Source organism: Bacillus rhizoplanae (assembly GCF_917563915.1).
In the GTDB taxonomy this organism is placed as follows: Bacteria; Bacillota; Bacilli; order Bacillales; family Bacillaceae_G; genus Bacillus_A; species Bacillus_A rhizoplanae.
Window position 1 is genome coordinate 115,343 of record NZ_CAKJTI010000007.1, and the last position, 57,671, is coordinate 173,013.

Annotated in this window: 53 protein-coding genes, 1 tRNA gene, 3 pseudogenes and 2 riboswitches (2 of these 59 running past the window's edge); of the genes and pseudogenes, 43 read left to right on the forward strand and 14 right to left on the reverse strand. The window is 36.5% G+C overall.

What is annotated here, in order from left to right; all coding sequences use genetic code 11:
• From LRP84_RS09605 to LRP84_RS09635, 7 genes and pseudogenes are all read left to right on the forward strand, one after another.
• A protein-coding gene (locus tag LRP84_RS09605; RefSeq protein WP_230574875.1) for a pyruvate, water dikinase regulatory protein crosses the window boundary here: on the forward strand, window positions 1–462 show its 3' portion. 351 nt of this gene lie to the left of the window's left edge; 462 of the gene's 813 nt are visible here — the last part of the coding sequence; its start codon lies beyond the left edge, outside the window; its stop codon occupies window positions 460–462.
• A gap of 255 nt (window positions 463–717) precedes the next feature.
• Window positions 718–1,093, forward strand: a pseudogene (locus tag LRP84_RS09610) (YaiI/YqxD family protein).
• A 92-nt stretch (window positions 1,094–1,185) separates the two neighbouring features.
• On the forward strand, window positions 1,186–2,982 hold the full coding sequence (dnaG, locus tag LRP84_RS09615) for a DNA primase (RefSeq protein ID WP_230574876.1): 1,797 nt from the start codon (window positions 1,186–1,188) through the stop codon (window positions 2,980–2,982).
• Between the two features lie 59 nt (window positions 2,983–3,041).
• Complete coding sequence (gene rpoD / locus LRP84_RS09620; protein WP_230574877.1) at window positions 3,042–4,163, forward strand: RNA polymerase sigma factor RpoD; 1,122 nt, start codon at window positions 3,042–3,044, stop codon at window positions 4,161–4,163.
• 385 nt (window positions 4,164–4,548) lie between these two features.
• Complete coding sequence (cccA, locus tag LRP84_RS09625; protein WP_230574878.1) at window positions 4,549–4,908, forward strand: cytochrome c550; 360 nt, start codon at window positions 4,549–4,551, stop codon at window positions 4,906–4,908.
• Between the two features lie 424 nt (window positions 4,909–5,332).
• A complete protein-coding gene (locus LRP84_RS09630) occupies window positions 5,333–6,040 on the forward strand; it encodes a tRNA (adenine(22)-N(1))-methyltransferase (protein WP_230574879.1) in 708 nt (235 codons plus the stop codon).
• Complete coding sequence (locus LRP84_RS09635; protein ID WP_230574880.1) at window positions 6,037–7,158, forward strand: Nif3-like dinuclear metal center hexameric protein; 1,122 nt, start codon at window positions 6,037–6,039, stop codon at window positions 7,156–7,158. The genes LRP84_RS09630 and LRP84_RS09635 overlap by 4 nt, the downstream gene beginning before the upstream one ends.
• Before the next feature lie 144 nt (window positions 7,159–7,302).
• On the opposite strand, the gene LRP84_RS09640 is transcribed toward LRP84_RS09635, so the two are convergent.
• Together LRP84_RS09640 and LRP84_RS09645 are read right to left on the reverse strand one after the other, a co-directional pair.
• Window positions 7,303–8,244, reverse strand: a complete 942-nt coding sequence (locus tag LRP84_RS09640; RefSeq protein WP_230574881.1) for a 4-hydroxy-3-methylbut-2-enyl diphosphate reductase — start codon at window positions 8,242–8,244, stop codon at window positions 7,303–7,305.
• Between the two features lie 90 nt (window positions 8,245–8,334).
• Window positions 8,335–9,006, reverse strand: a complete 672-nt coding sequence (locus LRP84_RS09645; protein WP_230574930.1) for a VrrA/YqfQ family protein — start codon at window positions 9,004–9,006, stop codon at window positions 8,335–8,337.
• A gap of 208 nt (window positions 9,007–9,214) precedes the next feature.
• On the opposite strand from LRP84_RS09645, the gene LRP84_RS09650 reads away from it, so the two are divergent.
• Together LRP84_RS09650 and LRP84_RS09655 are read left to right on the forward strand one after the other, a co-directional pair.
• Complete coding sequence (locus tag LRP84_RS09650; protein WP_230574882.1) at window positions 9,215–10,525, forward strand: DEAD/DEAH box helicase; 1,311 nt, start codon at window positions 9,215–9,217, stop codon at window positions 10,523–10,525.
• A gap of 96 nt (window positions 10,526–10,621) precedes the next feature.
• Window positions 10,622–11,518 (forward strand): deoxyribonuclease IV, encoded by an 897-nt coding sequence (locus tag LRP84_RS09655; protein WP_230574883.1) that lies wholly within the window; start codon window positions 10,622–10,624, stop codon window positions 11,516–11,518.
• Between the two features lie 20 nt (window positions 11,519–11,538).
• On the opposite strand, the gene LRP84_RS09660 is transcribed toward LRP84_RS09655, so the two are convergent.
• Window positions 11,539–11,793, reverse strand: a complete 255-nt coding sequence (locus tag LRP84_RS09660) for a DUF2624 domain-containing protein (RefSeq protein WP_230574884.1) — start codon at window positions 11,791–11,793, stop codon at window positions 11,539–11,541.
• Window positions 11,794–11,942: 149 nt separating this feature from the next.
• Between LRP84_RS09660 and LRP84_RS09665 the strand changes: the two genes are divergently transcribed.
• The 4 genes from LRP84_RS09665 to LRP84_RS09680 all read left to right on the forward strand — a co-directional run bounded on the left by LRP84_RS09665 (window position 11,943) and on the right by LRP84_RS09680 (window position 15,010).
• Window positions 11,943–12,821 (forward strand): YitT family protein, encoded by an 879-nt coding sequence (locus tag LRP84_RS09665; RefSeq protein WP_230574885.1) that lies wholly within the window; start codon window positions 11,943–11,945, stop codon window positions 12,819–12,821.
• 158 nt (window positions 12,822–12,979) lie between these two features.
• On the forward strand, window positions 12,980–13,753 hold the full coding sequence (locus LRP84_RS09670; RefSeq protein ID WP_230574886.1) for a metal ABC transporter ATP-binding protein: 774 nt from the start codon (window positions 12,980–12,982) through the stop codon (window positions 13,751–13,753).
• Complete coding sequence (locus tag LRP84_RS09675; protein WP_098307796.1) at window positions 13,750–14,583, forward strand: metal ABC transporter permease; 834 nt, start codon at window positions 13,750–13,752, stop codon at window positions 14,581–14,583. Before LRP84_RS09670 ends, LRP84_RS09675 begins: the two co-directional genes overlap by 4 nt.
• A gap of 13 nt (window positions 14,584–14,596) precedes the next feature.
• Entirely contained in the window at window positions 14,597–15,010 is a 414-nt protein-coding gene (locus LRP84_RS09680) for a Fur family transcriptional regulator (protein WP_098308046.1), read from the forward strand.
• A 52-nt stretch (window positions 15,011–15,062) separates the two neighbouring features.
• Here the strand turns inward: LRP84_RS09680 and ispG are convergent, their stop codons facing one another.
• From ispG to LRP84_RS09695, 3 genes are all read right to left on the reverse strand, one after another.
• A complete protein-coding gene (ispG, locus tag LRP84_RS09685) occupies window positions 15,063–16,154 on the reverse strand; it encodes a flavodoxin-dependent (E)-4-hydroxy-3-methylbut-2-enyl-diphosphate synthase (protein ID WP_413789174.1) in 1,092 nt (363 codons plus the stop codon).
• Between the two features lie 155 nt (window positions 16,155–16,309).
• Entirely contained in the window at window positions 16,310–16,651 is a 342-nt protein-coding gene (gene yqfZ, locus LRP84_RS09690) for a protein YqfZ (protein ID WP_098307792.1), read from the reverse strand.
• 65 nt (window positions 16,652–16,716) lie between these two features.
• Entirely contained in the window at window positions 16,717–17,484 is a 768-nt protein-coding gene (locus LRP84_RS09695) for a DUF1189 domain-containing protein (RefSeq protein WP_230574887.1), read from the reverse strand.
• 222 nt (window positions 17,485–17,706) lie between these two features.
• Here LRP84_RS09695 and LRP84_RS09700 point away from each other — a divergent pair.
• From LRP84_RS09700 to LRP84_RS09770, 15 genes are all read left to right on the forward strand, one after another.
• A tRNA-Ile gene (locus LRP84_RS09700) sits at window positions 17,707–17,780 on the forward strand.
• Between the two features lie 224 nt (window positions 17,781–18,004).
• Window positions 18,005–18,616 (forward strand): superoxide dismutase, encoded by a 612-nt coding sequence (gene sodA, locus LRP84_RS09705; protein WP_230574888.1) that lies wholly within the window; start codon window positions 18,005–18,007, stop codon window positions 18,614–18,616.
• 310 nt (window positions 18,617–18,926) lie between these two features.
• Window positions 18,927–20,204, forward strand: a complete 1,278-nt coding sequence (locus LRP84_RS09710; RefSeq protein WP_230574889.1) for an MFS transporter — start codon at window positions 18,927–18,929, stop codon at window positions 20,202–20,204.
• A gap of 108 nt (window positions 20,205–20,312) precedes the next feature.
• Window positions 20,313–22,430, forward strand: coding sequence for a peptidoglycan D,D-transpeptidase FtsI family protein (locus LRP84_RS09715; protein ID WP_230574890.1), 2,118 nt, complete (start codon window positions 20,313–20,315; stop codon window positions 22,428–22,430).
• A 518-nt stretch (window positions 22,431–22,948) separates the two neighbouring features.
• Complete coding sequence (locus tag LRP84_RS09720) at window positions 22,949–23,857, forward strand: PstS family phosphate ABC transporter substrate-binding protein (RefSeq protein ID WP_437438773.1); 909 nt, start codon at window positions 22,949–22,951, stop codon at window positions 23,855–23,857.
• A 33-nt stretch (window positions 23,858–23,890) separates the two neighbouring features.
• Window positions 23,891–24,841, forward strand: coding sequence for a phosphate ABC transporter permease subunit PstC (pstC, locus tag LRP84_RS09725; RefSeq protein ID WP_230574891.1), 951 nt, complete (start codon window positions 23,891–23,893; stop codon window positions 24,839–24,841).
• 1 nt (window position 24,842) lies between these two features.
• Window positions 24,843–25,709: a phosphate ABC transporter permease PstA gene (pstA, locus tag LRP84_RS09730; RefSeq protein WP_230574892.1), complete on the forward strand. Its 867-nt coding sequence runs from the start codon at window positions 24,843–24,845 to the stop codon at window positions 25,707–25,709.
• Window positions 25,710–25,739: 30 nt separating this feature from the next.
• Window positions 25,740–26,555 (forward strand): phosphate ABC transporter ATP-binding protein, encoded by an 816-nt coding sequence (pstB, locus tag LRP84_RS09735; protein WP_154710883.1) that lies wholly within the window; start codon window positions 25,740–25,742, stop codon window positions 26,553–26,555.
• Between the two features lie 104 nt (window positions 26,556–26,659).
• Window positions 26,660–27,316: a phosphate signaling complex protein PhoU gene (gene phoU, locus LRP84_RS09740; RefSeq protein ID WP_098307776.1), complete on the forward strand. Its 657-nt coding sequence runs from the start codon at window positions 26,660–26,662 to the stop codon at window positions 27,314–27,316.
• 309 nt (window positions 27,317–27,625) lie between these two features.
• Window positions 27,626–28,816 carry a glycosyltransferase family 4 protein gene (locus LRP84_RS09745; protein ID WP_230574893.1) on the forward strand — a complete coding sequence of 397 codons (1,191 nt, stop codon included), beginning with the start codon at window positions 27,626–27,628 and terminating at the stop codon, window positions 28,814–28,816.
• Between the two features lie 6 nt (window positions 28,817–28,822).
• The gene (locus tag LRP84_RS09750; RefSeq protein WP_230574894.1) at window positions 28,823–31,180 is read left to right on the forward strand and encodes a sugar phosphate nucleotidyltransferase; all 2,358 of its coding nucleotides are present in this window, start codon (window positions 28,823–28,825) and stop codon (window positions 31,178–31,180) included.
• A gap of 70 nt (window positions 31,181–31,250) precedes the next feature.
• Window positions 31,251–31,400 carry a 50S ribosomal protein L33 gene (gene rpmG, locus LRP84_RS09755; protein ID WP_012095458.1) on the forward strand — a complete coding sequence of 50 codons (150 nt, stop codon included), beginning with the start codon at window positions 31,251–31,253 and terminating at the stop codon, window positions 31,398–31,400.
• A gap of 51 nt (window positions 31,401–31,451) precedes the next feature.
• The gene (locus LRP84_RS09760; RefSeq protein ID WP_230574895.1) at window positions 31,452–32,030 is read left to right on the forward strand and encodes a 5-formyltetrahydrofolate cyclo-ligase; all 579 of its coding nucleotides are present in this window, start codon (window positions 31,452–31,454) and stop codon (window positions 32,028–32,030) included.
• A 102-nt stretch (window positions 32,031–32,132) separates the two neighbouring features.
• Window positions 32,133–32,327: a YqgQ family protein gene (locus LRP84_RS09765; RefSeq protein ID WP_230574896.1), complete on the forward strand. Its 195-nt coding sequence runs from the start codon at window positions 32,133–32,135 to the stop codon at window positions 32,325–32,327.
• A 163-nt stretch (window positions 32,328–32,490) separates the two neighbouring features.
• Window positions 32,491–33,468: an ROK family glucokinase gene (locus tag LRP84_RS09770; RefSeq protein WP_230574897.1), complete on the forward strand. Its 978-nt coding sequence runs from the start codon at window positions 32,491–32,493 to the stop codon at window positions 33,466–33,468.
• Window positions 33,469–33,615: 147 nt separating this feature from the next.
• Here LRP84_RS09770 and LRP84_RS09775 read toward each other — a convergent pair whose 3' ends face one another.
• On the reverse strand, window positions 33,616–33,789 hold the full coding sequence (locus LRP84_RS09775; RefSeq protein WP_230574898.1) for a DUF2759 domain-containing protein: 174 nt from the start codon (window positions 33,787–33,789) through the stop codon (window positions 33,616–33,618).
• Between the two features lie 162 nt (window positions 33,790–33,951).
• Between LRP84_RS09775 and LRP84_RS09780 the strand changes: the two genes are divergently transcribed.
• Complete coding sequence (locus LRP84_RS09780) at window positions 33,952–34,581, forward strand: MBL fold metallo-hydrolase (protein WP_230574899.1); 630 nt, start codon at window positions 33,952–33,954, stop codon at window positions 34,579–34,581.
• Window positions 34,582–34,592: 11 nt separating this feature from the next.
• Window positions 34,593–35,708 (forward strand): class I SAM-dependent methyltransferase, encoded by a 1,116-nt coding sequence (locus tag LRP84_RS09785; RefSeq protein WP_230574900.1) that lies wholly within the window; start codon window positions 34,593–34,595, stop codon window positions 35,706–35,708.
• A gap of 158 nt (window positions 35,709–35,866) precedes the next feature.
• Here the strand turns inward: LRP84_RS09785 and LRP84_RS09790 are convergent, their stop codons facing one another.
• Window positions 35,867–36,157: an ArsR/SmtB family transcription factor gene (locus LRP84_RS09790; RefSeq protein WP_000894376.1), complete on the reverse strand. Its 291-nt coding sequence runs from the start codon at window positions 36,155–36,157 to the stop codon at window positions 35,867–35,869.
• A gap of 354 nt (window positions 36,158–36,511) precedes the next feature.
• Here LRP84_RS09790 and LRP84_RS09795 point away from each other — a divergent pair, with 354 nt between their 5' ends.
• Together LRP84_RS09795 and LRP84_RS09800 are read left to right on the forward strand one after the other, a co-directional pair.
• On the forward strand, window positions 36,512–37,357 hold the full coding sequence (locus LRP84_RS09795) for an MBL fold metallo-hydrolase (protein WP_230574901.1): 846 nt from the start codon (window positions 36,512–36,514) through the stop codon (window positions 37,355–37,357).
• Between the two features lie 55 nt (window positions 37,358–37,412).
• Entirely contained in the window at window positions 37,413–37,835 is a 423-nt protein-coding gene (locus LRP84_RS09800; RefSeq protein ID WP_230574902.1) for a GNAT family N-acetyltransferase, read from the forward strand.
• 241 nt (window positions 37,836–38,076) lie between these two features.
• Here LRP84_RS09800 and metC read toward each other — a convergent pair whose 3' ends face one another.
• Both metC and LRP84_RS09810 read right to left on the reverse strand, forming a co-directional pair.
• Window positions 38,077–39,240: a cystathionine beta-lyase gene (metC, locus tag LRP84_RS09805; RefSeq protein WP_230574903.1), complete on the reverse strand. Its 1,164-nt coding sequence runs from the start codon at window positions 39,238–39,240 to the stop codon at window positions 38,077–38,079.
• On the reverse strand, window positions 39,237–40,349 hold the full coding sequence (locus tag LRP84_RS09810) for a methionine biosynthesis PLP-dependent protein (RefSeq protein WP_230574904.1): 1,113 nt from the start codon (window positions 40,347–40,349) through the stop codon (window positions 39,237–39,239). The genes metC and LRP84_RS09810 overlap by 4 nt, the downstream gene beginning before the upstream one ends.
• Window positions 40,350–40,422: 73 nt before the next feature.
• Window positions 40,423–40,541: riboswitch (SAM riboswitch) on the reverse strand.
• A 201-nt stretch (window positions 40,542–40,742) separates the two neighbouring features.
• Window positions 40,743–40,853, forward strand: a riboswitch (SAM riboswitch).
• A 72-nt stretch (window positions 40,854–40,925) separates the two neighbouring features.
• On the opposite strand from LRP84_RS09810, the gene LRP84_RS09815 reads away from it, so the two are divergent.
• From LRP84_RS09815 to LRP84_RS09845, 7 genes and pseudogenes are all read left to right on the forward strand, one after another.
• A complete protein-coding gene (locus LRP84_RS09815; RefSeq protein ID WP_230574905.1) occupies window positions 40,926–42,761 on the forward strand; it encodes a bifunctional homocysteine S-methyltransferase/methylenetetrahydrofolate reductase in 1,836 nt (611 codons plus the stop codon).
• The gene (gene metH / locus LRP84_RS09820; RefSeq protein WP_230574906.1) at window positions 42,758–46,159 is read left to right on the forward strand and encodes a methionine synthase; all 3,402 of its coding nucleotides are present in this window, start codon (window positions 42,758–42,760) and stop codon (window positions 46,157–46,159) included. Before LRP84_RS09815 ends, metH begins: the two co-directional genes overlap by 4 nt.
• 34 nt (window positions 46,160–46,193) lie before the next feature.
• A complete protein-coding gene (gene murG, locus LRP84_RS09825) occupies window positions 46,194–47,252 on the forward strand; it encodes an undecaprenyldiphospho-muramoylpentapeptide beta-N-acetylglucosaminyltransferase (RefSeq protein WP_230574907.1) in 1,059 nt (352 codons plus the stop codon).
• 85 nt (window positions 47,253–47,337) lie between these two features.
• A pseudogene (locus LRP84_RS09830) lies at window positions 47,338–47,560 on the forward strand (DUF3966 domain-containing protein).
• Between the two features lie 74 nt (window positions 47,561–47,634).
• Window positions 47,635–48,012, forward strand: a complete 378-nt coding sequence (locus tag LRP84_RS09835; RefSeq protein ID WP_230574909.1) for a nucleoside 2-deoxyribosyltransferase — start codon at window positions 47,635–47,637, stop codon at window positions 48,010–48,012.
• Window positions 48,012–48,989 (forward strand): HD domain-containing protein, encoded by a 978-nt coding sequence (locus LRP84_RS09840; RefSeq protein ID WP_230574933.1) that lies wholly within the window; start codon window positions 48,012–48,014, stop codon window positions 48,987–48,989. Before LRP84_RS09835 ends, LRP84_RS09840 begins: the two co-directional genes overlap by 1 nt.
• 14 nt (window positions 48,990–49,003) lie before the next feature.
• Entirely contained in the window at window positions 49,004–49,495 is a 492-nt protein-coding gene (locus LRP84_RS09845; protein WP_230574910.1) for a hypothetical protein, read from the forward strand.
• Between the two features lie 175 nt (window positions 49,496–49,670).
• Here the strand turns inward: LRP84_RS09845 and LRP84_RS09850 are convergent, their stop codons facing one another.
• A complete protein-coding gene (locus tag LRP84_RS09850) occupies window positions 49,671–49,982 on the reverse strand; it encodes a hypothetical protein (RefSeq protein WP_230574911.1) in 312 nt (103 codons plus the stop codon).
• Window positions 49,983–50,482: 500 nt separating this feature from the next.
• Here LRP84_RS09850 and LRP84_RS09855 point away from each other — a divergent pair, with 500 nt between their 5' ends.
• A complete protein-coding gene (locus LRP84_RS09855; protein ID WP_230574934.1) occupies window positions 50,483–50,698 on the forward strand; it encodes a DUF3912 family protein in 216 nt (71 codons plus the stop codon).
• Window positions 50,699–50,749: 51 nt separating this feature from the next.
• On the opposite strand, the gene LRP84_RS09860 is transcribed toward LRP84_RS09855, so the two are convergent.
• The 3 genes from LRP84_RS09860 to LRP84_RS09870 form a co-directional block, all read right to left on the reverse strand.
• Complete coding sequence (locus LRP84_RS09860; RefSeq protein ID WP_230574912.1) at window positions 50,750–52,144, reverse strand: L-cystine transporter; 1,395 nt, start codon at window positions 52,142–52,144, stop codon at window positions 50,750–50,752.
• Between the two features lie 107 nt (window positions 52,145–52,251).
• Window positions 52,252–52,494: a DUF2626 domain-containing protein gene (locus LRP84_RS09865; protein ID WP_230574913.1), complete on the reverse strand. Its 243-nt coding sequence runs from the start codon at window positions 52,492–52,494 to the stop codon at window positions 52,252–52,254.
• A 113-nt stretch (window positions 52,495–52,607) separates the two neighbouring features.
• Entirely contained in the window at window positions 52,608–53,306 is a 699-nt protein-coding gene (locus LRP84_RS09870) for a helix-turn-helix transcriptional regulator (protein ID WP_230574914.1), read from the reverse strand.
• Window positions 53,307–53,529: 223 nt separating this feature from the next.
• Here LRP84_RS09870 and LRP84_RS09875 point away from each other — a divergent pair.
• From LRP84_RS09875 to LRP84_RS09885, 3 genes and pseudogenes are all read left to right on the forward strand, one after another.
• Window positions 53,530–53,967, forward strand: a pseudogene (locus tag LRP84_RS09875) (ATPase, T2SS/T4P/T4SS family); the annotation flags it as partial.
• A 52-nt stretch (window positions 53,968–54,019) separates the two neighbouring features.
• Window positions 54,020–55,492 carry a recombinase family protein gene (locus LRP84_RS09880; protein WP_230574915.1) on the forward strand — a complete coding sequence of 491 codons (1,473 nt, stop codon included), beginning with the start codon at window positions 54,020–54,022 and terminating at the stop codon, window positions 55,490–55,492.
• 937 nt (window positions 55,493–56,429) lie between these two features.
• Window positions 56,430–57,671: the 5' portion of a site-specific DNA-methyltransferase gene (locus LRP84_RS09885; protein WP_230574916.1), read on the forward strand. It continues 1,068 nt past the right edge of the window; the window shows 1,242 of its 2,310 coding nt (coding positions 1–1,242); its start codon is at window positions 56,430–56,432; the stop codon falls past the right edge of the window.

The window sequence follows — 57,671 nt, forward strand, 5'->3', positions numbered from 1 at the left end:
TTCAAAAAGATTGAAGCGATTGAATTTGCTGTGAAATATGACGATGGTAGAGATGCGCGTGGTCTTTTAAAAGCTGATATCGTATTAATTGGAGTGTCTCGTACATCAAAAACACCACTTTCTCAATATCTTGCACATAACAAGCGATTAAAAGTTGCCAATGTTCCTCTCGTACCCGAAGTGGATCCGCCGGAAGAATTATATCGCGTGCCGAAAGAAAAATGCTTTGGTTTAAAAATAACGCCCGATAAATTAAATCATATTCGCAAGGAACGTTTAAAATCTCTTGGATTAAGTGATGGAGCAAGTTACGCCAACATTAATCGTATTAAAGAAGAGATTGAACACTTTGAACGTGTAGTGAATAAAATCGGTTGTCCTGTTATTGATGTATCGAATAAAGCGATTGAAGAAACAGCAAATATTATTGTGAATGCAGTGCAAAACCGACAGAAGTTTTAGCACATTTACCAAAGGTGAATGTGCTTTTTTCACTCAATTATGAAAAATTAATTGACATGTAGCTAAGTTTAGAAAAATATATTATAATAAAAAATTGTGATAAAAACATTCATTTTACGTTTAGACTTTAATTTTTCAGAATAAACTAGGGATAGGATTTGTGAAGGGAATACTTTTACGTAAAATCGACAAAAATCTGAACAAGAAAACACACATTATGGAAGGATTCACAGAAGGGATGTAGAATAGAGAAATATGCAAAACATCACTAAAATTTTTGTTGATGCAGATGCATGTCCAGTGAAGGAAGAAATTTGGTTTATCTATCGCATCCTACGCCCATTAGTCAAGAAGCCAAGAAGGAAATTGGGTATATGTAGATTCTGCACAAGACGAGGTGGATTTTTACATCTATCAAGGTGCAAAAGCAGGAAATCTCGTTATCACACAAGATATGGGACTTGCTGGTCTTCTCGTCAAAAAAGGAGTATACGTATTATCTCCGCGCGGCACAATTGTGACCGATGAGCATATGGATACAATTTTATATAATCGATATGTATCTGCGAAGTTACGTAGACAAGGAACCTTTACAAAAGGGCCAAAATCATTTTCTAAGTGTGATCGATAATGTTTTTTGTCTAGTTTAGAAAAAATATTGTCGAATTATAAAGGAATTCTTTAGTTTGTATCGAATACAAAATACGACACGGAGATGGAGTTATGGGGAACAGAATTCCCGAGGAAGTTGTAGAACAAATTCGTACATCGTCTGATATTGTTGAAGTGATTGGGGAATATGTGCAGCTTAAAAAACAAGGTCGAAATTATTTTGGGCTTTGTCCTTTTCATGGCGAGAACTCACCGTCGTTTTCTGTTTCTGCTGATAAGCAAATTTTTCATTGCTTCGGATGCGGAGAAGGGGGAAATGTTTTTTCCTTTTTAATGAAAATAGACGGACTGTCTTTTGTGGAAGCTGTACAAAAATTAGGTGAGCGAAATGGAATTCCTGTTGCTAACTTTACATCAGACTTAGAGCAAAAACAAAACATATCTGATGATAGTATGATTATGTTGGAAGCTCATGAGCTTTTGAAAAAGTATTACCATCATCTTTTAGTAAATACAGAAGATGGGAAACAATCGCTTTCGTATTTGCTAGAGCGAGGTATTACGAAAGAAATGATTGCAAAATTTGAAATTGGGTATGCCACTCCTGCTTGGGATGCAGCGGCGAAAATCTTGCAAAAGCGAGGATTCTCACCAGCTGTTATGGAACAAGCTGGTTTACTTGTTCGCAGTGAGAAGGATGGCAGTTATCATGATCGTTTTCGTGGACGAGTTATGTTTCCAATTCATACACTGCAAGGAAAAGTAGCTGCTTTTAGTGGACGGGCATTAGGAGATGATACTCCTAAGTATTTGAATAGCCCAGAAACGCCTATTTTTCATAAAAGCAAGCTACTATATAATTTTCATCAAGCAAGGCCATTTATTCGAAAACGAGGGCAAGTTCTTCTCTTTGAAGGATATGCGGATGTTTTAGCAGCTGTGAAAAGTGGAATTGAAGAATCTGTTGCAACAATGGGCACTGCTTTAACTGAGGAACAGGCGAAGCTTCTGCGGCGTAATGTTGAAACTGTTGTTCTTTGCTATGATGGTGATAAAGCAGGACAAGAAGCAACAATGAAAGCAGGACAATTGTTATTGCAAACCGGTTGTGAAGTGAAAGTTGTCTCTATGCCAGATAAATTAGACCCTGACGAATATGTACAGCGATACGGGACAACACAGTTTCAGAAACTTGTACATGCAAGTATAAGTTTTGTTGGATTTAAAATAAATTATCTTCGTTTAGGGAAAAATTTGCAAGATGAATCTGGAAAAGAAGCTTATGTGAAAAGTGTTTTAAAAGAGTTAGCGTCATTGCAAGATGCAATGCAGGCAGAATCGTATTTGAAGGCATTGTCACAGGAATTTGCTTACTCAATGGAAACACTACTTGGGCAATTGCACCAATATCGCAAAGAACAAAAGGTACAGCAAAAACAGACAAAGCCAATTTCGCAGCCTTCTCAAATTGTTCATGCGAAGCCGAAATTTTCTGGTTTTGAAAGAGCTGAAAGAGAGCTTATTTATCATATGTTGCAAAGTGTAGATATCGCTTTTCGTATCGAGCCTCATATAGAAGATTTTCATACGGAAGAACATAAAGGGATTTTATATGAGCTATACGCATATTATGAAAAGGGAAATGAACCGTCAGTCGGAAACTTTTTAAGTTGGCTTTCTGATGAAAAGTTAAAAAATATTGTAACCAATATTTCAACAGATGAAATGATTAATCCCGAATACTCAGAAGAATTGCTTCAAGGTAACGTAGATGCTTTACGTCGGCATAAGCAAAAAATAAAGAAAATGGAAAATATTTTTACGCTCAAGCAAATGGAAAAAGAAGACCATTTGGCAGCAGCGCGTTTTTTCCAAGAGTATTTACAAAAGCGAAAAGCAAGAAAATAGCTTTTTGTATAAAAACTTATTATAATCATTGTTTGTATCTCGCGTAAGGAGGGGAACAAATGGCTGATAAACCAGCTCGTTCTAAACAAATTGAAACTGATATAACACTTGAGCAAGTGAAAGAGCAACTCACAGAGCTCGGAAAAAAACGTGGCGTTCTTACATATGAAGAGATCGCAGAACGCATGAGCGGATTTGATATTGAATCCGAACAAATGGATGAATATTATGAATATTTAGGTGAACAAGGAATTGATTTAGTTGGCGACAGCGATGAAGATCCAAACACGCATCAATTAGCCAAAACAGAAGAAGAGTTTGACTTAAATGATTTAAGTGTACCGCCAGGTGTAAAAATTAATGACCCTGTGCGCATGTACTTAAAAGAAATTGGTCGTGTTGACTTACTATCTGCTGAAGAAGAAATTGCCCTTGCAAAACGTATTGAAGAAGGCGATGAAGAAGCGAAGCGTCGCCTTGCAGAAGCAAACTTACGTCTTGTTGTAAGTATTGCAAAACGTTATGTTGGCCGCGGTATGCTTTTCTTAGACTTAATTCAAGAAGGGAATATGGGTCTAATTAAAGCAGTTGAAAAATTTGATTACCGCAAAGGGTATAAATTTAGTACGTATGCAACATGGTGGATTCGCCAAGCGATTACACGTGCAATTGCGGACCAAGCAAGAACAATTCGTATACCAGTTCATATGGTTGAAACAATCAATAAATTAATTCGTGTTCAACGTCAGTTATTACAAGATTTAGGTCGTGAGCCGTCTCCTGAAGAAATCGGTGAAGAGATGGATCTGGCTCCTGAAAAAGTACGCGAAATCTTAAAAATTGCACAAGAGCCAGTATCTCTTGAAACGCCAATTGGTGAAGAGGACGACTCTCATTTAGGTGACTTTATTGAAGACCAAGAAGCAACATCTCCTGCAGATCATGCAGCATATGAGTTATTAAAAGAGCAATTAGAAGATGTATTAGATACATTAACAGATCGTGAAGAAAATGTTCTTCGTCTTCGTTTCGGCTTAGACGATGGACGAACTCGTACGCTTGAAGAAGTTGGAAAAGTATTCGGCGTTACGAGAGAGCGTATTCGTCAAATTGAAGCAAAAGCGCTTCGTAAATTAAGACACCCAAGCCGTAGCAAACGTTTGAAAGATTTCTTAGAATAGAGATTTGTTTAAAGTTTACTTCATTAATATGGAGTAAACTTTTTTCTTTTGTTAATTTTTGTTAAAATTTAGCTATCGAAAGCAATTACAATTCTTGTAATTTATTTTACAGAATTGTCTTTTGATTTGCAAATGGTCATTTTTCGATTTTTCGATTAATTTCGTGTATTCCTAGCAAAAATGTGTGGAAAATATAACTGTTTATGATGAGAAAAGTGGATATTTATCAAAAATTTACGTGATTTTGTAGCAGAATAATTGATAGAATATATGGAATATTTTTAACTTATTATAGTTTGGTCTTTTCTGGTAGAGCGTTTTCAAGTACAATAGAAATGACTGAATCATCAAATTATTAGGGGATATAGAGGGGGAAAAAGAAAAAATGAAGCGTAATCCGTTAATTCCATTTGCTCTTATTGCTGTATTGGGAATTGTTATTATGTTTGTATTTTCATTTCAAGGCATGCATAAATCAAAGGAACTAGCTGAAGCGAAGAAACACGGGGGAAAAACGACACAAACAGCAGCAAAGCCTGAAGAGATTGTAAAACAAAGTTGTACAAGCTGTCATGGTGATCAGTTGCAAGGGGCAGTTGGTCCTAATTTACAAAAAGTTGGCGGCAAGCTTTCAAAAGATCAAATCCAAGAAGTTATTTTAAAAGGAAGAGGAAATATGCCAGCAGGTATTATTCCGGCGGATCAAGCATCAAAAGTTGCGGATTGGTTATCGAAGAAAAAATAATATTTTATTACATAGATAACTCTTTGCGCCTAAGCGAAGGGTCTTTTTTTGTTCCGTTATTCGTGGGTAGTAAGTTCTCACCTCGAGATTATCCCGCATTAACGGGCAGTAAGACCCCACCTCAAGAGGCAGAGAGAACTAAGAAGATAGGTGGGGATAAAAAAATCCCCACTGATGGAAGTTTCACTTTATTATGTTTGCTTTCTGTTTGCCTTCTTTTTAAAATAGGATAAAGATAATCGTAACAAAGCAATGTGAGGACTACATGAAACAATTATTTTTTGATATATGGATAAATTGGGAGAAAGGCTTTCGAAAAATAAATGCTTTGTAAGGGAAGAGAAATGATTTATTCCCTTGCAACAACGACTATAAATTCTTTATCATGGAGACAGACTGAAAAGAGAAGGAGTAATTGAAACAAATGAATGAAGTAAAGCTTTCAAAACGATTAGAAGAAGTGGTGCTTGAAATTCCAACAGGTTCCACTGTTGCAGATATTGGTTCGGATCATGCTTATTTACCTTGCTATACGATTTTACATAATATTGCCACACAAGCGGTAGCGGGAGAGGTTGTAGAAGGTCCGTTCCGTTCTGCTCAAGCTACAGTAGCAGAGTGCGGATTGCAAGATAAAGTGAACGTACGTAAAGGGAATGGCTTAGAAGTAATCGCGCCAGGTGAAGTAGATGTAATTACAATTGCAGGTATGGGTGGTGCGTTAATTCGTGATATTTTAGAGAATGGAAAAGAGAAGCTTATTGGTGTAACTCGTTTAATTCTACAACCTAATATTGCTGCGCATCATATTCGTGAATGGTTTATTGAAAATGGCTGGGAATTAATAAAAGAAAAAATTGTAAAAGAAGACGGGAAGATTTACGAAATTTTAGTAGGGGAACAGGGCAATACCCTTGCACCGTACAATGAGAAAAAAGAAGAAGCTTTATTAATGGGACCATTTTTAATGAAAGAGAAAAATGAAGCGTTTGTAGAAAAATGGGAGAGCGAGCGAAAAAACTTTAAAAATATTTTCAAGCAATTAGAACTTGCGACAGAGACAGAAGATACAAAAGCAAAGCGTGCAGAAGTGTTAGAGAAGATACGTATGATTGAGGAGGTTTTATCGTGAGTAAAACGCCGAATGGATATGAAATCATTTCTTTATTTGAAAGTATGTACCCAAAACATTTAGCAGTCGAAGGTGATAAGGTTGGATTGCAAATTGGGGCATTAAATAAATCGGTAGAGAATGTTTTAATCGCTCTTGATGTAACGGAAGGCGTTGTACAAGAAGCGATAGAAAAAGGGGCGAATTTAATTATTGCTCATCACCCGCTGATTTTTAATCCATTAAAAGTAATTCATACAGAGCAAGCATACGGACGTATTATTGAAATGTGTATAAAACATGATATTGCGGTTTATGCTGCTCACACAAATGTGGATATCGCAAAAGGTGGTGTGAATGATTTACTTGCAGATGCTTTAGGGCTGCAGGAAACGGAAGTGCTTGTTCCTACTTATGCAGAAGAAATGAAAAAGCTAGTTGTATTTGTTCCTTCTTCGCATGCAGAAACAGTACGTCAAGCGATTGGTGACGCAGGAGCAGGTCATATCGGCAATTATAGCCACTGTACGTTTAATAGTGGGGGGACTGGTACGTTTCTGCCGCAAGAAGGAACGAATCCGTATATCGGAGAGACAGGGCGTTTAGAACAGGTGGAAGAAGTTCGTATTGAAACAATTATCCCGGCTTCCTTGCAGCGTAAAATCATGAAAGCAATGCTAGGGGCACATCCGTATGAAGAAGTTGCATACGATATTTATCCGCTAGAGAACAAAGGTGAAACATTAGGGCTTGGGAAAATTGGATATTTACCACAAGAAATGACATTACAACAGTTTGCAGCGCATGTGAAGGAATCCCTTGAAGTGAAGGGAGCTCGCGTTGTTGGGAACTTACATGATACTGTGAAGAAAGTAGCGGTACTTGGCGGGGATGGAAATAAATATATAAAGCAAGCGAAGTTTAAAGGAGCAGACGTATATGTAACAGGAGATATGTATTATCATGTTGCGCATGATGCGATGATGTTAGGGTTAAATATTGTAGACCCAGGGCATAACGTGGAGAAAGTGATGAAAAAAGGCGTGCAAAAACAATTACAAGCAAAAGTAGATGAGAGAAAGTTTACTGCGCGTATTCATGCTTCAGAATTACATACCGATCCATTTACATTTGTATAAAATGCAAAGTAAAATCCGTTATCTCATAAGATAACGGATTTATTTGTATTATCTCGCTATTTGTGGGAGGATTACTGCCCGTAAAAGCCTGATTGGTGAGATCTTTCCATCAGTGAGGGGAACCTCACTGATGGAAGTTTCACTTTATTTTGCCTTTACTTTTGGTAAGATTTTTTGTAATGGTACGTTTCGCTTACGCTCCCACGTTGCAGGATTTGTTGGATCGTACTGTTCAAAAAATGCGATTACTTCTTTTGTAATAGGTGTTGGTGTAGAAGCGCCTGCAGTAATAGCGACTGTTTCTACGCCTTGTAGCCATTCTAATTGAATTTCACTTACATCGGCAACGCGGTATGCTTTTGTGCTGGCAATTTCTTCAGACACTTGTGCAAGACGGTTAGAGTTATTACTTTTTGGATCGCCAACAACAATTGTTAAATCAGCAGCAGTTGCTTGTTTTGCGACAGCCTCTTGACGCACTTGCGTAGCAAGGCAAATCTCTTTATGAAATTCTGCTGTTGGAAACTTTTCTTGGATTTTCTCCATAATATGTTGAACATCCCATTGACTCATCGTCGTTTGATTTGTGACCAAAATTTTATCAGTTGGAATGGTAAGTGTTTCAAGATCTGCTGCTTTCTCAATGAGATGGACAATATCTGGAGCAATCCCAACTGCACCTTCAGGCTCAGGATGTCCTTTTTTACCGATATAAATAATATGGTAGCCTTCTTCTTTTTTTGCCTCAATTAAGTCGTGTGTTTTTGTTACGTCAGGACATGTCGCATCAATTGTTGTTAGTCCTTTTTCTTTTGCGCGTTGCTTTACTTCAGGAGATACACCGTGAGCTGTAAAAATAACAGTTCCAGTCTCAATTTTCTCTAAAATATCTAAGCGGCTTGGGCCATCAAGCGTAATAATGCCATCTTCTTCAAACGCGTCTGTTACGTGTTTGTTATGGACAATCATCCCTAAAATATAAATTGGTCTTGGTAAAGTTTTATCAAGCGCTGCATTGCGCGCGATGACCATCGCGTCTACAACACCGTAGCAATAGCCGCGAGGGGAAATTTTAACAATTTTCATGTAATTAATCCGCTCCTTTAAAAAAGGATTTGTTTTATAAAGTCAATCCTTTTTATTATAAAGGAGAAGGAGGCGGATGACAAAGAAATGTTACACATATAATTTTGGTTTAGGAGTAGTAGGTTGTAAGGTTTCTACGTTTGCATCATCTCCAAGTGTGATTTGAGAAGTAAGTGGCTTGCTTGTAATAGGTATTTGTTTAGGTGGAGTGGGAGGTATTATTTCGACTTCTTCTGTTTGTTTTTCCTCAGTACTTTTTCCAGATGTAAGTATTTTCATTATGTTAGGAATACTACGGACGATCGGACCATATTGTTGCACGACAGGTCCAACAGATTGGGCCATTTGGACAACTTTTTCAACGTTGTTTAGCATTCCAGTGGGGTTTGAAATGAAGTTAGTGAAAAAACTGCCAATTCCACTAGGTGCACTTCCTGCAGCTCCTCGTATTTCGTTTGCTATCCCTCGTGTTTCATTTGGTGCTATCATTTGAGGTTGCATCATTCTTTGCTGTGGCTGCTGCTGCTGCATATATGGATTGTTTTGCTGGTATGGTATATTTGAGTACGTTTCCGTTTGTCTATAAGGGGGCATCATATGCATATAATCTGCAGCTGGTTTCTGTTTTTGAAACAATTTTGCAAGAAATCCTTTCTTTTTAGGCATCATCGGTTGCATACCCGGTGACGGTTGCATACCCGGTGACGGCTGCATACCTGGTGACGGATACATCGTATAAGGATAGGGAGGCTGACCGTACATTTGTTGATATGGAGGAGATTTCATACGCATTAGGAAATCCTCCTTTCTTCAATTTGGTAATATACACCACAATATGCAATTGACAGTAAGAAGGTTAGTTTTTCCTCTGAAAAGCTAAACTAAAGATAGATTTTACTGGTAGATTTCGATATAATGTTAACTTGACTGATTAATGAACGCAGTAGAAATAAGGAAGAAGGTGGAATGTATGACAGTGCAAACATTTACACAGTATAATTTTCAACCATTTTTAATAGATGCAATTCGTGAATTACGTTTTTCAGAACCGACAGAAATTCAACAGAAGATTTTCCCGGTCGTGAAAAAGGGCATTAGCATTATCGGGCAATCACAAACAGGATCTGGAAAAACACACGCGTATTTACTTCCAACGTTAAATCGTATTGATGCAAGCCGAGAGGAAGTACAGCTCGTAATTACAGCTCCAACTCGTGAATTAGCACAGCAAATTTATGAAGAAATTGTAAAGATAACAAAGTTTTGTGAAGAAGACAAAATGATTACAGCACGTTGTTTTATCGGTGGGACAGATAAACAGCGTTCAATTGAAAAGTTGAAGAAACAACCGCATGTTGTTGTCGGAACACCTGGCCGTATTAAAGATTTAGTGGAAGAGCAAGCGCTATTTGTACATACGGCTTCTGTTATTATTGTCGATGAAGCAGATTTAATGCTTGATATGGGCTTTATTCACGATGTGGATAAAATTGCAGTGCGTATGCCGAAAAATTTACAAATGCTTGTTTTCTCAGCGACAATTCCGCAAAAGTTAAAACCATTTATGAAGAAATATATGGAGAATCCAGAGCATATTCATATTAATCCGAAGCAAGTAGCGGCAGTTAATCTTGAACATCATCTTATTCCATCAAGACATCGCAATAAAGTTGAACTTGTGAAAAATATGTTACTGCAATATCAGCCGTATTTAGCGATTGTGTTTACAAATACAAAGAAAATGGCTGATCAAGTAGCTGATGGCTTAGCAGAGCGCGGTTTAAAAGTTGGTCGTATTCACGGTGATTTATCCCCTCGTGACCGTAAGAAAATGATGAAACAAGTTCGTGATTTAGAATTCCAATACATTGTAGCCACAGATTTAGCAGCACGTGGTATTGATATCGAGGGAATTAGTCATGTTATTAACTATGAAATTCCGTCCGATTTAGATTTCTTTATTCACCGTGTTGGTCGAACTGCACGTGCTGGGTACTCTGGTATTGCAGCAACAATTTACGATCCGGCTGATGAAGAAGCATTAGATACTTTAGAGAAGCAACGTCATATTGAATTCCAACATGTTGATTTGCGTGCAGGCGAGTGGATTGAATTAGGACCTCGTCGTCGTCGTCAAAGTCGTAAGAAACCGAATGATAAATTAGATGCTATGGCGCAAAAAGTTGTGAAGAAACCGAAAAAAGTAAAACCGAACTACAAGAAAAAACTTGAATGGGAACGCGAAAAAATTAAGAAAAAATATAGCAAAAAGAAAAGATAAGGGATTCCTTATCTTTTTTTGTGGAGAAGTTAGCAGTGTCAGGTTTCTACAAATTATGCTATCATTATAGCTATTGTATTTATAAGAGGTGATTACATGTTGAAAATTGGATCTCACGTTTCGATGAGTGGAAAGAAAATGCTATTAGCGGCAAGTGAGGAAGCTGTATCCTATGGTGCAACAACGTTTATGGTTTATACAGGGGCACCGCAAAACACGAGAAGGAAACCGATTGAAGATTTAAATATAGAAGCTGGACGTAAACATATGGAACTTCATGGGATTGAAGAAATCGTTGTTCATGCACCTTATATTATTAATATTGGTAACACAACGAAGCCTGAAACATTCCAACTAGGTGTGGATTTTCTTCGTATGGAAATTGAAAGAACATCAGCATTAGGTGCTGCAAAACAAATTGTGCTTCATCCAGGAGCGCATGTTGGAGCAGGTGCGGATGCAGGAATTCAAAAAATTATTGAAGGATTAAATGAAGTGTTAACAACTGATCAAACGGTGAACATTGCGCTAGAAACAATGGCTGGAAAAGGAACAGAGTGCGGGCGCAGCTTTGAAGAGCTTGCTAGAATCATTGATGGTGTAACACATAATGAGAAATTATCTGTCTGCTTTGATACTTGTCATACACATGACGCTGGTTATGATATTGTTAATGATTTTGACGGTGTTTTAAACGAGTTTGATAAAATTATAGGTATTGATCGTTTGCAAGTATTGCACATTAATGATAGTAAAAATGAGCGCGGTGCTAGCAAAGACCGTCATGAGAATATCGGCTTCGGTCATATTGGTTATAAAACATTGCATCACATTGTGCATCATCCACAATTACAGCATGTACCGAAAATTCTTGAAACACCATATGTAGGTGAGGATAAACAAGATAAAAAGCCACCGTATAAATTTGAAATTGAGATGCTGAAAAACGGTATGTTTGATGAAGAGATTCTTCAGAAAATTAAAGGTCAATAAAAAAGGGGAGAACCCCTTTTTTATTTTGTTAATTTTTGGAATATAATATTGATTTGCTGTGCAGTAGCAGGAGAGGTAACCTTTGCAATTTGTTTTAAAAGTTGCAATCTTTCTTGATTATCATAAATATTAATATGTTTTCCTTGAATTAATGTAACGATTTTGTCTGCTTGTTCGCTTGTAATAGATACTCCATATTCTGTACTATATTTTAATAATTCTTTAGAAGTCATGGTGTTTAATTTTTTGTTTACAAACTGTTGAATGAGGTTCATGGTGCTGCCTCCTTTGTTTTGTCCTCATATCCGAATATATGTAGAATATGCTTGTATATATTCCAAAGCAGGCTGTTTTCTCATCAGAAAAAGAAGAGTATGCTATAATAAAAGAATAAGACTATATAAAAATCATTTAAGGAGGTAACATGGAAAAAAAACAGCATAGAAAAGAAAGTATAATTCATCTTTTGTATCGTCTTGTTATGATTGTAATAGGTGCTGGCTGTGCAGCAGTTGCACTCGAACTATTTTTAATTCCAAACAAAATTATTGATGGTGGTATTATTGGTGTTTCCCTCATATTAGATTACCTTACACCAAATATTTGGTGGCTAAGCTTTTCCACTTTAGTTGTAATCCTCAATTTACCATTTATGTACTCAGGTTATAAGCAAATCGGAAAAACATTTATGTTATCTTCAGTTTTTGCCGTTGTATGTTTAGCTTTCATTGAGTCAACATTACATTCTATTCAGCCCTTTACGACAGAGCCGATTTTAGCTACTGTCTTTGGCGGATTAATTTTAGGTGTTGGTGTTGGACTTGTAATTAGGCATGGCGGTTCATTAGATGGAGCGGAAATTCTAGGTATTTTACTAACAAAGAAATTACCGTTTTCTGTTGGTGAATTTGTGATGTTTATGAATATTTTCGTCTTTTCTTGGGCGGCATTTGTGTTTGGAGTAGAACAAGCAATGTATTCTGTTATGACATACTATATTGCCTTTAAAACAATTGATACAGTAATTCAAGGTTTAGATGAAACAAAAGCAGTTATTATTGTATCAGACTATTATGAAGAGGTATCAAATGCAATTTTACATCGGCTTGGTCGCGGAACAACGAAGTTGGTTGGGAAAGGTGGCTATACGGATAAAGAAAAAGAAGTCATCTATGCAGTTATTACTCGTTTAGAGGTAACGAAGCTCAAATCGATTGTTCATGAAGTAGATGAAAAGGCTTTTATTACCATTATGAATACGCAAGAAACAAAAGGTGCAAAATTTAAATCAGCAATTCACTAAAAGCAGAGTGATTTTCTCTGCTTTTTGCTATAATAGTAGGGTTGTCTAAAATGAGAGGGATATTTTAGGACAGATTGGTTTACAAGTCCTAATGAGCTATAATATAATTCAAATAGAAATAAATCGGAATCATTCTGGATTAAAATAGGTGAGATATAATGGAATATATATTAGAAATCGAGAATTTAACCTTTCGTTATGAAGAGCGAAATGTGTTAGAGAACATTCAATTACAAGTTCCTAAAGGAGCTTTTTTAGGTTTAGTAGGCCCAAATGGATCGGGAAAATCTACATTATTGAAATGTATATTAGGTATTTTAAAACCGAAGCAAGGAACGATTCGGTTGTTTAGTGTCGATAGTAAAAAGTTTAAAAATTGGAATAAAATTGGATATGTTTCACAAAAGGCAAATAGCTTCAACTCTGGATTCCCAGCAACTGTATTTGAAGTTGTTTCGATGGGACTTGTTTCTAAAAAAGGTTTGTTTCGTTTTTTATCAAAATCTGATAAAGAAAAAGTAAGACAGGCTATCGACAATGTTGGAATGAGTGATTTTGCAACTCGGAATATTGGAGAGCTTTCCGGAGGACAACAGCAGCGCGTCTTTATTGCAAGAGCACTTGTCAGCGATCCAGAGCTATTGATTTTAGATGAACCGACAGTAGGTGTAGACGTAAAAAACGTTGAGAGTTTTTACGAAATGCTTGCACACTTAAATAAGAAATTAGGAATTACACTTATTCTTGTGACGCATGATATTGGCGCGGTAACAGAAAAAGTGACGCATGTGGCTTGCTTAAATCAGCATTTACATTTCCATGGAAATGTAGAGACATTCCGAGAGTTAGAAGATGCTGAAATGTCGTTGTTATATGGTCATCATGTTCATCGTTTAGAGCATGATCACGAGCATCACGGGGGGATACGATGATACAGGATTTTTTGCAATATGACTTTTTACGAAATTCTTTATATGCTGGAATTTTAATTGGAATTGTTGCCCCGCTGCTAGGTGTTTTTGTTGTAATTCGTCGTTTATCATTCATTGCTGATGCGTTAAGTCATGTTACGTTGTCAGGTATTGCAGCGAGCTTATTACTAGAAAAAACAGTATTTACCGGTGGCTTTTTAAATCCATTATATATGGGAATGGTATTTTCTATTGGCGGTGCCTTACTCATTGAAAAATTAAGAACGGTATATAAACATTATCAAGAATTAGCAGTTCCAATTATTTTATCAGCTGGTATTGGAATTGGTGTTGTGTTCATTTCGCTTGCGAATGGATTTAATACAGATTTATTTAGTTATTTGTTTGGTAGTGTGAGCGCGGTAACAAGCGGCGATTTACTCATTATTGGATTGGTTGCTATTGTTGTGCTCGTTGTTATCATTTCATTATACAAAGAACTGTTCTTATTATCTTTTGATGAAGAATATGCTGTAGCAACAGGTTTGCGTGCAAAATGGATTCACTTTATTTTTATTATTTTAGTTGCACTTGTGATTGCGGTTTCGATGCGTGTTGTCGGTATTCTTCTCGTTTCATCGTTAATGACATTACCAGTTGCAGCGAGTATTCGCATTGCGAAAGGATTTAAGCAAACGATTTTTTACTCTATTGTATTTGGGGAAATTTCGGTAGTCGGAGGTATGTTAGCTTCTTATCAGCTTGACATCGCTCCAGGTGGTACAATTGTTGTGTTAGCAGTTCTTATTTTAATTGGTGCAATCTTATGGGAGAAGAAAAAAACTGCGTAAAGTAGGGATGATTATGAATCTTACAGAAGCTTTACACCTTATGAAGGAGAAAGGCTATAAACATACCGGAAAAAGAGAAGAGATGCTTCGCCTATTTGCGGCTCACAATAAATATTTAACAGCGAGAGATGTTTTAGCTAATATGAAAGATGATTATCCGGGATTAAGTTTTGATACCATTTATCGCAACTTAACTGTATTTGTAGAAATTGGTATTTTGGAACAGACTGAATTAAATGGTGAAAAGCATTTTCGCTTCAAATGTTCTACTACAGAACACCATCACCATTTCATTTGTTTAGATTGCGGGGGAACGAAGGAAATTACATCGTGTCCAATGGAACTAATGAATAAAGATTTTAAAGGATTTGAAGTAACTGGGCATAAGTTCGAAATATATGGACGCTGTCCGAAGTGTGCACAATAAAAAGCTTGTCAGTTTTGAAACTGACAAGCTTTTTTATTAGAATTTTTTCACCTTATTTTTCTTGTTTTGCCGCATATTCTGCTGCAATTTTATCAATTTCTTTTTTTAATTCTTCTACCATTGTTTCTTCTGGTACTTTACGTACAATTTCGCCTTTACGGAAGAGTAGACCTTCTCCGCGTGCTCCGGCAATCCCGATATCAGCTTCACGTGCTTCACCAGGACCATTTACTGCGCAGCCAAGTACCGCAACTTTAATCGGTGCTTTAATTTTTGAAATATACTCTTCTACTTCATTTGCGATGCTAATTAAGTCAATTTCAATACGTCCACAAGTTGGACAAGAGATTAATGTAGCAGCGTTAGAAGCAAGGCCGAATGATTTTAATAGTTCACGTGCTACTTTTACTTCTTCAACTGGGTCTGCACTTAACGAAATACGTAGTGTGTTACCGATGCCTTTGCTTAAGATAGCTCCAAGACCAGCTGCACTTTTTACAGTTCCAGCAAATAAAGTTCCAGACTCTGTAATACCAAGGTGTAATGGGTAATCGAAAGCACGTGATGCTTTTTCGTATGCTTCAATTGCTAAGTTCACATCGGACGCTTTCATCGATACGATGATATCGTGAAAATCTAGATCCTCTAAAATTTTAATGTGATGCAATGCGCTTTCTACCATGCCATCCGCTGTTGGGTATCCATATTTTTCTAAAATGTGACGTTCTAATGAACCTGCATTTACACCGATGCGAATTGGAATACCGCGTTCTTTTGCAGCATTTACAACTGCTTCAACTTTATGGCGGCGACCGATGTTTCCTGGGTTGATACGAACTTTATCAATACCGCCTTCAATTGCTTTTAATGCTAGGCGATAGTCAAAATGAATATCAGCAACAAGAGGGATATTAATTTGTTTTTTAATATCAGCAATTGCGTTTGCAGCGCGCTCATCTGGAACGGCTACACGGACAATTTGACAACCTGCTTCTTCTAAACGTTTAATTTCGGCAACTGTTGCTTCCACATCATGCGTTTTTGTTGTTGTCATACTTTGTATAATTAATTCATTATTACCGCCGATTGTTAAATTTCCAACTTTAACAGGACGTGTTTTTGTACGATGAGTTATTTCATTCACGAATAGATCGCTCTCCTTATAAAAGAAGTTTCTTATTTTGTAGACAAATACATTTATATTGTATGCATTATTTGTCTCGTGAAGCCAAATGTCTAGCTTCACTTTTTCTATTGTATCAGCGCTTTGCTGCAATTGACAAGAATTATGTGATACTATTATGGATAGAGAGGGAATTTGTATTTTTTCCCAATTTGTAATTTTGCAGGAGATTCACTTTGGTTTAATCCTTTAAAATCTGTAACAACCTTTTCAATAGAAGGGATTTTTTTTTTGTTAATTTCCTCTGTAATGGATAGAACGGTATCGCCTGTTTTTACTTCAATGATTTTATATTTTGTTGATGATATATTTTCTTTTTGGTCGTTCTTTGAAGCTTTAGCCGAAGTTTCTTTTGTTTTGGAATATGTATGAAGTAACGGTAAAGTGCCGATTGTCATATCGTAGTACAAGACGTAACCGAGAACAAGCAACAATAAGACACCACCAAGTCTTTTCATATTTCTTCACTCCTTTGTAGAGAAATATATGCTTGTCCAAAAAAAAAATGCCTGGAAGGCATTTTTTATAGTGAATTTTTTTCTTTTGGTTTTGGTACTTCTTTTATTGTTAAATAAAGAACAATCAGAACAACGGTAATAAATAGAAACAACGAGCCTGGGACGTTAATGTTTAACAAATCCATTATCATAAAGAATATAGTTGGGATTGTATAGCTGTAGGCAGTTAATGTCCAAATTTGTTTGTACGATAGTTTACGCTGTCCGCTCATTGCAGAGCCGATAAATGCTAATAGCGTAACGCCAAGGAATGTAATGAAGAGCTGGAATAAGTAAATAAGTATTCCGATAACGAACATAGCAACTGGATATATGCTATCGACAAATGAAACTAATTCTTGAATATCTTTCTTTTCAAAAGTCGTATTTCCTAAGTCACTATATGGAAATGATTGTGTTTTTTGTTCTGCTGTTGAAATCACTTTATCTTTTAAGATGAACACACCATCTCGGTTGGGATATGCACTTGCATCCGTTGCATTTGGATCAAATACAAAAATAAAATCTGTGTCATCTTTTACAATGGGTTTGTCGATGTCTGCGTGAAGTTCGCCATTTTCAATTTTAAAATCAGGTACATCTTTTTCGATAGAATGATTAACCAGACTGATGCCATCTTGAATGAAACTTCCAAATAGAATCGTTTTTGGAACGGTAGCAAGTAAACATAGCAACATTATGTAAAGAATCGTTTTTCCAATTTTTTGAAAACGAAAAAGTGCCATCTCTTTTGGTGCATATAAACTTTTAAACAATTGCGTAAATATGGACATGAATTCACTTCCTTCTTTTAAATATATTGATTTACCATCTCATTGTAACGTACGTTTCTAAAGAATCACAAGATATATCATGTGTGATATGAAAATACAATTGACACATTTCTTTTTATTATGGTAAATTTATCTTACATTTTTATATATACTTATACATTCCATGGTAGTTTAGCTGACTAGAGCATACAGGATGCCTTAGTAGTTATTCGTATATATTGTGGACCCTTAGCTCAGCTGGTTAGAGCAGACGGCTCATAACCGTCCGGTCGTAGGTTCGAGTCCTACAGGGTCCATACCCATTTCATATATTGATACATAACACATAGGCTTCCTTATAGAAGGAAGCTTTTTTTACAAAATGTATGAGCATTTCGTTTGAAAAGAAATGGGAAATTTGCTACTTTAATGTTAGCGAGGCAATACGTTAAATTTGTTTTCAGCCCTATGTAATTAGGGTAAAATGAATTTGTATGCCGAGTCATTATCGGCAAATACATACAATGGGAGGAATATAACAATGGCAAAACATGAATTACCAAATTTACCTTATGCGTATGATGCATTAGAACCTCATTTTGACAAAGAAACAATGAACATCCATCATACAAAACATCACAACACATACGTAACAAACTTAAATGCTGCATTAGAAGGACATGCGGAATTAGCAGAAAAAAGCATTGAAGAATTAGTTGCAAACTTAAACGAAGTGCCAGAGGCAATTCGCACAGCAGTACGCAATAACGGTGGTGGACATGCAAACCACTCTTTATTCTGGACAATCCTTTCTCCAAATGGCGGCGGACAACCAGTAGGTGAACTTGCAGGCGCAATTGAAGCAAAATTCGGCAGCTTTGATGCATTTAAAGAAGAGTTTGCAAAAGCAGGCGCAACTCGCTTCGGTTCTGGTTGGGCATGGCTTGTTGTAAACAATGGTGAATTAGAAGTAACAAGCACACCAAACCAAGATACTCCATTAATGGAAGGTAAAACTCCGATTTTAGGACTAGACGTTTGGGAGCATGCATACTACTTACATTACCAAAACCGTCGTCCTGACTACATCGGTGCATTCTGGAACGTTGTAGATTGGAACGCAGTTGAAAAACGTTACCAAGACGCAAAATAATTATAATTGTAAAAGCTAGGAGATGTTTCTCCTAGCTTTTTTTGTTTTCTCACACCGGTCCGATTGGTAGAGCTCCCATCAATGGAGAAAAACGCTCCATTGAAAGAAGTTTCACTATCCCCCGCTCAAACAGACAATAGGAGGACTTACAGGGAAGGAGAGAGCAAATCGCCTGTAAGAGCCCGATTGGTTCAACTAACCGTCAATGGAGAAAAACACTCCAGTGACGGAAGTTTCACTTTACCCCTTCTTCTTTACATAATTGTGTTCTTCTTTGGAAGACTAGAACATGAAGTAAAGGAGAGTTCATATGAAATGGAAACATTTAATTGGCGATGTTGAGGTGAATCGTGACTTAGTATTATTACTCATAATTGGCGGGTTATATGCGTTGGCTATTTCGTTGTCGAATACGTTTGTTAATATTTATTTATGGAAACAAACGAAGGACTTTGTGAATATTGGCCTTTATAATTTAGCAAGCGTTGTTTTACAACCACTGACATTTCTTGTTGCTGGAAAATTAGCGAAACGAGTAGATCGTACGATTTTGCTCCGAATTGGTGTGACAACATTAGCTATTTTTTTTATTGTTGTATTACTAACAGGAACAAATGCTTCGCAGTATATTTTACTAATCGGCAGTTTACTTGGAATAGGATATGGATTTTACTGGCTCTCATTTAATTTATTAACATTTGAAATTACAGAGCCGGAGACACGTGATTTTTTTAACGGATTTCTCGGATTGCTTAGCTCATTTTCGGGCATGATTGGTCCAATTGCATCCGGATTTATCATTTCGCGTATGGAAAAGTGGAGTGGTTATACATTCGTTTTTTTTCTGTCTTTAACCTTATTTACTATTGCAGTTGTTGTCAGTTTTTTTCTTACAAAGCGTGAATGTGAAGGGCGTTATGAACTTGTTGAAGTAATGAAAGAGAGAAAGAATAATAAAAACTGGGGAAGAATTACACTTGCTCACTTTTTTCAAGGTTTGCGAGAAGGTACATTTATATTTGTTATTTCTGTATATGTGTATTTGGCTTCTGGAAGCGAATTAGCGCTAGGAAAATATGGACTTGTGAATTCTGCTGTTTCTTTCATTTGCTACTATTTAGTAGCACGTGTATTGAAAAAAGAATGGAGAAAAAAAGCCATTTTACTCGGTGGAATCATTTTATATGCAGTTGTATTTTTAGTTGTCTTTCATGTTACGTATACGAAATTGCTCATTTATGCAGCTTGTATTGCTGTGGCGTATCCAATCCTGCTTGTTCCATACGGTTCGATGACATATGATATAATTGGTAGAGCCAAACAAGCAAAGGAGCGGCGAGTGGAATATATTGTTGTTCGTGAACTATGGTTAAACGGAGGAAGAATTTGTTCCGTGTTAAGCTTCTTACTAGCGGTTTCGTTATTTCCGGCAGAAAAAAGCTTGCCTGTTTTATTATTAATATTGGGTGCTGGACATTTACTCATCTATTTTGCAATTCGAAATGTCAAATACGATGATGAAAAAGTGCATTCTACAGCGTTAGAAGTTGTACAAACGACTCAAAATACAACCGAAGGAGAAGGTTAACTTCTGCCCTATTTTATGTTAAAATAATAAAACGTATATGACAGTAGCGAGGACACCTGAAGAAGGTGTCCCTTTCCGCTTGCATAGCTGTTGGCAGAGGGGGTTCGTATGAGCAAGAAAAAGAAAAAGAAGAAAGCCACGATTCCGTTTCGATTAAATGTGTTGTTTTTTTGTGTGTTTTTACTGTTTTCGACAATTATTGTCCGCTTAGGAATGGTACAGATTGTACATGGTGAAGATTATAAAAATGAAGTAGATAGGAAGGAAAACTTAACGGTAAGTACCCCTGTTCCACGCGGAAAGATTTATGACAGGTATGGTCGTGCGGTTGTAGATAATACACCACTTCGAACGATTACGTATACAAGAATGAAGGGGTCGAAACCTGAAGAACGTTTAGAAACCGCAAAACAACTTTCGAAACTGATTGATGTACCGACTGATAAGTTAACAGAACGAGATAAAAAAGATTATTGGATGCTGTTAAATCCAGAGCGAGCAAAAGCAAAAATTACGAAAAAAGATGAAGCGGATTTGAAAGCGAAAAAGATTGACGATAAGCAACTGGCGCAGCGTCAACTCGACCGTATTACAGAAGCAGAATTAAATGAATTAACTCCACAGGATTTAGAAGTGTTAGCAATTAAGAGTAAAATGGATAGCGGTTATACAATGACGCCGCAAATTATTAAGAAAGATGCTACACCTGAAGAATATGCTGTAATTAGTGAGAACTTAGAAAAGTTGCCAGGGGTAGACACTACGGTTGATTGGGATCGTAACTATGCTTATGGTGATATGTTCCGTACTGTACTTGGCGGTGTAACGAGTTCTGATGAGGGATTACCGCGAGAGAATCTAGATTACTACTTAGTTCGTGATTATGATCGTAATGATCGCGTCGGAAAAAGTTATATTGAACAGCAATACGAAGACGTGTTACATGGTACAAAAGCAGAAGTGAAAAATATTACAGACTCAAAGGGTAATATTATTGAAACAGATTACGTATCTAAAGGAGAAAGTGGAAAGAATTTAACTCTGACTATTGATATGGAGCTGCAAAAGCAGGTTGAACAAATTATTGAGGAAGAAATGAAAAAAGCGAAAGCTTCAGGCGAAGCGGGCTATATGGACCGTGCGTTCGTTGTTATGATGAATCCGAAAAACGGAGAAATTTTATCAATGGCTGGTAAACAATTTGTGAATGAAAATGGACAACCTACTATACAAGATTATGCACTTGGCACCATGACGAGTTCATATGAAATGGGTTCAACTGTAAAAGGAGCAACTGTTTTGACAGGATATCAAACAGGAGCAATTCAACCGGGAGAAGTACTTGTTGATGAACCAATCAAACTTAAAGGTACGCCGGTGAAAAAATCATGGAAAACAATGGGGCCAATTAATGATTTAACAGCCCTGCAACAATCTTCAAACGTATATATGTTTAAAACAGCGATGAAAATCGCAGGTGTAGATTATGTTCCAAATGGTACATTAAGTATTAAACCAAAGGACTTTGATACAATGCGTTATTACTATAGTCAATTTGGTCTTGGAGTACCAACTGGAATAGATTTACCAAATGAAGTGTCTGGAGTAAAAGGACTGGAAGGAAAACCAGGGAACTTACTCGACTTAGCAATTGGACAGTATGACACATATACACCGCTTCAATTGGCGCAATATGTATCAACGATTGCGAACGGTGGTTATCGTATGAAGCCGCAGGTTGTAAAAGAAATTCGCAGGCCGACTTCCAAACCGGAAGATTTAGGTCCAGTAGTAGAATCGATGGAGCCGGTTGTTTTAAATCGGATAGATATGAAAGATGATTATATTAAGCGCGTCCAAGAGGGCTTTAAAATGGTAATGCAAACACAGAATGGAACAGGTCATTCTGCTTTTGCTAATGCGACATATGATCCGGCTGGAAAAACAGGAACGGCACAGGCAGCTTATGCTGGTCCAGATCAAAAAGAAGTAAGAGCACAGTTAGGTCAATCGCCAACTACGTATAATTTAACGATGGTTGGATATGCGCCGGCATCTGATCCGGAAATTGCATTTTCTGTTGTTGTTCCGTGGATGACCAATGATCACAATCCAATAAACAAAAATATTGCACGCCGAATTACGGACGCATATTTCGATTTGAAAAAGCAAGAAACTAGCGGACAAGCTGGACAACCAGCAGATACTACGAAAACAAATCAATAAGGATAAAAAATATGTGAGATTGGCACACTATCTGTGAAGATAGTGTGCTTTTTTTTATGTGTGCTGCATATAGTGATGACAGAAGTGTACAAGCTTATGGAATAAGGGTTGTGTTTTCGTAAATAATGAATGAAATGGGATTTATCCCGCATTAACGGGCAGTAAGACCCCCCACTGATGGAAGTTTCACTTTATCACGTTATTCGCAGACATTAAGACTCTCACCTCAATATTCAGAGAAAACAAAGAAGGTAGGAGGGGAAGCATTCACTGATGGAAGATAGGCTGCAGATGCATAATTACTTGTTCGTTAACGCATAGGAAATGTTGATATTTACGAAACTTTTACAAACTGTTAAAACCGAGTTAATAGTGCGGCATAATTGCTTGTTCGTTAACGTATAAAAAATGTTGATATTTACAAAACTTTTACAAACTATTAAAACCGAGTTAATAGTTCGGCATTATTCTTATATGTGTACTTCTGTTATCAGAAGGCCCCTAGGAGGAAATATTACGTGAAACGTAATAGAACATACACCATGGTTATATTATCAATATTTTTTTTATCTGCTCATACGTTACCTATTTCTGCTGCGAATATTGTAGGGGAAGTACAAATTGATGGATCTTCTACAATTTTTCCGATTATGGAAGCAGTAGCAGAAGAGTATACGAAAAGAGAACCCTCTGTAAAAATTTCCATTGGTATATCTGGAACAGGGGGAGGATTTCATCGTTTTGGAAAAGGCGAAGTGGATATGACGAATGCTTCTAGGCCAATGAAAAGAGAAGAAGAGAAACTTGCTAAGAAGCATCATATCACGTATACGCCACTTCAAATTGCTTATGATGGTCTTACACTTATTGTGAATCGTGAAAATACGTGGGCAGATAATCTTACAATAGAAGAATTACAAACAGTATGGAGTGAAAGTGGCACAACGAAAAAATGGTCACAAATTCATCCGAAATGGCCGCAGGAAACGATACAATTTTACGCACCAGGGGTAGATTCTGGTACGTACGATTATTTTCAAAATGTAGTGTTACAAAAAAAACTCATAACAAAAACAGTAACGTTATCCGAAGATGACAATGTTCTGATAAGAGGTGTTATGAGTAATAAACACGCAATTGCATTTGTTGGATATGCATACTATGCCGCGAATCGTGATAAAGTAAAGGCCGTGAAAATTAACGGTATTGCCCCAGCGAAAGAAACAATTCAATCCGGGGCATATAAGCCGTTGTCTAGGCCGCTCTATGTATATGTAAACAATTCTTCTATTCGAGCGAAAAAAAGCGTTGCGAATTATGTATCTTTTATGATGAAGCACGCAGGAGAGCTTGTAGAGGAGATTGGATATGTGAAGCTACCGCAATATAAATATAATCAACAGCTGCAAATGTTAACAGAAATATAAAAATAATGTCAGGATGGAGAGGGGTTTTCATCTTTGGCTCGTAATGATAAGAGTCGCGTTACGGTTTCTGTTCAACATTTGATTGAAAGAAATATAGGCAAGCGAAAGAAAGCACAGCGAATCAATCAAATGGTTCCTTTCGTACTACGAATAATCGCCAGTATTTCTATTGTTACAACGATAGGAATTATTGTAACTTTAGCAAATGAAACATTTATGTTTTTTGAAAGAGTATCAATGGTTTCCTTTTTTACAGAAAAAGAATGGCTTCCTTTTTTTGAAAATCCTAAGTTTGGTATTTTACCGCTTATATATGGAACTATGCTTGTTACTATCATTGCAATGGTTGTTGCGATTCCGATTGGATTAGGATGTGCAATATTTTTAAGTGAATACGCTTCTAGTGCAGCAAGAAAGGTATTAAAACCGGCATTAGAACTGCTAGCAGGGATTCCGACAATTGTATACGGTTTTTTTGCTTTAACAGTTGTTACACCGATTTTGCAGCGCGTCGTTCCGGATTTACAGTTTTTTAACGCACTTAGTCCAGGGATTGTAATTGGTATCATGATGATTCCAACGATTGCATCTCTTAGTGAGGATGCGATGCGTGCTGTTCCGAATCAGGTGCGAGAAGCTTCCTTTGCGATTGGGGCCACTCGTTTTGAAACGGCAAAGAACATTGTATTACCAGCAGCTTTTACGGGAGTTGTAGCAGCGATTGTGTTAGCCGCCTCAAGAGCAGTTGGTGAAACGATGATTGTTGTCATTGCGGGCGGTTCAACACCAAGCTTATCATTGGATCCGACACAGTCTATTCAGACGCTAACGGCTTATATTGTGCAAGTTAGCTTAGGGGATGCTCCTTATGGAACGCTGACCTATTACAGTATGTATGCTGTCGGAGCAACGCTATTTATTTTTACATTAATCATGAATATGATTGCGCAGTATATTATGCGTCGTTTTAAGGAGGCGACATAATATGCGTATGTTAAATGAGCGAAATATAGAAGAACACATGCCTTCTCGATTCCGGAAAGATCGTGTATGCAAGATTGCATTTCGTATAACTATGTTATTTTCACTTTGTATATTAATTTTTTTGCTGTACCAAATTTTCCAACAAGGCATAACATATATTTCATTTGAGTTTTTTACCAATTTTGCATCGCGAAATCCAGAGAAAGCTGGTATTGCAGCTGCTTTATCGGGAACGATTTTATTTATGAGTATTGTTACTCCTACTTCTTTTTTATTTGGAGTCGGAACAGCTCTTTATTTAGAATACTATGCCAAGCAATCATTGTTTACACGAATGATAAAAATCAACATTCAAACGTTGGCAGGAGTGCCATCTGTTGTTTTTGGATTATTAGGATTAACAATGTTTGTATATGGATTGCAGTTAGGTGAAAGTATATTGGCAGCAGCATTAACGATGAGTCTTCTCGTTTTGCCGACAGTTGTTGTAGCAGCGCAAGAGGCACTTCGATCTGTACCGAGATCTCTGTTAGAAGCTTCTTATGGAGTGGGGGCAACGAAGTGGCAAACGATGTCTCGTGTTGTTATCAAGGCAGCAATGCCAGGAATTTTAACAGGTTGTATTTTGGCATTATCACGAGCGATGGGAGAAGCAGCGCCATTACTTGTCGTTGGGGCACTTGCTTTTGCAAACTATGTACCGCTTGATGTATTTGATAAATTTACAGTTTTACCAATTCAAATCTTTAATTGGATGAGCAGGCCGCAGGAGGAGTTTCAACATGTAGCAGCAGCTGGAATTATTGTGTTACTACTGTTGTTGCTTTTTATAAATACTTTTGCAATATGGCTACGAAATCGTAAGTAAGAAAGACATGGATGAAAGGGGAATTTCAAAATGGTATCTACAGTAGTAAATGTACAGGTGAAAAATGAAGAAAAGACTATCCCTCAGACAAAAAAGGTTGTATTTGATACGAAAAATTTAAACTTATGGTACGGAGAAGACCATGCATTAAAGGATATTAATTTAAGTATTTATGAGAATGAAGTGACAGCAATTATCGGGCCGAGTGGATGCGGAAAATCTACGTATTTAAAAACATTAAATCGTATGGTTGAACTAGTACCAATCGTTCGGACAACAGGGGTGATTGAATATCGTAGTCGTAACATTTTCGAGAAATCTTATCCTGTTGAGGAATTACGTACACATGTTGGAATGGTATTTCAGAAGCCAAATCCATTTCCAAAGTCAATCTACGAAAATGTTGTGTATGGCCCGAAAATTCATGGTATTCGCGATAAGAAAACGTTGGACGAAATTGTTGAGAAGAGTTTGCGCGGCGCGGCGATTTGGGATGAATTAAAAGATAGATTACATGATAATGCGTATGGGCTATCAGGTGGACAACAGCAACGTTTATGTATTGCACGTTGCTTAGCAATTGAACCAGATGTTATTTTAATGGATGAACCAACATCAGCGTTAGATCCAATTTCTACATTAAAAGTGGAAGAGTTAATTCAAGAGTTAAAGAAAGATTTCAGTATCGTCATTGTTACACATAACATGCAACAAGCAGCACGTATTTCTGATAAAACTGCTTTCTTCTTAAGCGGAGAAGTTGTGGAATATACAGAAACGAATAAATTATTTACAACTCCAACAGACAAACGAACAGAAGATTATATTACAGGACGATTCGGTTAATAGTGTCTGTTTGAGAGAGAAATATATGTTCTTATCAATTGAAATATTTCGGTGAGAGCTTCATCTTATATCGGAGCACGTGTAACGAATAAAGGGGGACCAACATGGTACGCGAACAATTTCAGTATGATTTGCAAGCATTACAGCAAAAAATTATTGAACTAGGTGAATTAGCAAAACAAGCTCTTGAAATTGCAATGGAAGGATTGCGCACAAGAGATGTAGAGAAGGCGCTTGAGGTAATCGATGGTGATTATCGTATGGATAATTTGGAAGAAGAAATTAATGATTTTGCATTAATGTTGATTACGAAACAACAACCTGTTGCTAGTGATTTACGAAGAATTTTTATTTCTATTAAAACTGCAACAGATTTAGAACGTATTGCAGATCACGCGGTAAATATTGCTAAGTCAACAATCCGTCTTGGTGAAAAAGAAGTATCTGTATCATTACAAAACCTTGAAAATATGTTCGGAATTGCAATAGATATGCTGCAAAATGTGATTCAAGCTTATAGAGAAGAAAACTTAACATATGCGAAAAAGATTGCTGAGATGGATGATGAAGTTGATGAACTTTATGGGAAAGCAATTCGTGAGTTTATTTCTTCCATTCCAGATCAGCCAGAGACGATTGGACAAATTACACAGCTGTCGTTTATTGCGCGTTATATTGAACGAGTAGCCGATCATAGTACAAACATTGCAGAAAATGTTTTTTATCTTGTAAAAGGAAAGCATTATTTGTTAAATGAATAAAAATTGTTAAAAGAGAGGGATGCAAAGTGTCCCTCTCTTTTTTTAGTCAAAATATGACAAAAAAGGATTATTGTTACTTACTTGTTGCGGTGGTAAGATGGATTATAATGCAACCAAAAGAAAACGCTTACTTTTTCGTAGGATGAAAGTTTCACTGTATCCCGCTCAAACGGTTGGTAAGAAGTGTAAGCAAGAAGAAAATCAAACCACCCGTAAGAGCCCGATTGGTTCAACTAACCTTTCATAAAAAAAGCGTTCATGAAGGGAAGTTTCACTTTATTCTTCTATGTGAAGAGAAAAGAGGGATGTATGGAGCCTTTGCATATTTTAATGTTGGCATGGGAATATCCCCCGATGATGGTAGGTGGCCTTGGAAGACATGTATATGAATTATCCCGGGCTCTTGCACATAATGGACATTACGTGCATGTAGTAACGGTACACGAAGAGCATTGCACGACATATGAAAAGGTACATGATGTACATGTGCATCGTGTTTCAGTTGAAGATCGTGAAAAGTATCATTTTTATGAGTGGATTGCTCAGTTAAACAAGTCTATGTTTGCTTATACACAAGAACTGTGTAAATGTTATACGTTTGATGTGATTCATGCTCATGATTGGCTTGTTGCTATTTGTGCGATGGAACTTAAAAAACAGCAACATTTGTCTCTCGTTACAACAATTCATGCAACGGAACATGGACGCAATGGTGGGATTTATACATCACTGCAATGGAAAATACATATGCATGAAAAAGAGTTAGTAAAAGAATCTAACGTTGTGATTGTTTGCAGTCAATTTATGAAAGACGAGGTTGTAAGAGATTTCGAAATGAATGGTGAAGATGTGATTGTACATCCAAATGGGATTGACCGCCATTTCTTTCATGCCGTTACGCCTTCATTAGAAATTACGAAGCGTTATAATTTAGCAGAACGATTGGTTATATTTTCAATTGGCCGTATTGTCAATGAGAAGGGCTTCTATACCATTATTGAAGCAGCACCGCAGATTATTAAGCTATACCCGCAGGTTTTATTTATTATTGCAGGCCAAGGGCCCATGTTAGAGCAGTACCGTGCAGTTGTACAGGGAAGGGGACTGCAACATTCTATCTTTTTTCTCGGTCATATTACAGAAGAAGAACAACGAGCTTTTCTCCAAAAGTGCGATGTATTATTAATTCCAAGTTTGTATGAACCTTTTGGGATTGTTGCATTAGAAGGGATGCTTGCAAAGAGACCAGTTTTGGTTTCGCGGGTGGGCGGCCTGCAAGAAATCATTATAGATGGTGTGAATGGGTTTCAAATGAAATCAGGTTGTTCGCAAAATCTGAGTGAGAAATTAATATTTATTATAGAGCAACGAGAATTTGCTCAGTGCGCGGCAAATAAAGGATATGAAGATGTTCTTGTTCACTATAATTGGGGTGAAATTGCAAGAGCAACTGCACACACGTATGAAAAAGCAGTTCAACATCATAAATGTGGAGGTTGAATGCCGATGAAGGGGGTTATTTTAGCAGGAGGGAAAGGGACGCGTTTACGTCCGTTAACATGTAACCTTCCAAAGCCCATGTTGCCTCTACTACAAAAGCCAGTGATGGAATATAGTATTGAACTATTGAAACAGCATGGTATTCAAGAAATTGCTATTACTGTTCAATATATGAGTTCCGTTATTCAAAATTATTTTGGTGATGGTAGTAAATGGGGAGTAAAGCTACATTACTTTGAAGATACTCCTCCTCTTGGTACAGCGGGGAGTGTGAAACAAGCGGAGAAGTTTTTAGATGAGCCATTTGTTGTGATTAGCGGAGATGCGCTAACAGATTTTCAATTATCTAAAGGGATTGATTTTCATAACAGTCATAACGGAATAGTTACAATGTTTGTTAAAGAAGTAGCTAATCCGTTATCGTACGGATTAGTTGTTACAAATCAGCGTCATGAAGTTATTAAATATATTGAAAAACCAAGCTGGAACGAGGTGATTTCCAATACAGTAAACACTGGTATTTATATTATGAACCCCGACATTTTTTCTTATATTACACCTCATACATTTTTTGATTTTAGTCATCATGTATTTCCTTTATTAGAAAACAAAGAAGCCATGTATGGATATGTAGCGGATGGATATTGGCTTGATATTGGAACATTTTCGCAATATCGCCAGGCTCAATTTGACTTGCTTACGAAGAAAGTTCATGTACCTATTCCATATACAGAAGTGTTGCCAATGGTATGGATTGGCGAAGATGTAACAATTGAAAAAGGAACAAAGATCCATGGTCCTGCTTTTATTGGTGAAGGAACAACGGTACAAACAGGAGCTATTATTGAGCCATATTCTATTATTGGTAAGCATAGTATGATTTCTGCATATACTCGTCTTCAAAAAAGTATTTTACTCTCTCATACGTACATAGGAAAGCGATGTGAGTTGCTTGGAACAACAATTGGGGCAAGTACAATTATTGAAGATGGGGTTACTTTATTTGAAAAGAGTGTTGTGGCTGACCAATGCCGAATTGGCCGAAATGTAGTGATTAAGGCGAAGGGAAAAGTATGGCCAGAGAAAGTGGTTGAGAACAGTACAATTATTGCTTCATCTGGAATTACAGAACATGAAAATATTTCGTGTTTTCTGCAGAAAAGTCGTATGTGCGGAAGAAGCAATTTAGATATTACACCACAAGTCGTCGTGAAATTGGCGATGGCATATGGTTCTTTATTAGCAGAAGGAGGCAGTTTGCTGATTGGCAGCAGTGCACATTCAGAAGTACAAATGTTTAAACATATTTTTTTACATGCCGCTCATACAGTGGGATTGCATACAATGGAATGCCAAGAGATAATTGAGTCTTGTTTTCGATATGCGGTCGGGCAAACAAATGTCGTTGGCGGTGTGTTTTTTTATAAGGGGCAAGATGAGAAACTAGTCATTCAATTTTATAATGAAGAAGGAATGGGATTAACATATAAAAAGCAAAAAGAAATAGAAAATTTGTATATGGCAGAGGCATTTCGATATGTCGATTGTAAAAAAATCGGGAATAACGAAGTCATACATGTTTGCTCAGAAATGTATATTGAATCTGCCCTGCAATTAATAGATGTACCAGCTATAAAAAAACAAACATTCCATCTTCTTATAAATAAGTGGGATGAAATGTTTCAGTCTTTGTTACTATCTTTTTTACAGAAAATTGGCTGCACAGTAACGTGGATATATGCTGCTGAGAAAAAAGAGCATATTAAGTTATTAATGAAATCAAGTCAAGCAGATATGGCTATTATGTTTCATGAACAGGGAAATACATTTGAGTTATATGATTCTTATGGGAATATTTACAAAAACACAAATTGTGAGGAGATTGATATTCCAAATTTATTATTTGAAAAAGATGAATGTGTCTATCCATTATCATTAAAGTTAGGAGAATGTTATCTTCTTTTCTATATGCAGAATGAAAATAAGAAGTTATTGCAAATGAGATGGCAGCAAGATATTTTATTTCGAATTGGTAAATTATTGGAGTTAATTGTTCTTCAAGGGAAAACATTACCGGCGATGTTAGAGCAATATCCACCACTTTATTTATTATGTGATGAGGTGGTTTGTTCATGGAATGAGAAAGGAAAAGTGTTAGGGATGTTGCTGAGAGACATGGCACAGCGGGAGTTTGAGGTATTAGAGGGAATTAAGTTTACACATGCGGAAGAAGAGTGGTCCTATGTTGTTTCTGATGTAAATCAACCGAAATTTCTTGTGTATTCTCAAGCAAGAAATCCAGTCATAGCAAAGGAAAATATGAATACTCTTATAGAAAAAATTAGACAATATCAAAAGGTGTAGAATTTTTATTTTAAAAGTGGTATTATAGTATAGTCTGATTTAAGTTATTAGTGACTGGAGGGAAATAAGAATGCGTGTAAATATTACTCTAGCATGTACAGAATGCGGAGATCGTAACTATATCTCAAAGAAAAACAAACGTAACAACGCTGAGCGTCTTGAACTTAAAAAATATTGCAAGCGTGACAAGAAGTCTACGTTACACCGCGAAACAAAGTAAGCAGTAGGGATATTTTCCTACTGTTTCTTTTGTATATAGGGGGAATTTATGATGAAAGAAGAGAAAAAAAGATTACGAAAAGAAATATTGCAGCGTATGAATGCTTTATCGGAAGAACAGTATACGACTTTATCAGAAAAAATTGCGGATTCTTTATATAAACAACGAGAATGGATTGCGGCACAAACAATTGGGATTACACTTTCTATGGAACGTGAAGTAAATACATATGCAATTATTGAAAAGGCATGGGAAGAAGGGAAAGCAATTGTTGTCCCAAAATGTAATCGTGAAACGAGAACAATGACATTCCGCCAAATTACGAATTTTGAACAATTAGAAACGGTTTATATGAATTTACGAGAGCCAGATCCGTCTATAACAGAAGAGGTATCAGCAGAGGAGATTGATTTACTTCTCGTGCCAGGTGTTGCGTTTACGCGAAAAGGAGAGCGTGTAGGATATGGTGGAGGATATTATGATCGTTATCTTGTGAACTATAAAGGGAAAACGCTATCATTAGTTTTTGATTTTCAAATTGTCTCTCATATCCCAGTTGAACCGTTTGACAAAGCTGTAGAGAAAATTATTACAGAAAAAGAAGCGATTTCTATTTTAGAACTTATATAGGCTAATTATAAATTGACGATTCTTTTTTATGTTTATTATAATAAAATATGTGAACGTTTTCTTATTATGTTTTTATAGTAAGTGGACATAGAGGGTGAAAGAATGATATCTGTTTATGACATTCAACAATTATTAAAGCAATTTGGAACAATTATTTATACAGGAGATCGTGTTGCAGATTTACAATTAATGGGCGATGAGCTTCGTGAATTATATAAATCACAGCTGATTGATCCAAAAGATTACCAAACTGCCTTATTTTTATTGAAGCAAGAAATTCAAAAAGAGATAAAGTGAAACTTCCATCAGTGGGGCATCCCCCACTGATGATTAATTGAACCGATCGGGTGCATATGAGCAGTTATCCCCCACCTATCTTTTTTTGTTTCCTCAGAATCTTGAGGTGTGGGTTTTACTGGCCGTGATTAGCTGGAGAAATTGATGAAGGAAGGGTAGTAAAATGGAAGAGAAATGGTTGGTTGGTGTTGATCTTGGTGGAACAACAATTAAATTAGCATTTATTAATATTTACGGTGAGTTTTTACATAAATGGGAAATCCCAACGAATAAAAGTGAACAAGGAAAACATATTACGCTTGATATTGCGAAAGCAATTGATAAAAAGTTAGAACAATTAGGTGAGTTAAAAAGCAAATTAGTCGGAATTGGAATGGGTGCCCCGGGGCCTGTTCATGTTGCGTCTGGAATGATTTATGAAGCAGTAAACTTAGGATGGAAAAACTATCCTCTTAAAGATTTATTGGAAGTAGAAACTGGTTTACCAGTTGTTGTTGATAATGATGCTAACATTGCAGCACTTGGAGAAATGTGGAAAGGTGCTGGAGAAGGTTCAAAGGATATTGTTTGTATGACACTTGGAACAGGTGTTGGTGGCGGTGTTATCACAAACGGTGAAATCGTACATGGTATAAGCGGAGCAGCTGGTGAAATAGGTCATATTACAGTTGTAACAGAAAATGGTTTTGCTTGTAATTGCGGGAAATCAGGATGCTTAGAAACGGTTTCTTCAGCAACTGGTATTGTACGCGTTGCGATGCAAAAAATGCAGGAAACAGATGAAGCAAGTGTACTACGTTCGATGCTAGAACAAGAAGGAAGTATTACATCGAAAGACGTGTTTGATGCACTTGCACAAGGTGATGCATTCGCAGAAAAAGTAGTAGAAAAAGTTGCTTCTTATTTAGGGCTAGCGGTGGCAAACATTTCTAGTACATTAAATCCAGAAAAAATTGTTATTGGTGGTGGCGTATCAAAAGCAGGTGATGCACTGCTGCAACCAATTCAACGCTATTTCGAAAGATATGCATTTTCACGTGCTGTTAAAAGCACAAAACTAGCAATTGCGACACTTGGAAATGATGCTGGAGTAATCGGCGGTGCTTGGCTTGTGAAAAAGTATATTTATGAAGCAAAGTAAAGTAAAGTAAAGTAAATCTTTATATGTGTTGAAGGCTAACAAAATGAATAATCTTTTGCGAGCATAATAAGAAAAAGGAAGGGGGGATCCCTTCCTTTTTGCATATGCTAGAAATCATGATGTATGTAGAGAGTTTAGACAAGTTGCTTAATGTGTTGGTGGATAGCCATTATTTATAAAGGTCATGACTGTAAACCAACCGAAAACAAGTGCAGTTGCAACGGAAAAACCTCCAGCAAGAAGGTTCTTATCTCGCAACGTTTTAAGAGAAGAGTATACACCTAACAGAGTGACTAACGCAAAAATAATAACAAGACCCATACATATCCCCCTCTACTCTCTCATTTTTGCTTGAGTTTTTGTAATATTTTTTCAATTTTATTGTACATGTTTTCCATATTGTTGTCGAGGTATCGTTTCTTTTCTTATGAGAAGAAAATGTTGTATGATGAAAATGAGTGTAACGACTGGAGGAGATTAAGAGTGAATTGGATTCAAATGCCGTTAGGCCCACTGCAAACAAATGCGTATATTTTAAGTAATGATCAAAAAGAATGTATTATTTTTGATCCAGGTAGTGAAGGAGAAAAACTTGTAAATTATGTAAAGAAAGAACAGTTAAAGCCATTAGCTATTTTATTAACACACGCACATTTCGATCACATTGGTGCGGTAGATGAAGTACGTACTGCTTTTCAAATTCCGGTTTATGTTCATCAAGAGGAGGCTGATTGGCTAGGAGATGCTACTTGTAATGGCTCGCAAATTTTTATGATGAATCGTAGTATTACGGCAAAACCTGCGGACCACATCATCGAGGAAGAAGGAGTATTAACAATTGGTTCGTTTTCATTTGATATGTATGAAACACCAGGTCATTCACCAGGAAGTATTTCGTACTATTGCAAAGAAGCAAATGCTGTATTCTCCGGTGATGTTTTATTTCAAATGAGCATTGGCCGTACTGATTTACCAGGAGGCAGTTTCCAAGAATTAATCATGAGTATTGAAGATAAGTTATTTGTACTGCCGGATGATACAAAAGTGTTATGTGGACATGGCCCAGAAACAACAATTGGTTTTGAAAAAGAAAATAATCCATTTTTACAATAAGGGGTACGAGGATGGAACACGTTCTAAAACAAGCAATGGAAAAAGAAATAGATCAGTCTATTTCTTATAGTACATATATGAGCCTTGCATTATATGACGTAAACAATGGCTATTATATGAAAGAACGTGAAAAAATCGGAAGGCAAGGAGATTTTTTTACAAGCAGTAATGTGTCTTCTGTTTATGCAAAAACATTTGCTCATTTTTTTATTCAGCTTGTGAAAACAGGAGTTGTTTCACCGCATATATGTGAAATTGGTGGGGGAACAGGAAGATTTGCATATGACATGTTACAAGAGTGGCAAACGATATCTCCTGATACGTTTGGAAATATGCAATACTCAATTATAGAGGTGAGTCCGTTTCATAGAGAGTTGCAGAAACAACAACTTATTTCTTTTTCAAATGTTTCGCAATATGCATCCTATGAGGAATTGGGAGCCTCCTTTACAGGAATTGTTTTTTCAAATGAGTTGTTTGACGCGTTTCCTGTAGAAGTGATAGAGAAACGAGAAAGAATGTTATATGAAGTACGTGTAAAGTATAACAGTGAAGGTAGACTTGTTGAAGTATTGCGACCACTGGATAGTGAAATTGTTATAAAGTATTTGCAAAGACATCAAATTTCACTTTATGAAGGACAACGATTTGAAGTACCGTTACAAATGAATGATTATGTAAAACAGCTGACAAGTTGGCTGCAAGAAGGATTGCTTATAACGATAGATTATGGTTATACAAATGAAGAATGGGCGCATCCAGCTCATCGTGAAGGAAGCATGCGAAGCTATTATAGGCATCAAATGATTCCTGATCCTCTTCAATTTCCAGGAGAGATGGATATAACAACTCATATTCATTGGGATACATTGAAGACAGTTGGAGAAGAGACAGGCTTACAAACAGTATGGCATACGAAGCAAAGAGAATTTTTGCTAGCTGCAGGTATTTTAGAACAGCTTGTAAATCATGAAGATCGTAATCCGTTTTCTGATAAGCAAAAGAAAAATCGTGCGATTCGTTCTATGATTTTACAAGGTGGTATGGGTGATGCTTTTGATGTTGTGATTCAGCAAAAGGGGATTCCGTGTTTAAACTTAGAGCATTATCTACATATTTTTTTATAAAACAAGGCGCAGAGTAAAACTCTGCGCCTTGTTTTGTAGGTTAATACGACGTTTTGTTTAGGATTATGTAGTATTTATATTTTTTCTCATGATATATATTTATATTAAAGATATGAGATTAAAAATATACAATACACCCTGTTTTTATTTAAATACCCCTAACCTAGTAATACGCGAACTAATTGAATAATCGTTTCATTTTCTACTTTGTAGTAAATTTCTAGCCCTTTTCTTTCGCTCGAAACAATCTTAGCACTTTTTAATTTTGCTAAATGTTGGGAAATTGTAGATTGGGGCATGTTTAAACCTGTATACATTGTAGAAACGTTACTTGGACCTCGTTCAATCAATCCTTTTACAATACATAAACGAACTGGATGAGCAAGTACTTTCAATAATTCTGCATTATTTTCATACAATTCTAATTCCTTTTGAAAGGTTTCTAACATATTCTTTTCCACCTCCATGCGTGCTGTTATACCATAATATACATAACAAAATTTTAAAGCAAAGAAAACAGTTGTTGCAAAAAAAATGCCCTAAAGTAAAGAAACTGTAAGAAAAGAGAACATGGTGTAAATAAACTAGATAATTTTGGACGTTTTTCCAATGAGGTAAATCAAGGTTTGTAGATTGAAATAACAGGTATTTTCGTTCTTAATAAAAAACGTTTTCATTTATGTCACAATTTTACCATATTTTATGTTTCTTTCAATAATAAAAATGAAAATTTTTGGAATAATTAGAAAAGGAGTTATATATATCAATCTAGAAATTAATAAGGATGGAAAGAAGGGATAGTCATGAGGATAGAATTTTTAGGAACAGGCGGTGCCACACCGATTCCGAGACCAGGGAGTTATAGCAAAGTAAGCAAAGAGGCGAGGGGAAAAGGTTTACCATATAGTAGAATGGGGCCAAGTGTTTTTATTCACGATCTTCATTTAGTAATTGATACACCAGAAGAAATACGATTGCAATTAGAGAGATCTCACATTTCAAAAGTAGAAGCCGGGATTTACTCACATTGGCATCCTGATCATACGATGGGCCGGAGAATTTGGGAAACGATTGCGTTTGAAACGAACAAAGCTTGGGCTACTACTGTGTATGTACCAGAGCAAGTAGCAGAGGATATGAAAAAATTTCTAGGATCGTGGGATCATCTGCAATTTATGCAGCAACAAGGATGGATTGATTTAATCGTATTACGAGATGAGCAATCTTTCGTGAAAAATAAAGTGAAAGTTACTCCGTTTCGTTTACATGAACAATATGTGTATGCGTTTTTATTAGAAGAAAAAGAAAAGCGAGTATTGATTGCAATGGATGAATTATATAAATGGGAACCGCCCGCTCACCTAATTGGTAATTTAGATGTAGCTATTTTGCCGATGGGAATCGTCGAGTTTGATTGGAATACGAAAGAGCAAATAAGAGACCGTGCTTTGATTGAACGCATACGAGAGGCAACGTTTGAAGATACGCTAGAAGTAGCGAAGCAATTACAAGCAAAGCATACAATTATTACGCACATTGAAGAAGTAGATAATCTTGGATATGACGAACTGAAAGAAATCGAAGCTGAATTGCGGGCAGAAGGCATGAATATTACGTTTGCTTACGATATGATGCAAATTGAAGTGTAATCATTTTAAAATTGATATGATATTCGGGATGGAAAACAAAAAAGAGGGAATTTTCATGCAAATATTCCAACAATGGAATCAAGAAGATAATGATTATATTAGACGAAAAGTTATAGAATACAATGCTTCACAACTGCCAGATGAAATAAAAACTCCTCTTGAAAATGTAAGCTTTATGGTAAAAGATGAAGAGGGAAATATAGTAGGCGGCATAACAGGAACAATATTTTGGTATCACATGCATATTGATTTCCTTTGGATAGAAGACAAATTACGTCATCAAGGATATGGGACTAAATTACTACATAAGATTGAGAAGATTGCAAAAGAAAAGAAATGTAGACTCATTATGCTTGATACTTTTAGTTTTCAAGCTCCTGAATTCTATAAGAGACATGGCTATAAGGAATTCGGTCTCCTTAAGGATCGCCCGAAAGGATTCAGCCAACACTTTTTAGAAAAAAGGTTAGAAGTGTAACTTCCGATAACGAGAGATATGTGAAAAAGTTCCTTCAATCTTCTGAAGGAACTTTTTGAGGTTTTTAGATACAGTGCCTGTCGATCCAATATGGTAATTTTACCAGAATCTCATATGAAACACTTTTTAGTCTATAGCTATTTTTTCACAGATCAATATTTGATTTTATAGTTTAAAACATTTTTTATGAAGCATGAAGGCCTTTTGTATAATCACTATTAATATTTATATAGGTTCCTCATTAAGAAATAACAACTTCTTCTACATACGTAAGCGCATGCTCAAAGTCCGTAATTAAATCATCCGCATTTTCTAATCCAACAGATAAGCGCAGCAGTGAATTTGAAATCCCTCGTTTTTCGCGTTCTTCTTGTGACATAGCAGCGTGCGACATTTTTGCTGGATATGAAAGAATTGATTCAACAGCTCCTAAACTAACGGCGAATACCGGGAGTTGAATGTGAGCTAAAAATTGTCGTAATGCATTTTCAGATTCTAGTGTAAAGGAAAGGACTGCTCCTGCTGATTTTGCCTGAACGTGCTGCGTTTTATATCCCGCGTGAGACGGTAATCCAGGATAATAGATATCTTTAATTTTCGGATGCCTTTGCAAATGATATGCAATTTTTTCAGTGCTTCGTGAAGAGTGTTCTAAGCGAACGTTTAATGTTTTTAAGCCGCGTAGGACGAGGGAACAATCTTGCGGTCCTAATATGGCACCAAAAGCATTTTGTAAAAAACTAACTTTTTTTGCAAGTTCTTCACCTTTTACAACTGCCAACCCTGCGGTAACATCGCTATGGCCTGCAATAAATTTTGTTGCGCTATGGAGAACGATATCAGCCCCAAGTTCTAACGGTTGTTGAAATAGCGGTGTTAAAAATGTATTATCAACAAAAGTGAGCGCCCCAACAGATTTAGCAAGCTCACAAACGGCTTTAATATCTGTCACTTTTAATAATGGATTTGATGGTGTTTCAACATAAAAAACTTTTGTATTCGGCTGAATCTTTCGTTCTACTTCTTCTAAATTCGTCATGTCAACGAATGTGTGAGAAACGCCGTAACGAGAGAGAACTTCAGTTACAATTCGATATGTACCTCCATATACGTCTTCAGAAATAAGAACATGATCTCCTTGTGATAAAAGAAGAAAAGTTGTTGAAATAGCAGCCATGCCAGATGAGAAGGCAAACCCTTTGCTTCCACCTTCTAGTAAAGCAATCATTTCCTCAAGAGCTTCGCGCGTTGGATTTCCAGAGCGACTATAATCATATTTTCCAAATGTATCTACATCAAATTGATGAAATGTGGATGTGTTATAAACAGGAACATTGACAGCTCCTGTTTGTTTGTCATGCTTAAAACGATTATGAAGTAAAAGCGTATCTAGTGAATAACTCATATTCTCACTCCTTCTTTTACTTGTTTGAGTGCTTGCTGTAAGTCTTGAATTAAATCATCTTGATTCTCAATTCCTACGGAAAAACGGAGCAGACGATTACAAACGCCGCGGGCAGTGCGAATATCTTCTGGTATATCGGCATGTGTTTGTGTTGCTGGGTATGTAATGAAGCTTTCTACGCCGCCAAGACTTTCTGCAAACGTAATAAGAGAAAGAGATTGTAAGAACGGATCAATCCATGCTTCTTTCTTCAGTTTAAAAGAGATCATACCGCCTTTTCCCGGATAAAACACATCGGTTATAGATTCTTCCCCTTGTAAATAGGCAACAATTGCTTTTGCGTTTTCTTCATGCTGCCTCATACGAAGCGCTAATGTTTTCATACCGCGTATTAAAAGCCAAGAATCAAATGGACTTAACACAGCTCCAGATGCATTATGATAGTGAGCGAGTTCCTCGCATAACTTTGCACCTTTAGCAACGACAAGTCCGCTTAATACATCGTTATGACCACCTAAATACTTTGTAGCACTATGCAGGACAATGTCAGCCCCGGTTGTTAATGGTTGTTGTAAATACGGTGTGTAGAATGTGTTATCAACAATAAGTAACAAGTTATGACGTTTTGCAACGGTAGCAACTGCTGCGATGTCCGTTACTTGCATAAGCGGGTTTGTTGGTGTTTCTATGAAAATTGCTTTTGTATTTGGTGAAATTATTTTTTCAATTTCTTGTATATGCTGCGTATCTACGTATCTACATCGAACATCCCATTTTTGTTCGTGCTCTGTAAATAAACGATATGTTCCGCCGTATAAATCTTCAGATACAATAAGTTCGTCACCAGACCGGAATAGTGAAAGGACAAGAAGAACAGCAGCCATTCCTGAGCTACAGGCATAGCCTTGCTCTCCTTGCTCTAAGTCAGCGATTGCGCGCTCTAATAGAAGACGTGTTGGGTTTCCTGTTCGGGAATAATCAAATCCTGTTGACTGTCCAATTCCTTCGTGGCGGTACGCAGTGGAGAAGTAAACGGGTGGATTGACTGTTCCTGTTGTTGTTTCACTGCGATTTCCAATTTGGGCAAGCTTCGTTTCAATTGTAGACATAATAGAATTCCTCCTTATACAAAATAAAAAAGCCTTCTAAGAAGAAGGCTTATATATGACGAATATAGTCTTCTTCTTATCTGTCAAATCATTTCTCAATTTGCTGGAATTAGCACCTTATTAACAAATAAAAGCTTGTTAATGGTTGCTGAGGCGTCAATGGGCCAGTCCCTCGACCTCTCTCGATAAGAATTCGAAATATGAAGTTTTTTATTATGTTTTTTACTTTACAACAAATTTAGAAAGAAGCGCAACTATATTTTGAATAATTTTATTTTTCTTTATTTTCGTTGACTTTCTAACTTCAACATGCTAAATTAATGAAAAAATTAACAAAGATTGTTAATGAGTGAACGGATGATGTTTACTTTTGGCATTCACAATAGAATGAAACTCTTATCAAGAGTGGTGGAGGGAAAGGCCCTGTGAAACCCAGCAACCTTCAAACAACATGTTTGAGACGGTGCTAAGACCTGCAGAACAAATTGTTCTGAATGATAAGAGGAGGATGAAATGTTGTCCCCCTCTTCATTGAGAAGAGGGGGTTTTTATATTGAAAAGAAGAGAGGGAGATATGTGAAATTACTAGATTTATTGCAACGAGGAATTGTTATTGGGGACGGGGCAATGGGAACATTGTTACACTCTCGTGGTTTACAAAGCTGCTTTGAAGAATTGAATTTATCTGAGCCGGAGCGGATTATTTCGATTCATAAACAATATGTTGCAGCCGGAGCAGATGTTATTCAAACAAATACATACGGAGCAAATGAAGGAAAACTTCGCATGTATGGACTGGAGGATCGCGTAAGAAAAATTAATCGTGCCGCTGTAAGACATGCAAAAGCAGCTGTGACAGAAAAGAATGCAATTGTTGGAACAATCGGTGGTATGAAACACATTGGAGCAGTTACAACGACTGATATGGAACGAGAATTTATGCTCTTAGAGCAAGCAAATGCCTTACTAGAAGAAAATGTTGATGGGCTATTATTAGAAACCTTTTACGATGAATTTGAATTGCTTCATGCAGTGAAAGTATTACGAAAGCAAACAAACGTTCCTCTTATTGCACAGCTTGCTCTTCACGAGGCTGGTACAACTCAAAACGGAAATAGTGTAGATGGTGTATTGAAGCGGCTTATAGAGTATGGTGCAAACGTAGTCGGATTAAATTGTCAATTAGGGCCGCTTCATATGATTGAATCTTTTAAAACGATAGCAATTCCTGAATATGGTTATTTATCTGCATATCCAAATGCCGGTCTTCCTAAATATGTAGAAGGTCGTTATGTATATGAAGGAAGCCCTGCTTATTTTGAAGAGATGGCGCCAGAATTTATTAAGCAAGGAGTTAGGTTACTTGGTGGTTGTTGCGGTACAACCCCTACTCATATCGAAGCAATGAAGCGGGCACTTGAAAATGAGCGTCCTGTAACTGCTAAAGAAGTTGTAAAGCGTGCAGAAGTAGTAGCAACGAAGCATGTAAATACAGTGGATCGAATTACATTAGCAGAAAAAGCGAAGAAAGAAACGACAGTGATTGTTGAGCTTGATCCGCCAAAAACTTTGGATACGCAACGTTTTTTTGAAGGAGCAAAAGCGTTGAAGCGTGCGGGAGCAGATGCTATTACGTTAGCAGATAATTCCTTAGCATCACCGCGTGTATCAAATATGGCAATGGGTGCGTTATTAACAAAGCATGATATTCCTGTATTGACCCATTTAACGTGTCGTGATCATAATGTGATCGGGCTGCAGTCTCATTTACTTGGATTAGCGGCGCTCGGTATGGAGGAAGTATTGGCATTAACAGGGGATCCAGCACGCGTTGGTGATTTTCCGGGTGCAACATCTGTATATGACCTTTCTTCTGTAGAGCTTATTAAAATGATTAAAGAAATGAACAATGGGCGTTCTATTTTAGGGAAATCAATTGGAGCAGCTACCCGTTTTTCAGTGGGCGGAGCCTTTAATCCGAATGTAAGACATATAGAAGCAGCTGTAAAACGCATGGAGAAAAAAATTGCAGCTGGCGCTGAGTATTTTTTAACGCAGCCCATTTATGATGCGGCAGTCATTCGAAACGTATATGAAGCAACGAAGCATATCGAGCAGCCGATTTTTATTGGCATTATGCCACTTGTAAGTAAACGAAATGCAGATTTTCTACATTTTGAAGTACCAGGTATTACTCTTCCAGAAGAAGTGAGAAGGCGTATGGACGGGCATAGAACGTCAGAAGAAGCAGTGGCAGAAGGAATTCTTATATCTCAAGAGTTAATTGATGTTGCGATGGAATTATTTAACGGTATTTATTTAATTACACCATTTTTAAAGTACGAAGTGACAGAAGCACTTGTTAGGTATATTCAAGCGAAGAAAGAGCAGAAAGAAGGAATAAATGTATGAGACCAATCGAGGAAAGATTGCAGCAAGAAATTTTAATTTTAGACGGTGCAATGGGAACGATGATTCAACAAGAAGACCTTTTACCTGCAGATTTTGGCGGTGAAGAGTATGAAGGCTGTAATGAATATTTAGTAAAAACACGCCCAGATGTTATTATACATATTCATAAAGAGTATATCGAAGCAGGAGCAGATATTATTGAAACGAATACATTTGGTGCAACGAACATTGTACTAAGTGATTATAATCTCTCTCACTTAGATGAGGAGTTAAATGAAAAGGCAGCTCAATTAGCGAAACAAGCTGTAATAGAGAGCGGCAAAGAAGTATATGTAGCAGGTGCGATGGGGCCAACGACAAAAGCGATTAGTGTTACGGGTGGGGTGACGTTTGAAGGGCTTATTGAGGCATATACAAGACAGGCGCGCGGGTTACTGCGTGGTGGAGTAGATTTGTTACTTGTAGAAACAAGTCAAGATATGAGAAATGTAAAAGCAGCCTGTTTAGGAATTGAAAAGGCATTTATTGAGGCAAAGAAAAAAGTTCCTCTTATGATTTCCGGAACAATTGAGCCGATGGGAACGACGTTAGCTGGGCAAACAATTGAGGCATTTTACTTATCGATAGAGCATATGAATCCATTATCAGTAGGGCTAAACTGCGCAACAGGACCAGAGTTTATGAGAGAACATATTCGTTCACTTGCAGAGTTATCAGAGTGTTATATTTCTTGTTATCCAAATGCTGGGCTTCCGGATGAAGACGGTCATTATCATGAATCGCCGCATTCGCTTGCATATAAAGTGAAGCAGTTTGCAGAAGAAGGTTGGGTCAACATTGTTGGTGGGTGTTGCGGAACGACGCCAGCACATATTCGTGCGATGAAAGAGGCATTGTTATCATTGCAGCCACGTGTGAAGCAAGAAAGAAAAGGGCATGGAATTAGCGGGCTCGAAGCGTTGCAATATGAAGATGCAATGCGCCCGTTATTCGTTGGGGAGCGTACGAATGTAATTGGTTCACGGAAATTTAAACGTCTTGTTGCAGAAGGGAATTTTGAAGAAGCAGCAGAAGTAGCAAGGGCACAAGTAAAGAAAAATGCCCATATTATCGATATTTGTATGGCAGATCCAGATCGTGATGAAATAGAAGATATGGAGAATTTCCTGCAAGCTGTGACGAAAGTATTAAAGGTGCCAATTATGATCGATTCGACAGATGAGCAAGTTATGGCGAGAGCTCTTACTTATTTACAGGGAAAAGGAGTGATTAACTCCATTAACTTAGAAAATGGAGAAGAGCGTTTTGAAAAGGTGATTCCACTTATTAAACAGTACGGAGCTGCTATTGTTATTGGAACAATTGATGAAATTGGTATGGCAGTAACGGCCAAGCGGAAGCTTGAAATTGCCAAAAGAAGTTATGAGCTATTAACAACAAAATACGGAGTACGTCCATCTGATATTATTTTTGATGCACTTGTATTCCCTGTTGGAACAGGTGATGAAGAATATATCGGTTCAGCGGCGGCAACAATTGAAGGCATTCGGCTTATAAAAGAAGCGATGCCTGAGTGTTTAACGATATTAGGTGTAAGTAATATTTCGTTTGGTTTACCACCAGCAGGACGCGAAGTATTAAATTCAGTCTTTTTATATCATGCCACAAAGGCAGGCTTAGATTACGCGATTGTTAATACTGAAAAACTAGAGCGCTATGCCTCTATTTCTGAAGAAGAAAAAGCATTAGCAAATGCTCTTTTGTTTGAAACGACGAAAGAAACATTAGAGGAGTTTACAAATTTTTATCGAAATGTGAAGCGGAAAGAAGTCGTAGCAGCTGAAACGCTAACGCTTGATGAGCGCTTGTCTTATTATATCGTCGAGGGAACGAAGCAAGGATTGCATAATGACTTGCAAGCTGCGCTTGATGAAGGAAGAAAGCCGCTTGATATTATTAACGGGCCGCTTATGGCAGGAATGGATGAAGTAGGACGTTTATTTAATAATAATGAGTTGATAGTTGCAGAAGTGTTGCAAAGTGCGGAAAGCATGAAAGCAGCGGTTGCTTATTTAGAGCCATATATGGAGACAAATGATAGTGCGAAGAAAGGGAAAGTATTGCTTGCTACAGTAAAAGGGGATGTACATGATATCGGTAAAAATTTAGTGGAAATTATTTTATCGAATAATGGATATGATATTGTGAACCTCGGTATTAATGTGCGATCTGACCGCATTATTCAAGAGGTGAAAGAACAAAAGCCCGATATTATTGGATTATCAGGATTACTTGTTAAATCTGCGCAGCAGATGGTGACAACAGCAGAAGATTTAAAAGCAGCAAATATTGATGTTCCCATCGTTGTAGGCGGAGCTGCGCTGACACGAAAATTCACAGAAACGCGCATTTCTCCTTCTTATCAAGGACTCGTATTATACGCAAGCGATGCGATGACAGGGTTAGATCTTATCAATCGTCTGCAACACGAAGAGGAACGCGAAAAGATGCGTGAGGAAAAAGCGAAGCGTCACTTACATGTTGTTGCAAAAGAAGAGAAAAAAGTAGTAGAGGTACCGATTCAGATTGAAAAATTACCGCCAGTGCCAGTAATCGTACCAGATTCTACAAAACGTGTCGTTCTCCGGGATATTCCAGTAGCACACCTTGCTCCGTTTTTAAATCGACAAATGTTACTTGGGCATCACTTAGGCTTAAAAGGGAATGTGAAAAAGTTGCTGCAAGAAGGGGATAGAAGGGCCCATGAACTCAATAACTTAATTGATGAATTGTTTCGTGAAGGAGAATCGTGGTTACGCCCGAGCGCTGTATATCAATTCTTTCCGGCGCAAAGCAAAAACCAAGATATCTTAATTTATGACCCGGAAGACCCAACGCGTGTATTAGAGCGGTTTACATTCCCAAGACAAGGGAAAGCACCGCACCGGACGTTAGGTGATTACTTACGCCCGGTTGGAGATGAAATGGATTATGTTGCTTTTTTAGCTGTAACAGTCGGGAAAGGCGTGCGCGCCGTAGCAGAAAAATGGAAAGAGCAAGGCGATTATTTACGCAGCCATGCTATTCAATCGCTTGCCCTTGAACTTGCAGAAGGCTTAGCTGAAAAAACGCATATGCTCATACGTGATCGCTGGGGATTTCCAGATTCACTAAACATGACGATGGAAGAGCGCTTCCGTACAAAATATCAAGGAATTCGCGTTTCTTTTGGCTATCCTGCATGCCCGGAACTTGCTGATCAAGAAAAATTATTCCGTCTCATTTATCCAGAAGAAATTGAGATTTCCTTAACTGAAGGGTTTATGATGGAACCAGAGGCTTCTGTTACAGCAATGGTGTTTGCTCATCCAGAAGCACGTTATTTCAGTGTGTTATAATCTAAAGTAAAACTTCTATAAAAGGAGACTTACTGTGAAGACGATTATATTTACAGGCGGAGGTTCTGCTGGTCATGTTACGCCTAATTTAGCGCTTATACCGCATTTTCAAAAGAGTGGGTGGAACGTGTGCTATATTGGTTCGCACAATGGAATCGAAAAGACCATCATTGAAAAAGAAGGGATTCCTTATTATGGTGTAGCAAGCGGAAAGCTTCGCCGTTATTTTGATTTAAAAAATATAAAAGACCCCTTTCTTGTGATGAAAGGGGTTATGGATGCGTATGTACGCATTCGGAAATTAAAACCAGATGTTATTTTTTCAAAAGGTGGCTTCGTATCTGTACCAGTTGTAATTGGTGCATGGTTAAACCGTGTTCCTGTTTTTTTACATGAGTCTGATATGACACCGGGGCTTGCAAATAAAATTGCTCTTCGCTTTGCTTCAAAAATATTTGTTACGTTTGAAGAAGCGAAAAAACATTTACCAAAAGAAAAAACAGTCTATACTGGTTCACCTGTGCGAGAAGAGGTTTTGCAAGGGAGCCGTAATAAAGGATTGCAATTTTTACGGTTCACTGCCTCAAAGCCAGTTATTACGGTTATGGGAGGCAGTTTAGGAGCACGGCGCATTAATGAAGCAGTGCGCGGTGCATTGCCGAATCTTCTTCAAACGTATCAAGTTGTTCATCTGTGCGGGAAAGGAAATCTTGACGAAAAGCTTGAAAGTATGCCAGGATACAAGCAGTTTGAATATGTTCATGGTGAACTGCCAGACATATTAGCAGCAACAGATATTGTCATTTCTCGTGCAGGGTCCAATGCGATTTTTGAATTTCTAACACTGCAAAAGCCGATGTTATTAATTCCTCTTCCGAAATCTTCGAGCCGAGGCGATCAAATTTTAAATGCACAGTCGTTTGAAAAACAAGGATATGGACGTGTGTTATTTGAAGAAGATTTAACGGAAACGTTACTTGTTGAATATGTGGAAGAATTGTATAAACATCGTTTGCAGTATAAAAGATCTATGCAGCAGTATAACGGACAAGAAGCGTTGCAAACGATTATTGATTACGTAACGAAAGCATGATTTCATAGAGATCATGCTTTTTAAATAGAGATAACAGCATACTTTATGTTACAATAACATAGATTTGACAGGGGAATTCTAATTGTTGACGCGTGAAAATACGGATGAGATTAGGAGTGACTACGTTGGGGCTAAGTCTCTATGAAAATATTGCTCTAGTTGTTTGTTTAGTATTGTATATCGGTAGTATTATAGTTTATATGGGACGGAATTTTTCACAAGAACGAAAACTAGAAAAATCAGAAATTAAAGCTGAATTAGATATGTTAAATGATAAAAGCAATCAAAAAGTAAAAAGAGAGTTATAGTTGTAAGCGTCCTCTTTTTTCATGCATACGAAGGGTTTCCCGTCTATTTTATATATAATAAGGAGAGAAGTAGTATGAAATTTTACATTGCTTCAACCTTTACAAATAAACCTCTTGTCCGTTTTGTGGCTGATAAACTGAAACAAGCAGGATGGATTCATACATATGATTGGACAAAAAATGAAAAAGCGACAAACAGATTACAATTAAGAGATATTGGGCAAGCAGAAAAACAAGCTGTGCAAGACGCTGACGTTTTTCTGCTTTTATTAGATGGAGGAAAAGGGAGTCACACTGAATTCGGAATGGCGCTTGCTTCGGATAAAAAAGTATATTTGTATAGTGAAAACAGTTCTTTAGATACAACTTTCTATCATTTATCGGAAGTAAATATAATTGAAGGTAGTATAGAGAGATTTATTGAACAAGTATTAGAAGGTGCAAGGGTTTGATTACAATTTATGATTCTATATATGGTGAACATCATATGGATGGTGTGCTTGAAGAACTATTGCAATCAAAAGCAGTGCAGCGCTTAAAGAAGATTCATCAAGGCGGCGCAAGCTTTCTTGTGAATCCAACGTGGAATGTAACACGTTATGAACACTCTGTTGGTGTTATGATTCTTGTGAAAATGTTAGGTGGTAGTGTAGAGGAACAAATTGCAGCCTTGCTTCACGATATATCTCATACAGCATTTTCTCACATTGTTGACCACGTATTAGAGGAGCAAGATGAAGATTACCATGAACAAATCTTTATGGATGTTATTGAGCATTCAGAGCTTCCGTCCATTTTGCATACATATGGTTATGATTATAGAATGATTGAGAAATGGGAACAATGGACGTTGTTAGAGAAACCTCTTCCCAATTTATGTGCGGATCGTATAGATTATACGCTACGGGATTTATCTACTTATGGAATGATTACAAAACAAGAAGTGTGTTCTTTTTTAGAAGACGTAACAGTTCATAACGGACAAATATGTTTACAGTCTATACAGGCAGCAGAATGGTTTACAGAAGCTTATTATAAAGAAACGATTGATTTCTTTTTACATCCGCTGAATTCCTATGGTTATTATATATTAACAAAGGTATTAAAAGAGGCGTTGCAAAAGAATATTTTACATCTATCTGATTTTTCAACTGATGATGAAACTGTGTTACATATGTTACGAAGTAATGAGGATTGTGAAATTAAAAAGATGCTCAGTTCCTTACATCCAAACGTAATATTAGAAGAGAGTAAGACAGAATACGACATTTGTTATAAGGGCGGAAAAGCACGGTTAATTGATCCGTTTGTTTATAGAAATGGTAAGATGCAAAGAGCGTCTGTCATATCTTCATTTGTTAAACAATGTAATGAGAAAGCGAAAAAGCAATTGCAACAAAATATATATTTAAAAATAAAGAGTATATAAAAGGAGATATAAATATGCAGTTAGAACAAGGATGGAAAGCAAACTTTTTAACAGTTGTACAGCAAAGTGAATATAAGAAAGGTGCACTTTTATCACAATTACTATTTGAAGATGGAGAAGAAGTAGAAGAACTCGTTGATGATTATGGGTATGAAGAGATTATAAATCGTGAACATGATGATGAACTGGAAGAGATCTTAGGCGAAGAGTTATTTTATGAACTTGAGCGTAACGTTTTTGTATCATCGCAGTCGAAAGAGAAGTTCATTTCCTTTATAAATGGTTTAGGATTTCATCTATTAGATTGTATTGTGTTATTAGAATCAGAATTTCATGTAGATAGCGCGATGTTTTCATCTGATGCAGTGAAAAAAATGGAGAAGCGTTTTCATAAGTTTCCTTATGTGGAAGGTGAGCAAACGATTTTTGATATGACACTAGAAGAAGTGGTTGAGCTATTAGAGGGTGTATCGAATCTTCAGATTAAAGAAAATATGACTGTATAAAAAAAGAACGTGCTAGGCACGTTCTTTTTTTATCCCGATATTCGCGGGCAGTAAAATCCCCACCTTAAGATTTAGAGAAAATCAAAGAAGATAGGTGAAGATAACTGCTGGCATGCGCCCGATTGGTTCAACTAACCTTTCATGAAAAAAGCGTTCATGAAAAGTTAGTTGAACTTTATACAATGATTGTATGTTTTGCGTTTTTATATTGTTTTTCAATGATTGTATTTAAATGCTCAACCTTCCGTATGCAAGATTGTATATGCTTCTCGACTTCTTGCAATTCTGTAAGGTGATGTGTTTCAATAGGATGGATTTGTACGCTGAATTTTTCAAATTGCGCACTATATGTTATTTCTGCATAGCCGCTCATAATATCTGTCTCGTTGTGAAACAAATATTGTTTTGTTTTTTCACAATATGCTGCATTTTGAAATCCATACGATTTTAAGGTTTCGATGATTTTTGTAATGATTACTGTATTCATTGTTTTTCCTCTTTAAGAAATTCGATTTTATCTCGCTACTTTTGGGCAGTAAGACCCCTATCTCAAGATTCAGAGAAAGCGAAGAAGATAGGTGGGATTTTACTGCCCGTAAGAGCCCGATTGGTTCAACTAACCATCAGTGTAGGATGAAGCCCCCCGCTGATGGAAGTTTCAATTTATCTCGCTATTTGCGGACAATAAGCCCTCCGCCTCAAGACTGTGAGAAAGTCAAAAAGGTAGTGAAGAATAAAGGCCTACAAAAAAACGATGTGTGAAATTGATTATTAGTGAAGTCTCCACTAATCGGAGTTTCACTGTATTAGTATAACATGAGTATATTTTAGAAAGCGCTATCAATGTGTTTCTAATATGAATTTTTATGTATATTTTATACAATTAAAACAAATGAAAAATAATTGTAATAAAGCAAAAAGTAGGAGACTCTTTCGTTGTTTCATCATATACATACAGAAATGGAGCAAATGAAAGAGGTGAAGATGTTGAACTTTGATATTACAGGACAAAAAGCATATGTAAAAGATGGACCGTATCGGAATCAAATTGGAATCGTAAAACGAAATGATACGGAGAGCATTACAAAATATGCGATTGTAATTGACGATATGAATATTGATATTGAATTAAAAGATATTGTTTTAATTGATGTAGATGTTCGGCAATTTCATGATTGGTGTGAAGAACATGGGTATTTGTAAAAAATAGATTATACAAATAAGAAAACCCCCTGAATGTTCAGGGGGTTTTTCTTATAGTGCAACTTCTTCAGTTTTATTGACTGTTTCATTGTACGTATTTACATCTAATTCTCCGAGCCATTTGCTAGAAATCAAACCAGCTGTCATAGAACCGCTCACATTTAAAGCTGTGCGTCCCATATCAATTAATGGTTCAACAGAAATTAATAGAGCGACAATTCCAATTGGTAAGTTCATTGTAGAAAGTACGATGAGTGCTGCAAATGTTGCTCCGCCTCCGACACCGGCAACGCCGAATGAACTAATCGCAACAACGGCAATTAACGTTAAGATAAATTGTGGCTGCAATGGATCGATACCAACAGTTGGTGCAACCATCATCGCAAGCATTGCAGGATAAATACCGGCACATCCGTTTTGACCAATTGATACACCAAAGGATGCCGCAAAGTTTGCAATTCCTTCTGAAACGCCTAGTTTTTCTTTTTGCGCTTCAATATTTAATGGCAGTGTACCTGCGCTTGAGCGTGAAGTAAACGCAAATGTTAAAACAGGGAATACCTTTTTCAAATATTGGATTGGATTTAAACCAGAAAGAGCGATAAGTAATAAGTGAATAATAAACATAACAATGAGTGCTACGTAAGACGCTAATACAAAATTTCCAAGTTTTAAAATGGCCTGGATGTCACTACCTGAAACTGTTTTTGCCATAAGAGCAAGTACGCCATATGGAGTAAGACGTAAAATTAATGTTACCATCCGCATTACGACCGCATATACGGCATCGAGCATCTTCTTAAATTGTTCTGCCTGTTCTGGATATTTCTTTTTCACTCCTAAGAAGGCAATCCCAATAAACGCTGCAAAAATGACAACAGAAATTGTTGATGTTGGACGAGCACCTGTTAAATCTAGAAATGGATTTGCAGGGAGTAATTCTAATAATTTTTGCGGAATGGGTGTTTGTTCAATGGAAGTGGATTTTTCTTCCACTAATTTTAAGCGAGCTGTTTCTGCATCACCTTGCTGCAAGCCAGTTGCTTGCACATCAAAACCAGCGCTTGCAGCAATTCCGACTGCAGCAGCAATTGCCGTTGTAAGAAGTAAAATACCGATAATAAAACCGCTAATTTTACCAAGATTATTTGTTAGTTTTAATTTTGTAAACGCTGAAAGAATAGAAACTAAAATAAGCGGCATAACGATCATTTGTAATAACTTAACATAACCGCTTCCAATTAAGTTAAACCAATTATTAGATTGGATAATGACTTCAGAAGTTGGTTTATAAAAAAATTGTAAAATAAGTCCGAATATAATTCCGAGTCCGAGTGCGGTAAATACACGTTTATTAAAAGAAACGTGCTTACGCTGCATATAATATAACACGCTGACTAATAGGAGCATAATTACAACGTTTATGCTAACTAACAATGTATTCATACTGTTTTCCTCCTTCAAATCTGTTACATACAAATATATTCCAATAAAACCTATAAGTCAACTGTGGAATGAGTTAAATATAAAAAAAAGATGGCGTATATGCCATCTTAATGTCCTATTCCTGGTGTAAGAAGGAATGTCGTATAGTATGTAAATCCAATGAAGAAAACTGTTAAATATGCGCCGAATACATAAATGTACATGCGCTCTGTTAATTTTAAATAACTTAAAAGTACAAAAAATCCTGTTTGTCCTAAAAACAATAGTGCTGTCCCATACATATCCCCTAGATAAAACATGACTGAAAAAATACCAGTCCAAAAGCCGAGAACGCGAAACATGCGCTCCATCCCATTCCCCTCCTTCTATATGAACTTAATACTCCTTTTATTATAATGCACTTTTCTAACTATTGTAAACATTTGCAAAATAATAAGAAGCCAGTATAATCTGGCTTCTTATTTTACATATGAAGATGATAATTACAAGATTTACAACCTGTTTCTAGCATATTCTCATTGTGGGTTAATTCCATGTTCGGGAATAAAATTTCAAAGATGCCTGTCATCATATCGACGTGCATGTTGCAAATTTCTTTTGGATGGTGAATGGCAACTTCTTTAAATGGGCAATTGTATACATCATAGAAAATTTTTGTTCCATCAATGCTTAATTCAAATGTCGGAGATAATCCGGCTGTTGTTAAAGCTTCTTTCGCAATTTGTATTTTTTGTTCTACTGTTAATTCATTTTCGCTAATGCTTAGCCGATGTAGATGTTGTTCCATTAATTCTTTACCAAATTTCTTACCTGTTTCATATAGTGCTTTTTCACCGATTTCACCTAAGCTAAGCAATGTATTGCATGCAATTTGTGCTAACAATTGATAATCACGAAACGGAAACTGCAGTTGAATCACATCGTCTGATAGTGCGTATAACCGGCTTGGTCTGCCACCTTTACCTGTTTTTTTTGTTTCTGATTTTAACATATTTACATCTTCTAGCTTAGAGAGGTGTAAACGCGCAACATTTGGATGAATATCAAATTCATCAGCAATTTCTTGTACAGTAACTTCATTATGTTTTTGAGAAATATATTGATAAATATAATAGCGTGTTGGATCAGATAGTACATTTGTAATTTTTAAAGCTTGTTCCATGAGGATCGCCACCTTTATCGGTTTATCTGAGATAACAACATTATAATATAGATAATGTTGTATAATAATGGGTTTTGGTAATGATTCATTAATTGTTCATAATTTCACATACTTTTTGTTATTTTTGTTTAGAAAATTGAAAAATATCATGATAGAAATAGAAAATTCCTCATTTTTCTTTTCATGATGGCCATGATATATAAATAGTGAGGAGGGGATAACAGTGAATGCTGTCGAACAGTTTGCTGACACAATCATGAAAGAAGCATGCCGGTTGCGTGCATCAGATCTTCATATTGTGCCACGTCATGAAGATGCTGTTGTGCAATTGCGTATTGGAAAGGATTTGGTGACAAAGCACTGTATTTCAAAAGAGTTTTGCGAACGGCTTGTATCGCACTTTAAATTTTTAGCAGCTATGGATATTGGTGAAAGGAGAAAGCCGCAAAATGGTTCATTGCAGATGAAAGTTAATGAGGAGGAAGTATATTTACGCCTTTCTACTTTGCCAACTATACATCATGAAAGTTTGGTCATTCGTATGCACTTACAAACGGCGGTGCCAAACCTCTCGCATCTCTCATTATTCCCAAGTTCCGCGAAAACACTTCTCTCTTTTTTACATCATTCGCATGGATTAATTATTTTTACAGGACCAACTTGTTGAGTACGTGGGTAGAACCTTGTATAATTACCTTTAGGAAGGTGATTATATGCTATTCAACAACAATAACATAAAGCACGTTGCAATATATTTAAGATTAAGTCGTGACGAAGAAAACCTAGGAATAGAACAAATATTAGATAACCACCGTCAAACACTAATTACATTATGTAATGAAAATAGATGGTCATATGAGATTTTTGAAGAAGTGGCTTCAAGTAGTACTATAATAAATCGAAAACAAATGATGAAGCTTTTGGAACGAGTGCAACAGGACTATTTTGACGCTGTTGTAGTTATGGATATAGATAGGCTTTCAAGAAATGAGTATGACGCTAGTGATATTAAAAGGATACTTTATCAAACAGAAACATTCATTGTTACACCGTATAGATTATATGATCTTACAAAAGATGATGACAGTTTATTATTAGGGATAACTAACCTTATTGCTAGTGGAGAATATAAGCAAATTCTAAGGCGTATGCAAAGAGGCAAAAAATTCGCCCAACAACAAGGGCTATGGACAGATGGAATAGCACCATTAGGCTACTCAAAAGATTCAAAAACAAGAAAACTTGTCCCTAATGAACGTGCTAAAGATGTTCAGTTTATTTTCTCCGAAATTGTTAAAGGTACAACTATACCTGAACTTATTAAACAGCTAAATAACATGGGAATAAAAACAAGACAGGGGTATGATTTTAAATACAATAGTATCCAGCGTATTATAAATAACGACGCTTATAAAGGAACAATAGCCAGTAACAAAACTATTGGTCAATATAAGCCTAGACCTAAAGAAGATTGGATTATTGTCCATAATGCACACCAACCGATTGTAGATGAAGCTACTTGGGAAGCGGCAAATAAAATCGTTAATACATATTCGTTTAAAGCACCTAGAAGTAAAAATCGTATTTATCCTACAAGTAATCTTATTTATTGTGCGAATTGTGGCAGGATACAAGGTTGTAACCTAAAGCCAAAACTTAACAAAATCTACATTAAGCATTGTCTGTGTGGGAACAGAGGCTTTTATTATAATCCTGTGTTAGCCTTGATTAAGGAAGAAGTGTTAGGCTACAAAGAACATATATTAAAGGCACTGGAAACGCTGGAAGAAGGTCAGCAGGAAGACAATACTCAATGTAGAAAAGAAATACTACTTAGCCGATTAAACAAGTCTAAAAAAGCTTTAAAAAACAACAATTATCTTTTTGAAGAAGAGGAAATAGATATTGTTGAATATAGAGAAAGCAAAGCTATACGACAAGAAGAAATAAAGCTAATTGAAGAAGAAATATTGGCAATAGAGAAGGAAGATAAATCAGTTAAAATAGACACCTTAAAGGAACAACTAGAGGCTGTTGAAAACTTAGTAGGTAAGTGGCATTTATTAGACAGTGAAGGCTATTCTGATGAAAAGATAAATCGCTTATTACATGGCTTTGTTGGTGGGATATTATGGTCTTTTAAAAAAGGTGCAGAATCACCGACTATAAATATAATTTACAAGTAAGGATAATCATTATTGATTATTCTTTTTTATTTTGGGCAAAAAGAAAACCCCCCTAACAGCGGTTAAGCCATTAGAGGGAAAAAGAGATACACTGTTATTACTGTTAAAGGATATTAACTTAGTATCTATAACACCAGCTATTACTGGTGACAATATTTAATTAAAGTATTATTGCTTACGCCACTCATTCACTACGTTCATTCGTGCTTAATAGTATTAGCTATCAAAGATATTAGTTATTTATTAGTTATGTAGTGCGAGGAGGTTATTACTTTTATAAGTCACACTTTGAATGTCATTAGATTGCTAACATGGTTGTGATTCCCCCCTATGAAATCAATGTTATCCAGGCTGATAATCACAATATGATAAGTTATGTTGATATTATTTTTAAGTGAATGGGAAATTAAACAGAGAAAGAAGTATTATCGTTTTTGTTGTGGGCTATTATTAAGAAGGGATGATTTTGGTTGAATTTGATAATAAACAAAATCTACTTGTTATAATTTATAATGAGTATCAAAAAGATCCCCTGAAATGATGATGACATGAGACGGTATAAATTATGTAGAAGAAAAGTTGGGAATTTAACCTGCTATGTCTTCTGGCAAAAAGGTAAAAGAGGATTCTTGGGGGGGATAATGAACTAAAAGATATTGCGTTAAAAATGACAGGTGAGAATATTAAAAGTGCAGTGGAATTAAAATAAAATATCTTCGCTTACCCAGCATCCATTAAGAGGGTGTTTTTTTAATGGAAAAGTATTTCAAGTGAATTTGCTTGAACAAGATGTTTTCATATTATCTAAATTAGAAAATGTTATTTTCGCAAAAATATTCTAAATATTATTGTTTATCGACATATTCCGACTATAATTGTGGAAGAAATGTATAATAATAGAAATAGATTATACATTTTATTAAATGGAGAGAAAAAGATGGCACTTTTAGAAGATAAAATCGATCAAATAACCCAACCAGAACTTAGAAATATTATTAAAAGTGAAGTGAAAAAACTTAAAGGTAGAAAACAATTCGGAGTGGTATTTGAACAGCATATACCTGAAGTTGTTCCTCTTTTTAGTGCACCCATTACCATTCGATCAACGGTGGCGAAGAAGAAAGGAAATTTGAGTGAAACTTATCGTGTAAAAAAAATATTAGGTGAAACTAGTGAAGTAGTTAAAAATTCAGACGGAACGATAGAAGAAGTACCAACTGAAAGTGTAGTTATTGTTAAGCAATTTGGAGATCCTATCTATCCTGCCTTAGTAAAATTAGATGAAGTTAGAAATGGTAATCAAAGTTCTCCACACCATGTTTTGATAGAAGCTGATAATTATCATGCACTTCAATTATTAGAATATATGTACTCTAATAGAGTTGATTGTATCTATATTGATCCTCCATATAATACTGGTGCGAGGGATTGGAAATATAATAACGATTACATTGATTCTAATGATACATACAGGCATAGTAAGTGGTTATCGATGATGCAGAAACGCCTTGTATTAGCTAAACAACTATTAAAAAATGACGGAGTACTTATTCTTACCATCGACGACTACGAATTGTATCATATCGGTACGTTACTAGAGGAAATATTTCCTGATTATGATGATTACATAGTGACAATTGAACATAACAAAAGGGGAAGAAGAGGAAAGAACTTTGCTAAGACTAATGAATTTGCTATCTTCTTAGTCCCAAAAGGGCAGGAAGTAATTCAAGAAGAGATCCTTGAAGAAATGATTGGTGGAGAAACTAGAAATTTAAGACGAACAGGCAGTGGTTCACTAAGAACTCAACGGTGGAGAAAATTTTTCCCTATATATGTAGACAAAAATACCCTCGAAATTGTAAGTGTCGGAGACCCTATACCTCTTGGTCAACAGAGAGAAGATAGTTCAGATGAAAACATCATAACTGTCTGGCCAATTGATGAGAATGGTATAGAGAAAAATTGGCATTATGGGCTTGAAAGAACTAGAGATGCTGTAAGTCAAGGGAAGTTACAAGCTAGAGAACAATCATATGGTGTTCAAGTTTATTACACTTTAAGGGAAAAGCAGTCTAAAAAATACAAAACTGTTTGGAGTAAGACAACATTAGATGCAAGTACCTATGGGACCGAACTCCTTTCTAAAATTATGGGTAGATCTTCTAATTTTGATTTC

Bases quoted from the DNA above. Each gene is read 5' to 3' on its own strand.
- LRP84_RS09750 (WP_230574894.1), top strand. From the start codon at position 28,823: ATGAAGGGGGTTATTTTAGCAGGAGGGAAAGGGACGCGTTTACGTCCG.
- LRP84_RS09670 (WP_230574886.1), top strand. From the start codon at position 12,980: ATGGAATATATATTAGAAATCGAGAATTTAACCTTTCGTTATGAAGAG.
- metC (WP_230574903.1), bottom strand. From the start codon at position 39,240: ATGAGTTATTCACTAGATACGCTTTTACTTCATAATCGTTTTAAGCAT.
- cccA (WP_230574878.1), top strand. From the start codon at position 4,549: ATGAAGCGTAATCCGTTAATTCCATTTGCTCTTATTGCTGTATTGGGA.
- dnaG (WP_230574876.1), top strand. From the start codon at position 1,186: ATGGGGAACAGAATTCCCGAGGAAGTTGTAGAACAAATTCGTACATCG.
- LRP84_RS09710 (WP_230574889.1), top strand. From the start codon at position 18,927: ATGAAATGGAAACATTTAATTGGCGATGTTGAGGTGAATCGTGACTTA.
- LRP84_RS09835 (WP_230574909.1), top strand. From the start codon at position 47,635: ATGAAATTTTACATTGCTTCAACCTTTACAAATAAACCTCTTGTCCGT.
- LRP84_RS09845 (WP_230574910.1), top strand. From the start codon at position 49,004: ATGCAGTTAGAACAAGGATGGAAAGCAAACTTTTTAACAGTTGTACAG.
- LRP84_RS09715 (WP_230574890.1), top strand. From the start codon at position 20,313: ATGAGCAAGAAAAAGAAAAAGAAGAAAGCCACGATTCCGTTTCGATTA.
- rpmG (WP_012095458.1), top strand. From the start codon at position 31,251: ATGCGTGTAAATATTACTCTAGCATGTACAGAATGCGGAGATCGTAAC.
- LRP84_RS09695 (WP_230574887.1), bottom strand. From the start codon at position 17,484: ATGTCCATATTTACGCAATTGTTTAAAAGTTTATATGCACCAAAAGAG.
- LRP84_RS09880 (WP_230574915.1), top strand. From the start codon at position 54,020: ATGCTATTCAACAACAATAACATAAAGCACGTTGCAATATATTTAAGA.
- phoU (WP_098307776.1), top strand. From the start codon at position 26,660: ATGGTACGCGAACAATTTCAGTATGATTTGCAAGCATTACAGCAAAAA.
- pstB (WP_154710883.1), top strand. From the start codon at position 25,740: ATGGTATCTACAGTAGTAAATGTACAGGTGAAAAATGAAGAAAAGACT.
- metH (WP_230574906.1), top strand. From the start codon at position 42,758: ATGAGACCAATCGAGGAAAGATTGCAGCAAGAAATTTTAATTTTAGAC.
- LRP84_RS09870 (WP_230574914.1), bottom strand. From the start codon at position 53,306: ATGGAACAAGCTTTAAAAATTACAAATGTACTATCTGATCCAACACGC.
- LRP84_RS09650 (WP_230574882.1), top strand. From the start codon at position 9,215: ATGACAGTGCAAACATTTACACAGTATAATTTTCAACCATTTTTAATA.
- LRP84_RS09765 (WP_230574896.1), top strand. From the start codon at position 32,133: ATGATATCTGTTTATGACATTCAACAATTATTAAAGCAATTTGGAACA.
- LRP84_RS09775 (WP_230574898.1), bottom strand. From the start codon at position 33,789: ATGGGTCTTGTTATTATTTTTGCGTTAGTCACTCTGTTAGGTGTATAC.
- LRP84_RS09760 (WP_230574895.1), top strand. From the start codon at position 31,452: ATGAAAGAAGAGAAAAAAAGATTACGAAAAGAAATATTGCAGCGTATG.
- sodA (WP_230574888.1), top strand. From the start codon at position 18,005: ATGGCAAAACATGAATTACCAAATTTACCTTATGCGTATGATGCATTA.
- LRP84_RS09770 (WP_230574897.1), top strand. From the start codon at position 32,491: ATGGAAGAGAAATGGTTGGTTGGTGTTGATCTTGGTGGAACAACAATT.
- LRP84_RS09660 (WP_230574884.1), bottom strand. From the start codon at position 11,793: ATGAACCTCATTCAACAGTTTGTAAACAAAAAATTAAACACCATGACT.
- LRP84_RS09810 (WP_230574904.1), bottom strand. From the start codon at position 40,349: ATGTCTACAATTGAAACGAAGCTTGCCCAAATTGGAAATCGCAGTGAA.
- LRP84_RS09865 (WP_230574913.1), bottom strand. From the start codon at position 52,494: ATGGAGCGCATGTTTCGCGTTCTCGGCTTTTGGACTGGTATTTTTTCA.
- LRP84_RS09655 (WP_230574883.1), top strand. From the start codon at position 10,622: ATGTTGAAAATTGGATCTCACGTTTCGATGAGTGGAAAGAAAATGCTA.
- LRP84_RS09850 (WP_230574911.1), bottom strand. From the start codon at position 49,982: ATGAATACAGTAATCATTACAAAAATCATCGAAACCTTAAAATCGTAT.
- LRP84_RS09800 (WP_230574902.1), top strand. From the start codon at position 37,413: ATGCAAATATTCCAACAATGGAATCAAGAAGATAATGATTATATTAGA.
- LRP84_RS09745 (WP_230574893.1), top strand. From the start codon at position 27,626: ATGGAGCCTTTGCATATTTTAATGTTGGCATGGGAATATCCCCCGATG.
- pstA (WP_230574892.1), top strand. From the start codon at position 24,843: ATGCGTATGTTAAATGAGCGAAATATAGAAGAACACATGCCTTCTCGA.
- LRP84_RS09680 (WP_098308046.1), top strand. From the start codon at position 14,597: ATGAATCTTACAGAAGCTTTACACCTTATGAAGGAGAAAGGCTATAAA.
- LRP84_RS09785 (WP_230574900.1), top strand. From the start codon at position 34,593: ATGGAACACGTTCTAAAACAAGCAATGGAAAAAGAAATAGATCAGTCT.
- LRP84_RS09630 (WP_230574879.1), top strand. From the start codon at position 5,333: ATGAATGAAGTAAAGCTTTCAAAACGATTAGAAGAAGTGGTGCTTGAA.
- yqfZ (WP_098307792.1), bottom strand. From the start codon at position 16,651: ATGAAAAGACTTGGTGGTGTCTTATTGTTGCTTGTTCTCGGTTACGTC.
- LRP84_RS09640 (WP_230574881.1), bottom strand. From the start codon at position 8,244: ATGAAAATTGTTAAAATTTCCCCTCGCGGCTATTGCTACGGTGTTGTA.
- LRP84_RS09790 (WP_000894376.1), bottom strand. From the start codon at position 36,157: ATGTTAGAAACCTTTCAAAAGGAATTAGAATTGTATGAAAATAATGCA.
- LRP84_RS09860 (WP_230574912.1), bottom strand. From the start codon at position 52,144: ATGAATACATTGTTAGTTAGCATAAACGTTGTAATTATGCTCCTATTA.
- LRP84_RS09675 (WP_098307796.1), top strand. From the start codon at position 13,750: ATGATACAGGATTTTTTGCAATATGACTTTTTACGAAATTCTTTATAT.
- rpoD (WP_230574877.1), top strand. From the start codon at position 3,042: ATGGCTGATAAACCAGCTCGTTCTAAACAAATTGAAACTGATATAACA.
- LRP84_RS09795 (WP_230574901.1), top strand. From the start codon at position 36,512: ATGAGGATAGAATTTTTAGGAACAGGCGGTGCCACACCGATTCCGAGA.
- LRP84_RS09645 (WP_230574930.1), bottom strand. From the start codon at position 9,006: ATGTACGGTCAGCCTCCCTATCCTTATACGATGTATCCGTCACCAGGT.
- LRP84_RS09665 (WP_230574885.1), top strand. From the start codon at position 11,943: ATGGAAAAAAAACAGCATAGAAAAGAAAGTATAATTCATCTTTTGTAT.